Source organism: Cyanobacterium sp., assembly GCF_054166785.1.
Genome location: NZ_JBSZCP010000053.1, coordinates 1 through 57,671, shown reverse-complemented (window position 1 = coordinate 57,671; position 57,671 = coordinate 1). Strand labels below are relative to the sequence as shown.

43 protein-coding genes (1 of these 43 running past the window's edge) are annotated in these 57,671 nt (G+C 39.4%); 22 read left to right on the top strand and 21 right to left on the bottom strand.

All coding sequences use genetic code 11. The annotated features are described in order from the left end of the window. The 9 genes from ACXITR_RS10970 to ACXITR_RS10930 form a co-directional block, all read right to left on the bottom strand. Positions 1–40, bottom strand: partial view of a 4'-phosphopantetheinyl transferase family protein gene (locus ACXITR_RS10970; protein WP_457997262.1) — the start only. 653 nt of this gene lie to the left of the window's left edge; only the first 40 of its 693 coding nucleotides appear in the window; the start codon lies at positions 38–40; the stop codon falls past the left edge of the window. Positions 41–149: 109 nt separating this feature from the next. Then, positions 150–917, bottom strand: coding sequence for a tetratricopeptide repeat protein (locus ACXITR_RS10965; RefSeq protein WP_457997261.1), 768 nt, complete (start codon positions 915–917; stop codon positions 150–152). Between the two features lie 37 nt (positions 918–954). Beyond that, complete coding sequence (locus ACXITR_RS10960) at positions 955–1,407, bottom strand: hypothetical protein (RefSeq protein WP_457997260.1); 453 nt, start codon at positions 1,405–1,407, stop codon at positions 955–957. Between the two features lie 25 nt (positions 1,408–1,432). Next, complete coding sequence (locus ACXITR_RS10955) at positions 1,433–1,918, bottom strand: 2Fe-2S iron-sulfur cluster-binding protein (protein WP_457997259.1); 486 nt, start codon at positions 1,916–1,918, stop codon at positions 1,433–1,435. 50 nt (positions 1,919–1,968) lie between these two features. Further along, the gene (locus ACXITR_RS10950) at positions 1,969–2,643 is read right to left on the bottom strand and encodes a V4R domain-containing protein (RefSeq protein WP_457997258.1); all 675 of its coding nucleotides are present in this window, start codon (positions 2,641–2,643) and stop codon (positions 1,969–1,971) included. A gap of 28 nt (positions 2,644–2,671) precedes the next feature. Next, a complete protein-coding gene (locus ACXITR_RS10945; RefSeq protein ID WP_457997257.1) occupies positions 2,672–3,145 on the bottom strand; it encodes a phycobilisome protein in 474 nt (157 codons plus the stop codon). Positions 3,146–3,159: 14 nt separating this feature from the next. Continuing rightward, on the bottom strand, positions 3,160–3,594 hold the full coding sequence (locus ACXITR_RS10940) for a hypothetical protein (protein ID WP_457997256.1): 435 nt from the start codon (positions 3,592–3,594) through the stop codon (positions 3,160–3,162). A 58-nt stretch (positions 3,595–3,652) separates the two neighbouring features. After that, the gene (locus tag ACXITR_RS10935; protein WP_457997255.1) at positions 3,653–4,369 is read right to left on the bottom strand and encodes a V4R domain-containing protein; all 717 of its coding nucleotides are present in this window, start codon (positions 4,367–4,369) and stop codon (positions 3,653–3,655) included. Between the two features lie 183 nt (positions 4,370–4,552). Then, entirely contained in the window at positions 4,553–5,380 is an 828-nt protein-coding gene (locus ACXITR_RS10930) for a pentapeptide repeat-containing protein (RefSeq protein WP_457997254.1), read from the bottom strand. A 746-nt stretch (positions 5,381–6,126) separates the two neighbouring features. On the opposite strand from ACXITR_RS10930, the gene ACXITR_RS10925 reads away from it, so the two are divergent. The 3 genes from ACXITR_RS10925 to ACXITR_RS10915 all read left to right on the top strand — a co-directional run bounded on the left by ACXITR_RS10925 (position 6,127) and on the right by ACXITR_RS10915 (position 8,893). After that, entirely contained in the window at positions 6,127–7,596 is a 1,470-nt protein-coding gene (locus ACXITR_RS10925) for an ammonium transporter (protein WP_457997253.1), read from the top strand. Between the two features lie 119 nt (positions 7,597–7,715). Then, positions 7,716–8,381 (top strand): 7-cyano-7-deazaguanine synthase QueC, encoded by a 666-nt coding sequence (queC, locus tag ACXITR_RS10920; protein ID WP_457997252.1) that lies wholly within the window; start codon positions 7,716–7,718, stop codon positions 8,379–8,381. A gap of 77 nt (positions 8,382–8,458) precedes the next feature. Next, positions 8,459–8,893, top strand: coding sequence for a peroxiredoxin (locus ACXITR_RS10915; protein ID WP_457997251.1), 435 nt, complete (start codon positions 8,459–8,461; stop codon positions 8,891–8,893). Positions 8,894–8,924: 31 nt separating this feature from the next. On the opposite strand, the gene ACXITR_RS10910 is transcribed toward ACXITR_RS10915, so the two are convergent. Both ACXITR_RS10910 and larC read right to left on the bottom strand, forming a co-directional pair. Next, positions 8,925–9,551 (bottom strand): histidine phosphatase family protein, encoded by a 627-nt coding sequence (locus ACXITR_RS10910; RefSeq protein WP_457997250.1) that lies wholly within the window; start codon positions 9,549–9,551, stop codon positions 8,925–8,927. A 153-nt stretch (positions 9,552–9,704) separates the two neighbouring features. After that, positions 9,705–10,886 carry a nickel pincer cofactor biosynthesis protein LarC gene (gene larC, locus ACXITR_RS10905; RefSeq protein ID WP_457997249.1) on the bottom strand — a complete coding sequence of 394 codons (1,182 nt, stop codon included), beginning with the start codon at positions 10,884–10,886 and terminating at the stop codon, positions 9,705–9,707. A 50-nt stretch (positions 10,887–10,936) separates the two neighbouring features. On the opposite strand from larC, the gene ACXITR_RS10900 reads away from it, so the two are divergent. From ACXITR_RS10900 to ACXITR_RS10885, 4 genes are all read left to right on the top strand, one after another. Continuing rightward, on the top strand, positions 10,937–11,590 hold the full coding sequence (locus ACXITR_RS10900; protein WP_457997248.1) for an L-threonylcarbamoyladenylate synthase: 654 nt from the start codon (positions 10,937–10,939) through the stop codon (positions 11,588–11,590). Between the two features lie 39 nt (positions 11,591–11,629). Further along, positions 11,630–11,782, top strand: coding sequence for a DUF2256 domain-containing protein (locus ACXITR_RS10895; protein WP_457997247.1), 153 nt, complete (start codon positions 11,630–11,632; stop codon positions 11,780–11,782). A 187-nt stretch (positions 11,783–11,969) separates the two neighbouring features. Continuing rightward, entirely contained in the window at positions 11,970–12,419 is a 450-nt protein-coding gene (locus tag ACXITR_RS10890; protein ID WP_457997246.1) for a hypothetical protein, read from the top strand. Between the two features lie 84 nt (positions 12,420–12,503). Beyond that, positions 12,504–12,701: a hypothetical protein gene (locus ACXITR_RS10885; protein WP_457997245.1), complete on the top strand. Its 198-nt coding sequence runs from the start codon at positions 12,504–12,506 to the stop codon at positions 12,699–12,701. Between the two features lie 18 nt (positions 12,702–12,719). Here ACXITR_RS10885 and trmD read toward each other — a convergent pair whose 3' ends face one another. Continuing rightward, a complete protein-coding gene (gene trmD, locus ACXITR_RS10880) occupies positions 12,720–13,427 on the bottom strand; it encodes a tRNA (guanosine(37)-N1)-methyltransferase TrmD (protein WP_457997244.1) in 708 nt (235 codons plus the stop codon). A 190-nt stretch (positions 13,428–13,617) separates the two neighbouring features. Here trmD and ACXITR_RS10875 point away from each other — a divergent pair, with 190 nt between their 5' ends. The 3 genes from ACXITR_RS10875 (at position 13,618) to ACXITR_RS10865 (ending at position 18,804) form a co-directional block, all read left to right on the top strand. Next, positions 13,618–14,436 (top strand): cyanophycinase, encoded by an 819-nt coding sequence (locus ACXITR_RS10875; RefSeq protein ID WP_457997243.1) that lies wholly within the window; start codon positions 13,618–13,620, stop codon positions 14,434–14,436. Positions 14,437–14,574: 138 nt separating this feature from the next. Then, positions 14,575–17,187, top strand: a complete 2,613-nt coding sequence (cphA, locus tag ACXITR_RS10870) for a cyanophycin synthetase (protein ID WP_457997242.1) — start codon at positions 14,575–14,577, stop codon at positions 17,185–17,187. A 747-nt stretch (positions 17,188–17,934) separates the two neighbouring features. Further along, a complete protein-coding gene (locus ACXITR_RS10865; RefSeq protein WP_457997241.1) occupies positions 17,935–18,804 on the top strand; it encodes a BON domain-containing protein in 870 nt (289 codons plus the stop codon). A gap of 106 nt (positions 18,805–18,910) precedes the next feature. On the opposite strand, the gene pruA is transcribed toward ACXITR_RS10865, so the two are convergent. Further along, positions 18,911–21,934: an L-glutamate gamma-semialdehyde dehydrogenase gene (gene pruA / locus ACXITR_RS10860; protein ID WP_457997240.1), complete on the bottom strand. Its 3,024-nt coding sequence runs from the start codon at positions 21,932–21,934 to the stop codon at positions 18,911–18,913. Between the two features lie 793 nt (positions 21,935–22,727). Between pruA and rimK the strand changes: the two genes are divergently transcribed. The 5 genes from rimK to ACXITR_RS10835 all read left to right on the top strand — a co-directional run bounded on the left by rimK (position 22,728) and on the right by ACXITR_RS10835 (position 28,455). Continuing rightward, positions 22,728–23,630, top strand: coding sequence for a 30S ribosomal protein S6--L-glutamate ligase (rimK, locus tag ACXITR_RS10855; protein ID WP_457997239.1), 903 nt, complete (start codon positions 22,728–22,730; stop codon positions 23,628–23,630). Positions 23,631–23,775: 145 nt separating this feature from the next. Then, the gene (locus ACXITR_RS10850) at positions 23,776–24,885 is read left to right on the top strand and encodes an S-(hydroxymethyl)glutathione dehydrogenase/class III alcohol dehydrogenase (protein ID WP_457997238.1); all 1,110 of its coding nucleotides are present in this window, start codon (positions 23,776–23,778) and stop codon (positions 24,883–24,885) included. 185 nt (positions 24,886–25,070) lie between these two features. After that, entirely contained in the window at positions 25,071–26,159 is a 1,089-nt protein-coding gene (locus ACXITR_RS10845; protein ID WP_457997237.1) for a mechanosensitive ion channel family protein, read from the top strand. A gap of 14 nt (positions 26,160–26,173) precedes the next feature. Further along, positions 26,174–27,292 (top strand): mechanosensitive ion channel family protein, encoded by a 1,119-nt coding sequence (locus ACXITR_RS10840; protein WP_457997236.1) that lies wholly within the window; start codon positions 26,174–26,176, stop codon positions 27,290–27,292. A gap of 188 nt (positions 27,293–27,480) precedes the next feature. Next, complete coding sequence (locus tag ACXITR_RS10835; RefSeq protein ID WP_457997235.1) at positions 27,481–28,455, top strand: hypothetical protein; 975 nt, start codon at positions 27,481–27,483, stop codon at positions 28,453–28,455. A 243-nt stretch (positions 28,456–28,698) separates the two neighbouring features. Here ACXITR_RS10835 and ACXITR_RS10830 read toward each other — a convergent pair whose 3' ends face one another. Beyond that, positions 28,699–29,055, bottom strand: coding sequence for an iron-sulfur cluster assembly accessory protein (locus ACXITR_RS10830; RefSeq protein ID WP_457997234.1), 357 nt, complete (start codon positions 29,053–29,055; stop codon positions 28,699–28,701). 373 nt (positions 29,056–29,428) lie between these two features. On the opposite strand from ACXITR_RS10830, the gene ACXITR_RS10825 reads away from it, so the two are divergent. The 3 genes from ACXITR_RS10825 (at position 29,429) to ACXITR_RS10815 (ending at position 32,896) form a co-directional block, all read left to right on the top strand. Further along, positions 29,429–29,965 carry a late competence development ComFB family protein gene (locus ACXITR_RS10825; protein ID WP_457997233.1) on the top strand — a complete coding sequence of 179 codons (537 nt, stop codon included), beginning with the start codon at positions 29,429–29,431 and terminating at the stop codon, positions 29,963–29,965. Between the two features lie 3 nt (positions 29,966–29,968). After that, a complete protein-coding gene (locus tag ACXITR_RS10820; protein WP_457997232.1) occupies positions 29,969–32,305 on the top strand; it encodes a heavy metal translocating P-type ATPase in 2,337 nt (778 codons plus the stop codon). Between the two features lie 162 nt (positions 32,306–32,467). After that, the gene (locus ACXITR_RS10815; RefSeq protein ID WP_457997231.1) at positions 32,468–32,896 is read left to right on the top strand and encodes an FHA domain-containing protein; all 429 of its coding nucleotides are present in this window, start codon (positions 32,468–32,470) and stop codon (positions 32,894–32,896) included. Here the strand turns inward: ACXITR_RS10815 and ACXITR_RS10810 are convergent, their stop codons facing one another. Both ACXITR_RS10810 and ACXITR_RS10805 read right to left on the bottom strand, forming a co-directional pair. Continuing rightward, the gene (locus tag ACXITR_RS10810; RefSeq protein WP_457997230.1) at positions 32,897–41,374 is read right to left on the bottom strand and encodes an alpha/beta fold hydrolase; all 8,478 of its coding nucleotides are present in this window, start codon (positions 41,372–41,374) and stop codon (positions 32,897–32,899) included. A gap of 277 nt (positions 41,375–41,651) precedes the next feature. Beyond that, positions 41,652–41,792, bottom strand: a complete 141-nt coding sequence (locus ACXITR_RS10805; RefSeq protein ID WP_457997229.1) for a chlorophyll a/b-binding protein — start codon at positions 41,790–41,792, stop codon at positions 41,652–41,654. 276 nt (positions 41,793–42,068) lie between these two features. On the opposite strand from ACXITR_RS10805, the gene ACXITR_RS10800 reads away from it, so the two are divergent. After that, positions 42,069–43,172, top strand: a complete 1,104-nt coding sequence (locus ACXITR_RS10800) for a peptidylprolyl isomerase (protein WP_457997228.1) — start codon at positions 42,069–42,071, stop codon at positions 43,170–43,172. Positions 43,173–43,369: 197 nt separating this feature from the next. Here ACXITR_RS10800 and ACXITR_RS10795 read toward each other — a convergent pair whose 3' ends face one another. The 5 genes from ACXITR_RS10795 to ACXITR_RS10775 all read right to left on the bottom strand — a co-directional run bounded on the left by ACXITR_RS10795 (position 43,370) and on the right by ACXITR_RS10775 (position 54,335). Then, positions 43,370–46,759, bottom strand: a complete 3,390-nt coding sequence (locus tag ACXITR_RS10795; RefSeq protein WP_457997227.1) for a methyl-accepting chemotaxis protein — start codon at positions 46,757–46,759, stop codon at positions 43,370–43,372. 69 nt (positions 46,760–46,828) lie between these two features. Then, positions 46,829–50,113 carry a methyl-accepting chemotaxis protein gene (locus ACXITR_RS10790; protein ID WP_457997226.1) on the bottom strand — a complete coding sequence of 1,095 codons (3,285 nt, stop codon included), beginning with the start codon at positions 50,111–50,113 and terminating at the stop codon, positions 46,829–46,831. 166 nt (positions 50,114–50,279) lie between these two features. Next, entirely contained in the window at positions 50,280–50,960 is a 681-nt protein-coding gene (locus ACXITR_RS10785) for a uracil-DNA glycosylase family protein (RefSeq protein ID WP_457997225.1), read from the bottom strand. 162 nt (positions 50,961–51,122) lie between these two features. Next, positions 51,123–52,922, bottom strand: coding sequence for an ABC transporter ATP-binding protein (locus ACXITR_RS10780; RefSeq protein WP_457997224.1), 1,800 nt, complete (start codon positions 52,920–52,922; stop codon positions 51,123–51,125). 147 nt (positions 52,923–53,069) lie between these two features. Beyond that, positions 53,070–54,335: an efflux RND transporter periplasmic adaptor subunit gene (locus ACXITR_RS10775; RefSeq protein ID WP_457997223.1), complete on the bottom strand. Its 1,266-nt coding sequence runs from the start codon at positions 54,333–54,335 to the stop codon at positions 53,070–53,072. Between the two features lie 340 nt (positions 54,336–54,675). Here ACXITR_RS10775 and prfA point away from each other — a divergent pair, with 340 nt between their 5' ends. The 3 genes from prfA to panB all read left to right on the top strand — a co-directional run bounded on the left by prfA (position 54,676) and on the right by panB (position 57,444). Further along, the gene (gene prfA, locus ACXITR_RS10770; RefSeq protein WP_457997222.1) at positions 54,676–55,791 is read left to right on the top strand and encodes a peptide chain release factor 1; all 1,116 of its coding nucleotides are present in this window, start codon (positions 54,676–54,678) and stop codon (positions 55,789–55,791) included. A 201-nt stretch (positions 55,792–55,992) separates the two neighbouring features. After that, the gene (locus ACXITR_RS10765) at positions 55,993–56,535 is read left to right on the top strand and encodes a DUF4040 domain-containing protein (protein ID WP_457997221.1); all 543 of its coding nucleotides are present in this window, start codon (positions 55,993–55,995) and stop codon (positions 56,533–56,535) included. A 132-nt stretch (positions 56,536–56,667) separates the two neighbouring features. Further along, complete coding sequence (gene panB / locus ACXITR_RS10760; protein ID WP_457997220.1) at positions 56,668–57,444, top strand: 3-methyl-2-oxobutanoate hydroxymethyltransferase; 777 nt, start codon at positions 56,668–56,670, stop codon at positions 57,442–57,444. Positions 57,445–57,671 lie beyond the last annotated feature (227 nt).

Genomic DNA, 57,671 nt, shown 5'->3' with positions numbered 1-57,671 from the left:
ACAAAAAATTATCAGTATTTAATAAAAAAAGATCAAGCATCGAAAAAATTTACAATAAAAAAGCCCTTCTATTTCCCGACTTTGCAACTAATTTTTAACAAGGGGTTTAAACCCCTTGCTCCCTGATACCCCACAAAAATAAATAAAAACTAAGAAAATAACTTTGTCCCGATCAACATTTTGCCATTGCTACCATTACCATGGGAACTGATTTCATGGACATTTCTACTCATTTCTCTGGCTTGGTGATAACTGTCAATTTCTCCTTTTTCAAAATATAGTAAAGAAGCCTTACGTAAGTCATCCACAGCTTTTTGTTTTTCTCCAGATTCTAAATATAAAATACCCCGTTTATGGTAAGCCTCCGCATAATCTCTATCTTGCTTAATAGCTTCCGTATAATCGGCGATCGCCCCTGAAACATTGCCCAGCTTACTATAACTATTCCCCCTTTCAAAGAAGAAAATAGCAGAATTAGGCTTAACCCGTAACTCTTGGGATAGGCTTTCTACCTGACGTAAATTACTAACAATTTCCTTTATCTCCCTAGTCTCTGCATTCAAAGCACTAACATTTTGGTCTAAACTATCCCTAACATTGTTTAAACGCTCATTAAAGCCTAGTTTCAAATCCTCTATCTGATTACCAAAATCAGCCTTACCCATCACCATCGCCTCCTTCAATTCCCCATGATTAGCTTCCACCATGGTATATAGAGACTCTATTTTTTGTTGTTGAGCATTAAAAGCGTCAATCAATCTTTCCTCCGACTGCTTACGGCTAAAAACATTACAACCAACCCCCACCGTAGAAGCCACCGATAAAGGAATGATTTGACCAGTAACCGCCGAGGCGATCGCACCTAGAGCCGTAACACCTAAACCCACATAACCCAAAACATCAACTTGCTTATCCATAACCTTAAAACCTCTCTTAAATAGTAACAATAAAAAATTAAACCAAAACCGCACAATTAAGCTCAAAAATAGGAATAGCCAACTTAGCCTCCTCAGGAGTCAAAAACTCAGCAATAGCCTTGAGCATCACATCATAAGTATCAACATTATCATCCTCAAACTTATAAGCCTTAGAAATAGTTTGAAACCAGAGCAACATATTAGTACGTAAACGCTCCATATCATCAAACAACAAAGCCGCCGCCGAATAGCGCAACAAATCGACCATATCACGCTTACAAGTTACATAAAAATCCTTAAACTCAGGATTACGTTTTTGCTTACCAATCCGAACCGCCTCAATAATATCCTCCGCACCATCCCTAATTTTGACATAGGCACTCATGCGTAAATCCTTAGTAGCAAAATAGTTATCCAAAAACCTTAACTCATAATCCTGTGCATAGCGTCCATCAGCCTCAACCGTTAAATCCGCAAATTGTTTTAACATAACAGCAACTCCTATATTTTAAAAATTAAACAACATCTTCCGTTTGAGCAAGATAACTATTAACCTCACCCTTAGTATTTTGTAGCTGAGAAATCATCGAACGAGTAATCAACTTACCCTCCTCCACCAAAATCTTTCCAGAAATAGGGTGAAGAATATTTTTCTGAGCGCGTCTGCCAATCAAAGCATCCACATCATCAATTTGGCTCAAATACATCCCAGAAGGTAACTCAACCACCACCCCCTCGCCGATAACCCTAGCCTGACAAGCAAGACGAGAATTCATCTTACAAGTAGTAATCACCTCCAGAGTTCTTTTTTCCCGACGATTAAGGGGCGATAAACTGTCCATTCCTTCCTTGATGTAAACGTGACAAGTGGAACACATACCCCGTCCTCCACACTCTTGCATCACATCCAAATCATTTTTTAGCAAACCAGATAAAAGATTATCATTAGTCTGAATTGCCGTTTCCGTACCGATAGGATCTAACTTGATTGTTTTTGCCACAACTTTTAAATAAACCTCTAAAAACTCAACTACTTATTTTTGCAAAAAGATTATAAACTGGTCATCTCACTACGGGAAAGCCGCTCCATAATAGTTGGATGATCATGTCCCTCCTCTAACCATCCTTCCGTCAACTTAATTCTTTCTGCCAAACCAATGACAAAATAATTAGCCTCAGCCCCCATCGACTCACAGCTAGTTTGTACACAGCCCAAATCTTCCCCCGTCAACTGACTAAAGAAGGAACTTAAAATTCCCGCTTCGGGTTGACAAGAAAAATGCTTATCCTTAGGAGCAGCGGCGGCAAAAGGAGAATTGATCGTTTTCACCACAATAAAACCTTGGGGATAATAATCAAAATCAAATTCTGCCACCCCCCAACCGTGGGTTTTCCAACATTGTTTGAGGCAACTAATAAACTCCGCCATCTCCATTTGAGCAAGGGGACGCTCATAATATTCGCTCACCTCATTGATAAAGCGACGATAAAAACTTTTCCCCCACCAACGACCGCAATTATGGAGTACCACACTAGAAGCCTGTCCAATTTCCTCCTCCAAACCGTCATAAATTCCCTGTAAAAGCACCTCGGGCAGGGCAATTAAACGAGAACCTTGGCGGGTTTCTAGTAGTCCCAACTCAAAATCACCTTGTACATAGGCATCAGGGGAAAAATAATTACCCTTAAGCGGTTTTTTCTCGACTAAATCTGCAATAGAAATCATTAATTTATCTCCTATATCTAAATATTCTTTAAACCCTTACGCCATCTTTAACTAAATATTCCTTAGCTTGATTCAAAAACGGCTCTAAATCATTCATCTGAGAAGCATTAAGGAAATTTTTTAGTTCTGCAACTAACAGAGAATGAACTGCGGAGTCAATGGATTGAGACTCCCTAGCCTGAACAATATCCGTTAGCCATTCCAAAAGACGACGTTCCAGAAATTCAGGATTATTAAGTAACATTGCCATGGCGCTATATCTAGTAATTAATAGCCAATGTTGTAAAGAAGTTTCTAGGGCTTTTTCTTGACTATCGGAAAATTTAGCTACCAATTTATCAGCGACGATTTGGAAAATTTCAATTTCCCTATCCCTTAAAAGGCGATAAACTTCCATTTTGCTCTGAAGGCTATTGATGCAATTAGAAAAAGTTTCTAAATCATCCCTTTGTAAGTAGTTGAACTCTGCTTCGTGGATTAGTTGTTGTAATTCTGGGTACATAGTTTTATCCTTAGTTAAAATAAATCAGATAAATCATTCATTTTCAATTCCGAGAAAGGAGGAGTGGAGGTTTCTAATTTTTTCTCGATAATTGGTTTTTGGGCAATATTCGTCTTAGGGTCTTGTGTTTGTACTCCTGCCCAAGGAAACCTTTGAAAAAAATCTCCCACTTTCATCTGTAAAGAAAGGTTAGTAATAATAGGTGAATCACTATCAGTGTTGTTGAGATGGGAAGTGTAGGCAACCATTTTTTTGATGCCCTTCCAGTTATGGTGAGTGAAAAATTCTTCTACTCTTAAATTAAGGTTCGGAATAAAGTCATCTGCATTAATTACCTCTTGGGTTGTTGTGGGAACAGATGAAGGTTGATTTCGTTTAATACCGCGCCAATTGGCGTTGGAGAAGAATTGCTCAACACTGATGTCAGAAAATGTTGGTGTTAAGCTCATATAATTTTCCCGATTAGTTGAAGTTGTGTAATTATTAAACAGTTATGGAAAAAGTCCATTACTTAAGATATTCACCGTTGACTAATTTTTTCTGAATATCCTTTGCCCCTGCCCCTTCGTTGTGCCAGAAGGTAGCCGCATCGATGCGATCCTGTTTTCCTAACAAGAACTTGCAATAGGTTTCACCCATGGAGTAGCACTGAATTTCGATGCAATTTAACTGCTTATTAATAAAACGGCTAAAAAATCCAGCCATCAATCCAGCGTAGATGTGACATACGGGTTTGCCCACGTCTCCGAGGGTACGAGCAACGGCTGAATCAAAAATATTAACGAACATAAAGCCATTTTTTTGCTCACTCAAGTCCACATCCCAGTTACCCCAACCTTGGGTCGTAAAAGGCCACCACCATGCTTCTAAGACATAAAGTAAATTCATATCATGAACATCTTTGGGGTATTCATATTCTTTTTGGAACCAATTACAGAAAAAGTCAGCATCACGGACTCCCCAAGCCTTACCAATGTTGTACATTACAACACTAGATGCAGGGCCGACTTCTTCTTCTAAACCTTCGATTAAACCAACGATAAAATCTTCGGTTACTAATACGTTACGAGATTCGTTCCAATCGGTAATATCTCCGTTGATGGTGTCGAAGTGAAAGAAGTCTTCTATGGTGTAGTGATCATGTTTTTTGGGGTATTGATTCTTCCAAAGATTTTTGGAAATTTTCTCAACTATACGATTAGGTTTTGTAGGTGTAAAAGTCATAGATATTATTGTCCTTTGCTACTTAAAATGTTTGTTTTGTACAATTTTAAAACTATCTCAAAACCAACCTAAATATAGTGTAACTGTGTTTTTTCCTCTGTAGTAATTTCTTAAACATTTCTACACAATAATCAGATTTTTGTAATGTTTTCTTAACTAAATATAGAATTTATAGTGAAAAGTCTATTTTTTTAGTAAGGATTGAATCGTTAAACTTTTTTCTTCAATTATGTTAGGTAAATCCTGAACAATAAGAGAGCATTTGCTAATAAAAGAGTTAGTCCATTTTTCTAGCCATTTAAGTTGTATGGTGGTTGCTTGATGGTTTAGGGAGCCCGTGAAGGTAATTTTGCAGTTTTTATCCATGGAGAATTGTTCTAACCATTCCCCATCAGGGCGCGACTGTTCAAAGTTTTTAGAGGTAATCATGCCCCCAAGATAACGGCTGGTAATTTTTGCTATTTCTTCAAAATTGGTGACCACATCGGCTATGGTGATTTTATGGGCAACTGCTCCTTCAAAGGATGATACAACAACCATTTTCAAGCTAGTAGGGTCAAAGCCTTTATCAAATCTGGTAGAGTTATCATAGACTGCTCCTCGAAAGTCTGCACCACCAATATGAGTACCATTAAGGAAAGTACCGCAAAGATCTGCTTTAGTGAAGTTTGCCTTGGTGACAAAGCTACCTGTTAGATAGGCTTCTTTGATATTCGCTTTACTTAAATTAGCCCTAATTAGATAGGCTTTAATAAAGTATGCTCCTTGTAGGTTCGCTCCTTTTAAATTTGTACCTGTAAGGTTTGCTTCGTTAAAGTAACAATCTCTTAAGTCTGCTTTGCTTAAATCTGCGCCCCTTAAATCTGCATAGCTAAAATCAGAGCCTTTAAAGTTTGCCCCTTTCAAATCTGCATTTTTTAAGTCAATTCTTCTTAGCTGTAATTTGGAGAAGTCTCTCTCTCCCCAATTATATTGGGCTTGTAGATCTCCATTTATTGTCATTATTACCATTTACTCTACTCCTAGTTTAAGAAATATCCTTAGTATTACAACTATATTACTTTATATACTTATTTGAAATTATAATTTTTATCTGTATTAATAATTACTTTTATAACATTTATATTTGTCTAAAGCTATGAGTATATTTACTTTTTTTACATTTATTAATTTAACTAAATAATTATTTGAAATTACGTTGTCATAATTAAGTGTTTTCACTGATCCCTCTTTAATAATCCTTGTTTTATGGGTTGTTTGTGTAAGTATGATCTTTTTTGCTTAAATGTTGTCTTATATAAAATGAAAGGGTCATATTAACTTTTATTGAGAGGTCAAGGTATTTATTTATAAGAAAATATATCAACTTTAGTTTAGGGGAAAAAGATTTTATTAATAATATTTATTAGTTAGTCATCATATTGAGAAAGTTAAAAATTCTACGGTCTTATTTTTTAAGTTCAATAAAACTAAGTTTGACCATGAGTCATTATTGGTTTTGAATAGATAAAAATTGCAAACATCATTATTTTTTTGAAGAGCAATGGATGGGTAATAGTAATAGTATTATTTCTCAGTTAAGGTGTGTTTTTCTTGTTTTTAGTCTATTTCTCTAAGATGTTGAGGATATTGTATTGTTTGATACAGAAACAATGATGGTAAACATATGAATATCTATTAGTCATTGAATTAAATCATTAAGTCTTCTTCTTAAGTAGGCAGAAAATTAGATAAACTTTCATTAAACTATGGTGATAATGTCAAACAGAGCAAAGAAAAAAACGTCAAGGTCTCATGATCAAGACAGTTTTATACTAAATTCTATCGGATGGCTACGTAGTAAGCTACCTTCCTATTGGGTTGCTTGTATTCCCGTCAGTGCTTTAATTTTTGTAGTGTGGAGTTATTCCGCCCAAGCTCAAGGTTTTGATCCTCCTGAAACCCTAGAGGAATTGAGAGTTGTTTTAGACTCTATTTTCTTGTTGGTGGCTTCTATTTTGGTAATTTTCATGAATGCTGGTTTCGGGATGTTAGAAACTGGTTTTTGTCGTCAGAAAAATGCCGTTAACATTCTGTCTAAAAACTTAATCGTTTTCGCTATTGCTACCATCGTTTATTGGGCGATAGGATTTGCATTCATGTATGGTAACAGTGAAAATGATTTCATCGGTTTGGCTGGATTCTTTTTCGATGGAAGTGGCGCACCTTATGGCTTAGATGAGTATCCTGAAGCGGTTCCTCCTGCCATTGAGTTTTTGTTCCAAGTAGCTTTTGCTGCAACGGCCGCTACTATCGTATCTGGTGCGGTGGCGGAGAGAATCAAGTTCGATGCTTTTTTAATCTTTAGTGTATTGTTGGTAGGTATTTCTTATCCTATCACTGGTTACTGGACTTGGGGTGAAGGCTGGTTAGATGGTTTAGGCTTTGCTGATTTTGCTGGTTCTACCATTGTTCACTCTGTGGGTGGTTGGGCTGCATTGATGGGGGCGGCGATTCTTGGTCCTCGTCAGGGTAAGTATTCTTCTGATGGTCGGGCAAATGCTATTCCCGGTCATAATATGAGTATTGCGACTTTGGGATGTCTTATTCTTTGGATTGGCTGGTTTGGTTTTAACCCCGGTTCTGAGTTGGCGGCTACTGCGAATGTTCCTTATATCGCTTTGACTACTAACTTGGCGGCGGCAGCGGGTGGTATAACTGCTACAGCTACTTCTTGGATTAAGGATGGGAAGCCTGATTTATCCATGATTATCAATGGTATTCTTGCTGGTTTGGTAGGTATTACGGCTGGTTGTGACACTGTCACTTACTTCAGTGCTATTATCATAGGTGCGATCGCAGGTGTAATTGTGGTATTCTCTGTGGCATTCTTTGATAAAGTTCTTAAAATTGATGACCCTGTGGGTGCTACTTCTGTTCACTTAGTGTGTGGTATCTGGGGAACTTTGGCTGTGGGTATCTTTGGTACTGGAGACGAAAGCATTGTTACTCAAATCATTGGTATTCTTAGCATTGGTGGTTTTACCGTTGTAGCTAGTTCTATTTTCTGGTATGCCCTCAAGGCCACCATTGGCATTAGAGTTCATGAAGAAGATGAGATTAAAGGTCTTGATATTGCTGAACACGGTATGGAGGCTTACAGTGGATTTGTGAAGGAAGCGGATATTCTTTCTGGCGGTTTCGCAAGTTCTATGACTGATGAAGTGTCTTCTGGTGCTGAAGGTTAATTTTGTTTTAATATTTTACTCCTATTTGTAGTTTGTTTCCTCTTCTGAGTTTTTGGAGGGGGAAATTTTTTTTGCGGTGGTTTGGGTAAACTATTAACTAAATTTATGTTGCATTTTCTATGACTAAAAAAGCTATTGTATTATTATCAGGAGGTTTAGATTCTGCCACTAGCGGTGCGATCGCCCTTAAGGAAGGTTATGAAGTAATTGCCTTATCATTTCGTTATGGGCAAAAACACTTCAAGGAATTAGAAGCCTCTGGCAATGTGGCAAAATCCTTGGGCATCAAAGAACATTATATTATTGATGTGAATCTTTCTTTGTGGGGGGGGTCATCCCTTACCGATGCCACCATGAATATTCCCCAAGATGGGGTTAACCCCGAAGAAATACCTTCTACCTACGTACCGGGGCGTAATACGGTGTTTATCTCCATTGCCCTTTCTCTTGCCGAAGCCAAAGGCGCCGAAGCTATTTATTTGGGAATTAATGCGGTGGACTATTCTGGCTATCCTGACTGTCGCCCCGAATATTTGGACGCTTTCCAAAATCTTGCCAATCTTTCCTCCAAGGTAGGGGTAGAGGGAAAAGCACCTCAATTAATAGCTCCCCTTGTAATGTTGTCGAAAGTAGAAATAGTACAAAGGGCGATCGCCCTTAACGTGCCTATCGAAAAAACATGGTCATGTTATCAGGGAGGAGAGAAACCTTGTGGAGTATGTGATTCCTGCCGTATTAGAAACAAAGCTCTGATAGATGCAGGTTATCCCGAATTGGTGGGGTAAACCAGAAAAGAATTATTAAGGAATGTAAAGTTATAATAAACATGTAGCAAATTAATCAAAAGATAGGAATTATAATTATGGCTCTTAGTGTAGGCACCAAAGCCCCTGACTTTACCACCAAGGATGATCAAGGAAATACCGTCTCCCTAGGGGATTTTGCGGGTAAAATCGTAGTAATGTACTTCTATCCCAAAGATGATACCCCCGGTTGTACGAAACAAGCTCAAAGTTTCCGTGACAACTACGAAGAATATCAAAATAAAGACATGGTAGTTTTGGGGGTGAGTGTGGATGACGAAGCGTCTCACAAAGCCTTTAAAGAAAAGTATGGTTTACCTTTCCAACTTTTGGTTGACAGTGATAAAACCATTACTAAAGCCTATGATGTGGATGGCGGTGGTTATGCCAAACGTGTCACCTACATTATCAATGGTGAAGGGGTTATCACCCATGTAGATAGTAGTGTACAAACCAGTACCCATGCCCAAGATGTCTTAAAAACCATTGGTTAATTTTGCGTTAGTGGGGGCATTATCATCGTCTCTACTGGGCAAGTTTAGGTGGTGGGAGATGGCTTAGATGGCTTGTATCAGCCCTTAATTCCCACTGCCATCGGTTATTAATAAATTTTAGTTTCGTGATGCTACCTAGGGGAATGGTAATGGGTTGAGATTCATTTTTGACTAAAGCCACAATCATCCCTTGGATTGCTACACTATGCCCTACGATGAGAGAGTTAGGATAGTTTTTTAGGATGTCAATGGTTTTAGCACTACGTTGATATATTTCCTCTAAGGTTTCAGGATATGGGGGATATATTTGTGGTTGATAATTCCAATCGATTATATCGAGATATTTTTTTTCGAGGTTATCAGGATATTGAGTGAGAGGTTTACTATCCATCCAATCTTTATTATGCCACTCTCCTAGTCCTGATTCAATTTTAAGGGATAAATTAAGGGCGATCGCAATGGGGTAGGCAGTTTCGATGGCACGTAGAAAAGGAGAACAAAAAATATGTTTAATAGGTTCATTTTTTAATTTTTTTGCCACTACATTAGCCTGAATTATGCCATCTTCTGATAAAGGGGGATCGTATTTTTTTTCAGCCGTATTAAACCATTCAGGATAAACAAAATCATGTCTATTACCATGCCTGACAATCCACATATATTTAATAATTGATAGTTGATAATTAATTTTTTAATGCTATTCTACAGGCTTTTAATAGTATAAATAAATAGCTTTTAGCTAATATTTTATAGCACTTTTTTTGTACTAAAACAAACTTGTTTGTAAAAAAATAAGCCTAAATCTAATACTTTAATTATCAATGGTTTTTCTTGTTTCCAACATTACTTCATTCAGGGGAATTTGTAACTTTTTAGCTATTAAAACACAATCATCATATTCAGGTTGAATATTAATAACTTCCGAACCATATTGAGCAATTTTTACCCTAATATCACCATATTTTGTATTAACCATTTTCAGATTACGACTCAAAATAGAGCGAGTTTGTATCTGTTTTCTGATTCCGAGGGTAGAAGTTTCTCTAAAAATAAATCTCTCGCACTCTGTCACCTTATCCAAATCACAAATTACCGTTAATAATACCCCCGGGCGATTTTTCTTCATAGCCACAGGTTGGGTAAAAACATCTTTTGCCCCCAATAGCAATAACTCATCCATCACATAACCAAAAATTTGCGGTGATAAATCATCGATTTGGGTTTCCAATACCGCCACGGTTTCTTCCTCCATTTCTTCCTGCTTTTCCCCTATCCAAAGACGAAGAATATTAGGCATGGTTAAATCTTGATTTCCTGCCCCTAAGCCAATTTTATGTAAATTCATGGCGGGGGGTTGACCAAACTTTTGGGCTAAAGTAGTAACGATGGCTGCCCCCGTGGGGGTTACTAATTCCTTGTCAATGCCGTTGCTATATAAAGGTACTTTTCCCATTTGACACAATTCTAACACCGCAGGTACAGGGACAGATAAACGCCCATGGGCTGCGTTGATAGTGCCTCCCCCTGTGGGTAAAGGAGAACATTCCAGGGTGTTAATATGAAGGTAATCTAAGCCGATGCAAGTGCCGATAATATCAATGAGGGCATCCGTTGCCCCTACTTCGTGAAAATGGACTTTTTCTGGGGGGATGCCATGAACTTTTCCCTCGGCGATCGCCAGTTGCCGAAAAACTGCTAAACTATTATTAGTAACAGTTTCAGGTAAATTAGCCTGAGTAATAATTTTCTCAATCTCAGGTAAATGCCGATGGTGGTGATGATGATGGTTGTGTTTTAAATTAACATTAACCTTTGTTGCCCTTTGTCCCTGTCTTTGTACATCTTCCCCTGTTAAGCTATATTCATCACCCAAATTAAGACTTTTTAACCTATCGATGAGATACTGAAGGGGCATTCCTGCATCCACCAACGCACCGAGAAACATATCTCCTGCAATTCCTGTGGGGCATTGTAAATAAGCAATTTTAGACATCTGACCAATTTTAAAATAATTATTTTTAGTAAAGATTAATTACACATTCTATGGCTACTATATATCAATTAAACTCTGAAAATCCCCAAGGGCGATCGATTGAACAAATTACCGATGCCCTCAAACAAGGCGCCATTATGCTTTATCCCACAGATACAGTATATGCCATTGGTTGCGACTTAAATGTAAAATCTGCGGTGCAAAAGGTAAGACAAATTAAACAATTATCTAGTGATAAACCCCTTACTTTTCTATGCTCTTCTTTATCCCATATTTCGGAATATGCGGTGGTAAGTGATGAAGCCTATCGTATCATGAAAAGACTTATCCCCGGTCCTTATACTTTTATTTTACCTACCACTAAATTAGTGCCAAAATTGGTAATGTCTCCTAAGCGTAAAACTACAGGGATTAGAGTACCCAATAATAATATTTGTCATAGTTTATTGGAGTCTTTAGATAATCCCATCATTTCCACCTCTGCTCATTTATCCGATGAAGATGGAGAATATCCTTCTTATAATTGGGAAAAGGCAAGATTATTTGATCACTTAGAAAAGTTGGTAGATATTATCATAGATAATGATGATGATCCTAGTTTAAAAGTTTCTACTATTCTTGATCTAAGTAGTTCGGAACCAACGGTAATTAGGAAGGGTTTAGGATGGGAAACCTTAGACAATTTATTTAGTTTTTCTAGTTAATAATATTAGCTTTAAATTGTTTAAAAAATAATATATTTTATGGCTAAACAAAGAAAAAAATCTGATTTGCCCACCAAAATATGCCCAGTTTGTGGTTTATCTTTTACATGGCGTAAAAAGTGGGAGAGGTGTTGGGATGAGGTGAAATATTGCTCGGAAAGATGCCGAAGACATAAAAACTCTCAAGGATAATCAAATTTTCAACGAAAGATAACAAGGGGTTTAAACCCCTTACCTTGCTCAATTTTATCCATTGCTTTGTTAAATTTTACTCCTTGCCTTGTTCAGTTTTATCCATTGCTTTGTTAAATTTTACCCCTTGCCTTGTTCAGTTTTTACCCTTGTATTGTTAGATTGAGGTAAGCCACATCAACATTATTTGTGGCAAAATTTTAAAGATTTCAAAGTAACCGTAAAAGTATGGGAGTTAGAAGTGAAACCAGACTATAGAACTATTTTAATTAACCCTCGATATGCTAATTATGGCTGTCTTTCATTATTGTTAGTTTTGACTGTCATTGTGGCGATTGTGGGTTGGGATTGGGTAATTAATGGGGTGTTAATTTTTCTTGCTTTTTTAATTATTGCCCCCGTGGTTGGTGCGGTGGCTTTTCGTTGGTGGCTAAAGGCAAATGTGATGGAGGATAGTTGTCCTGTGTGTGGTTATACTTTTGCGGGATTTAATAATAAAGAGTGTCGTTGCCCTAGCTGTGGTGAAAGTTTAGTGGCTAATCATAGGCATTTTGAAAGGGTTACCCCTGAAGGTACCATTGATGTAGATGCGGTGGATGTTTCGGTAAAAAGGGTTGATGGTGAGACAAATAATTAATCTTCAATCTTCATCATGGCACCGACAATCCATTAAAATAATGTACATGGTTTTAATAATTAATTTTGGTATTTTTGTATGTATATGACTCCTAAGAGTAGTATATTACTGCTCGTTTCTTGTATAAGTGCGATCGCCGTTGTGGGCTGTATTTTTGAGCTAAGTTCGGGCAATCCAGAGTTGGGGGAAAACATCACCAGGTTGATATTGGGTTTTAGTATTCCTTTGAGTATTGTTGCTTTCGTGTTTGCGGTGAAAGATGCTCGGGCAAATTCTCAATAATGGCTCATGGACGACTACCTAGGTCGTCTTTTTTTCTTTTTCCGCTGTTTGTCCTTGTCTTAACAAATCAGGACGCTTTTTGCGGGTAGCTTCTAGCTGTTGTTGATGGCGCCAATGGGCGATCGCACCGTGATTTCCAGAACGTAAAACCTCTGGCACTTCCCAACCTCGAAACACAGGAGGACGGGTATAGTGAGGGTAATCCAACAGATAATTTTCAAAACTATCTTGCTCCAAAGAAGCCTTTTTGCCCACCGTACCTGGTAAAAGACGTACCAATCCATCAATGAGGGTAAGGGCTGGAATTTCTCCCCCCGTCAACACAAAATCCCCCAAAGACACCTCCCTAGTTACCAAATGTTGTACCCGCTCATCAATACCTTCATAATGTCCACAGATAAGGATTAACTGTTGATAGTTAGTAGATAAATCTTTAAACAAATTTTGATCCATTCTTTGCCCTTGGGGAGTTAACATAATCACCTCCCGAGGAGAAATATTCGGGATAGACTCCACCGCCGCAAAAATAGGCTCAGGCTTCAAAACCATACCCACTCCCCCCCCATAGGGTACATCATCCACCGTACGATGTTTATCCGTAGTAAAATCCCGGGGATTGACCAAATTAACCGTAGCGATTTGCTTTTTTAAAGCTCTACCCAATAAACTTGAATTCAGTGCCGAGGTAAAAAAATCGGGGAAAAGGGTAATAACGTTTATTTCCACTGTTAATATTATTTGATAAAGTGAGCTTTGAGCTTCCAAATAACAAGTTTTTGCTCAAACTGTTAATTATTGGATATGTTACAAATTTAACCATAAAATAGTGTAGGAGATCATAAGATAGACGTTTTTGAGAGCCAGAAGTGTCTATCTGTTGACGTAATTTTAGCAAAAGAATCAAGTAGGAATTAACATGAAGCAATATCAGAGAAGTTCAGTGCTAGTAATTGGAGGTGCCGAAGACAAAGTACATGGACGAGAAATATTACAAACCTTTTGGCGTTGTGCCGGGGGCGCCGATGCCATCATCGCCATTATACCCTCCGCTTCACGAGAACCTACTATTATTGGCGATCGCTATCTATCCATTTTTCGTGACATGGGAGTAAAGGATATGAAAGTCTTGGATGTGCGCGATCGCATTCAGGGAGAAGATAAATATTATCAAGAATATGTAGAACAATGTACCGCCGTATTCATGACGGGGGGCGATCAACTTAGACTGTGCGGTTTGCTCTCCGATACCCCTCTCATGGAGCGCATTCGCCAAAGGGTAAAACTAGGAGAAATCACCCTCGGAGGGACCAGTGCGGGGGCAGCAGTCATGGGACATCATATGATTGCAGGGGGTAGCAGTGGAGAATCTCCTAACCGTGCCTTAGTGGATATGGCCATGGGTTTAGGTTTTATTCCCGAAATTATTGTCGATCAGCATTTCCATAATCGTAATCGCATGGCAAGACTACTCAGCGCCCTTTCCAACCATCCCGAAAGAATTGGAATAGGCATTGACGAAGATACCTGCGCCCTATTTACCGCCGATGATCACTTAGAAGTAGTAGGTAAAGGCACCGTAACCATCATTGATGCCCAAGCCATGAGTTATACTAATCAGGTAAAAGTAGATGCCGAATCACCCCTTGCCCTTCATAATCTGCGGATTCATATATTGTGCCATGGCGATCGCTATAATCGTAAAACCCATCAACCCACCGCCGCCAGCGATGATTAATAGTATATTTCCATTAATAAAATATTAATTATCCTCAAAAAATAAAATAATGTTCACCTTGAACAGTAAAAAGTCAATCAAAAACGAGACACTTAAAAATGGCTCTCAAACCCAGTAGCGTCTAAAATCAGAAACAGCATGAAAATCCTCAAAACACAAACCTTAAGGGGTCCAAATTATTGGAGCATTCGTCGGACAAAACTCATTCAAATGCGTCTCGACTTAGAAAACATAGCGGAAAAACCATCTAACGAAATACCGGGCTTTTATGAAGGATTAGTGGAAACTCTCCCTAGCTTAATCGAGCATTTCTGTTCCCGAGATCATCGTGGTGGCTTCCTCGAAAGGGTCAAAGAAGGTACTTATATGGGGCATATCGTCGAACACATTGCCCTGGAATTGCAAGAACTAGCCGGGATGCCCGTCGGTTTTGGACGCACCAGAGAAACCAGCACCCCCGGAGTTTATAACGTAGTTTTTGAATATGTCTATGAAGAAGCTGGTCGTTATGCAGGTAGAGCCGCCGTTCGACTCTGTAACGCTATCATCGAAAATGGTAGCTATCCTCCCCAAGAATTAGCCCAAGATGTAGCCGATTTAAATGATCTAAGAGCCACATCCGCCCTTGGCCCATCCACTGAAACCATCATCAAAGAAGCCGAAACCCGCTCTATACCTTGGATGATGTTAAGTTCTCGTTCCATGGTGCAATTAGGTTATGGAGTAAATCAAAGACGTATTCAAGCCACCCTTACTGAAAATTCCAATATTTTGGGGGTAGAGTTAGCCTGTGATAAGGAAGGAACAAAAACCATCTTAGCCGATGCAGGGATTCCCGTTCCTCGGGGTACAGTGATTTATTATTTAGATGAACTGGCTGACGCTGTCCAAGATGTGGGGGGTTATCCCATCGTAATCAAACCCCTAGATGGCAACCATGGTCGAGGAATTACCATCGACATTAACACTCGCCAAGATGCCGAGGATGCTTATGATTTAGCGGTAGCCGCCTCAAAAACTCGCTCGGTAATTGTAGAAAAATATTATCAAGGCAACGATCATCGTGTTTTGGTCATTAACGGTAAATTAATTGCTGTGTCGGAAAGAGTACCAGCCCATGTAATGGGTGATGGCAGATCTACCATCGAAGAATTGATCCAACAAACCAACCTAGATCCTAATCGGGGAGATGGTCACGACAATATTTTAACCCGCATTAGTGTAGATCGCACCTCCCTAAGTGTCCTCAAAAGACAAGGTTTTGAAATGGATACGGTTTTAAAACAAGGGGAAAGAGCCTACCTAAAAGCCACCGCAAACCTTAGTACAGGGGGTATAGCCATCGATCGCACCGATGACATTCACCCCAAAAATATTTGGATAGCCGAACGAGCCGCCAAAATTATTGGTCTCGACATCGCAGGCATAGACATGGTCACCCCCGACATCACCAAACCCCTAGATGAAGTGGATGGAGTGATTGTGGAAGTGAACGCTGCCCCCGGTTTTAGGATGCACGTTGCCCCCTCCCAGGGTTTACCCCGCAACGTAGCCGCCCCCGTAATAGATATGCTCTATCCAGATAACCATCCCACCAGAATACCCATTCTCGCCGTCACAGGTACTAATGGGAAAACCACCACCACCCGCCTCCTAGCCCATCTTTATCGACAAACAGGAAAGGTCGTGGGTTACACCAGCACCGATGGTATCTACCTAGGGGATTATATGGTGGAAAAAGGTGACAATACAGGCCCTTTGAGTGCAGGGGTAATTTTGAAAGATCCCACCGTAGAAGTAGCGGTTTTAGAGTGCGCTCGGGGGGGAATGCTTCGCTCTGGGTTAGCTTTTGATAGCTGCGATGTGGGGGTAGTTTTAAATGTGGCAGCAGATCACCTCGGCTTAGGAGACATTGACACCATCGAGCAAATGGCGAAGGTAAAAGGTATTATTGCCGAAACCGTTAACCCCGATGGTTATGCCGTACTCAATGCTGATGATCCTTTAGTGGCGGAAATGGCAAAAAATGTTAAGGGTAAAGTGGCTTATTTTTCCATGGATAAACATAACCCCATTATTGTGGATCATCTTCGTCGGGATGGCATCGCCGCTATCTATGAAAACGGTTATTTATCCATTTTTGAAGGGGAATGGACATTACGCATCGAAAAAGCAGAAAATATCCCCGTCACCATGAAGGGTATGGCACCGTTTATGATTGCCAATGCTTTAGCCGCTAGTTTAGCCGCCTTTGTTAATGGGGTAGATATTGAGTTGATTCGTCAAGGGGTACGCACCTTTAACCCTGGCTCTGCCCAAACCCCCGGTAGGATGAATTTATTTGAACTAAAAGATCATTCTGTATTGGTGGACTATGCCCATAATCCCGCTGGTTATGAGGCTGTGGGAGCTTTTGTTAAAAATTGGCAGGGCGATCGCCTCGGGGTCATTGGTGGGCCTGGGGACAGACGAGATGAAGACTTGATGCTACTCGGTAAAATTGCCGCCCAAACCTTTGACCATATCATCGTCAAAGAAGATCATGATAAACGGGGCAGAGAAGAAGGAGAAGTGGCCGACTTAATCGTGAAAGGCATCCTCGCTGAAAATCCTGAAGCCAGCTACAACGTCATCATCGATGAAATGGAAGCGCTCGAAACAGGGTTAAATAAAGTAAAACCCGACGGCTTAGTGGTTATTTTCCCCGAAAGCGTCAGCGGTATTATTGAATTCATTGAAAAACTAAAATAAACTATCTTAGGCAGGGGGTTAAAACCCCTTGTTGGTTTATGGATTGAGGATTGAACTTATGCCTAAAAACATCCTCGACTAAACTTGGACATTGATTGAGTAAATTTAATAAAAACTTTCTTTCCTGCCGTTTAAAATTACGAAATTTTGTTTTCTTTGAAAAAAATAAAAGGAGAGGAAAGCGGTAACTCTAAGACAAATAAATAGTTTGTTATTTAGAAGGAAGAATTACCATAGCCTCTTAAATAAATATTATAAAATAGATGGTTTATTTTTGCGAATTGATTATAAATTAATATAAAGAAAAGAATTTTGTTTCTAAATTTTAATCATTATTTTTATCCTATTTTGGAGTTATAAATATTAAGATTTGTATCTTAAGTAAACTAATTCGTTAAATAAAAAAATAACCATCTATGATGAAGACAGACGCAAAGTTGTTAAACTGACTCAACTAAGTGATTCTCAAATTTAATCAATCCAATCTTCAAAAGGAATACATTATGAGTATCAAAGATAGAGTAAAAATAACAGCTAAAACTCTTTAATTTTGTGAAGTAAATTAATAATTTCGATTGTTTCGATAAATCAACGATCACCCTTTATATAGATGTCAAAACCCCAATAAAAGACATCATATTTAACAAAACACTTAAATAATAGATTTTCTTGGTTTATTTTCTTATTTAATTATATATAAATAAACCTTTAATAAAACACACTAAAAAATAATAAAAATAATTAATTATGAATATCAGAGACGGGAAAAAAGTTCCCAGAGTAATATATCGTGAATACACAGACTCTGAGGGAAATATGCACACTGAATATAAAGACGCTCAAGGGAACGTTTATACAGAATATACCGACGCTAACGGTAATTTTCACTCAGATCAAAAAGACTTGATTGAGAATCGATTGGTGGATGCCCACATTGAAGATACACGAGTGGATAACGCCGTGGCTCAAATTGATAGAGCCGATAAAAATACCTCTAAGGGTTTACTTATTGGTGTCATTGTCACTACGGTAGTTGCCTTAATAGCAGGAGTAGTTTACTTTTTAAATGATAGTAATCCTGAACCCGTCCCTGTGGGGGTGACTCCCACGGAAAGATCCAATCCTGATCCAGAACCCACAACCATTGTAGAAAAAGAAGTTATCCAAGTAACCCCTGTAGAGGTGCCTGTGGTGACAAATTCCGAGGCCCCAACCCAAGTACCACCAGAAGCAAATAATAATAATCCTCCGACCACAACAACAACGAATAATAACATCACCGTTACTCCTTCAGAGTCTAATCAAACCCCCACAGAAACTAATAATCCGCCTTCCACAGCAAATCCCACTCAAAATAACTCAAGACCTGAGTTAATGGGGAATAATCCAGTCAGAGCAAAAAGTGATGGTGATCTCAAAAATGAGATTGTCAGAAAGTTTCAGAGCGATTTAGGAAATAATCAATTAAAAGTTGAGGTAAATAATAGTGATGTGACTATATCTGGGAATTTGGAAACTCAAGAGCAAATGCAACGGATTCAACCACTACTAAAATCCATTGACGGTATTAATAAAGTCAATATCGTTGCCACCATTGAGCCTAGAGCGACAAATTAAGCTCAATATTTCCACCCATAAATAGCGATCGCCATTTAAGTTAAACAGGATGATTTTCCTCGCCCCAAAAGAGCGAGGTATTTTTATTCAAGCAATTTATTAATGGTTAATTATCAGCGCCTTCGATGGGTGCAAAACCTTGTCTTTGGATATTTTCCGTGACTACCCGAGGTTCTAAGAATTGTAAGAGATAATCAGGACCTCCAGCTTTTGAGCCTACCCCAGAGAGTTTAAAACCGCCGAAGGGTTGACGGGCAACGATCGCCCCTGTGATGCCCCTGTTAATATATAGATTACCCACCTCAAACTCCTTATAAGCCCTGTCAATGTGGGCAGGAGTACGGGAATATAAACCCCCCGTGAGGGCGTAATCAGTACCATTGGCAATGGCTAGCGCATGATCAAAATCATTCGCTTTAATTACCGCCAATACAGGACCAAAAATTTCCTCCTGAGCAATTACCGCATCCTCTGTAATATCAGTGAAAACAGTGGGAGGGACAAAATAGCCCTGCTCGGGCGCTTCTACCTGTATCGCCAAAGTGCCTTGCTCTTTACCCTTCTCGATATATTCCAAAATACGAGCTTGGGCAGAAGCATCAACCACTGGGCCAATCTTGGTGCTAGGGTTTTTTGCATCTCCTACATTAAGAGATTTTACCGCCTCGATTAAACGCTCCACAAAAGCATCATAGACCGTATTTAAGACGATTACCCGACTACAAGCCGAGCATTTTTGACCACTAAAACCAAAAGCCGACTGGACAACCCCTGCCACCCCTTGATCTAAATCAGCGCTTTCATCGATGACAATGGCATTTTTACCACCCATTTCCGCAATCACTTTTTTGAGGTGTTTTTGTTTGGGTTGCAATACGGCCGCATCAGCATAGATTTTACAGCCTACTTCCCTTGAACCTGTGAAGGCGATTAAGTGTATGTCAGGATGTTTTACTAAATAATCTCCTACCACCGAACCTTTACCAGGTATATATTGAAATACCCCTTTAGGAATCCCTGCTTCTATCAAAATTTCGGCAATTTTTGCCCCAATTACCGTACTGGTGGCCGCAGGTTTGAGTAAGGCACAGTTACCCGCCGCTAAAGCCGCCACTGTCATCCCTGTAGCAATGGCAAAGGGGAAATTCCAAGGGGAAATAATCAGGGCGATGCCTTTGGGTTGATAAAAATAACGGTCATTTTCCCCTGCCACATCGTAGTTATAACCCTGCTCTAGGCGTTCCATTTCCGAGGCATAGTAACGACAAAAATCGATCGCCTCTGACACTTCAGGATCACCTTCTTTAACAATTTTACCCACTTCAAAACACATCCAAGCGGTTAATTCATGGCGTTTTTGTTCCATAATATCGGCGGCTTTGCGTAAAATTTCCGCTCTGTGGGTGGCACTGGTTTTGCTCCAAGTCTTGAAGGCTTCCTTGGCACTCTTCATGGCTTCATCGGCCTGAGTAACGGACATTAAGCCGATTTTACCGACTATTTGAGAGGGATTGGAGGGGTTAACGGAAGTGATATATTCTTCGGTTTCTACATATTCCCCGTTAATCAAAGGTAGATAGGTTTTGCCCAGTTGATTATTAACGATGGTGAGGGCTTGTCTGGCTTTTACTAGGTTGCTTTCTCTTCCATAGTCTGTATCTGGGGCCGCATGGAAGCCCCCCTTATTAAGGGGGGTTGGGGGGATCTCTTTTTCCCTTTCTATAAGGGGGACTTGCTCATTTTCTTCTTTAAGATGATTTGTGGGGGGGGCGATTAATTCCTCGATGGGTTTTTCTTCGGAATTTTGCCGTAGAAAGGAGCTATTTGCGGTATTTTCGAGTAAACGGCGGATAAGGTAAGCCATACCGGGTAAAAGTTTACCGTAGGGGGCATATACCCTCACTCGATGTCCTCTTTTTACAATGGCTTTGGCGAGGTTTTCTCCCATACCATAAAGTATCTGACATTCAAATCTGCGTTTAGGTATGTTTAGGGTTTCGGCAATGGCGATCGCACTGGCTTGGGTTCTAACATTGTGAGAGGCGATCGCACCGTACAAATATTGATGATTTTCGAGGAGAAGATGAATTAAATTCTCGTAATTAATATCTGTTTCGGGTTTATCGTTAAATACGGGCTGTTGCCAATGATTTTGCTGAGATTTGATGGTTTCTTGATCCCAGTATGCTCCTTTTACTAACCTGATGGTGATGGGATTGCCTCGTTTTTTTGCCCACTCAATCCAGCTTTGTAAATCCGCTTCCGAATCTCTTAAATAGCCCTGAATTGTCACCCCAATATCAGTACGAGAGCGAAACTCCTCCTCCATCAATAATTCCTGTAAAATAGAGATGGTAACATCCTTATAGGCGTATTGTTCCATATCAAAATGTACCGCTGCACCCTTTTCCTTGGCGTGTCTAAGCAGGGTACGAATGCGATCGCACACCTTAACTTTACTACCTTCTGGGTCAATGGGATCAAACTGAGAGTAAAAAGCTGTTAATTTGACGGAAACCTGCACCTTCGCCAAATTTTCCCCATCAGCGGTATCAATTTCGGGAATAGTTGACCATTTTTGAGCCTGATTGCTTAACTGGGTAATTAACTCAAGATAACTTTGTAGGTAAGACTCCGCCTCAATTTCGGTTATAACCGCCTCCCCCAACAAGTCGATGGTAAAGCCCATTTTCTCCTTACGCATCCTCTCCACTGCCTTAATTACCTCCTTGATGGTTTCCCCCGAAATATACTTATAAGCAAGGGTTTCCACCGCCTTCGTAATGGTTGCCGAGGCAATTTGAGCAGGGGGAGAATTAGGATCACTAAAATTAAGAATCCCCTTAAGAGCGTCGGGTAACTCCACCTCTTCCGTGGTTAGATATTGTTGAAAATGTCGAGCAATTTCTGGCTTACTTTGTAATGCAGGTAACGCATCAATGAAGCGAAACAACTGAACCCTTAAACCGGGGTTACTCATGGTCCACCCCATCAATTTATCATCAAACTGCATCTGCTCTTTGAGCTGATTAAAAATGTTGCCCTTCTTTCTCGTGGCTTGGATCAAATCCCGTGCAATGGCTTGTGTCGCTTCTTCGTAAGATGAGATCTGACTGTTTATAGCTACCATAAAACTCCCCTAATAAATATAATAAAATAGCCTTAATTTTTTGTGGCAATGTAGAGGCAATAATGCTGATATTGCATAATAGATAACAATTTTTATCCAAATCAATATTACCATAAAACTTTACTAGAAAAGAGCCGATGGATTCTAAATAGTAATCAAAATTTAGATATGAGCCTTAATAAAATTGTAAAAATAATTTTCTCTCACACTACTTACCATAAACTACATATTCTTAAGTATTAAAGGTTATTGTCTTTATAAGCATGGCTTTCAGATTGAAAACCATTAGTAAAATAAACTATTTTTTCTACATAATTACTAATCATGAATAAATGATAATAACTACTAAATATTTAGGGTGATAAATCTTCAAGTATGAAATAGTAAATAAAATAGTTACAACAAACGAAATTAACTGCTTATTACAAGTTACTTTTAAGATATTAGGAAAACAAAATATATTTGATTTGCATTTACTTTATTATAGACGAAACTTATTTAGGTTTAATTGGTATCCGTAGCAAAAATTTAACTTCATTGAAAACTAATTCTTAAATTTCATGGATATGACGAAAAATAAAAATTATAATGCGAATAAAAATAAAATTCTTATTAATTTTAAACAAAATTATTAACGGTATATTATGATTAGCAGTGGCGATACTATTTTTTTACCGTTAAACTTTACACTGAAGTCGATATTGATTGTTATTTATATTTAGATTGTATTGATCAATGGACAACGGACGAAAGATCAGAAAAAATAAACAAGAACATCTTACCAATAGACAAAATGAAAATTGCGATTCTATCTCAAGATAGTAGTCTTTATTCTACAAGAAGATTAAGGGAAGCAGGAGAAAAACGAGGACATCAAGTGAGGGTGGTTAATTTCCTTCGTTGTTATATGAATATTACTTCCCATAGTCCCTCTGTGGTTTATGGGGGTAAGCCGTTGGAGAATTTTGATGCTATTATTCCTCGTATTGGTGCTTCTCGAACTTTTTATGGTTTATCGGTGGTAAGACAGTTTGAGGTGATGGGGGTTTTTAGTGCCAATGAATCTCAGGCAATTTCTCGCTCTCGGGATAAACTGCGTTGTGTACAAATTTTGGCTAGGGAGGGTATTGGCTTACCTGTAACTGGTTTTGCCCATGATACGGAAGATATTGATGGATTGATTGAGACGGTGGGGGGTGCGCCGTTGGTGATTAAGTTGTTGGAAGGCACTCAGGGCATTGGGGTGGTTTTAGCGGAAACTGATCAGGCTGCAAGGTCGGTAATTCAGGCTTTTCGGGGTTTGAATGCCAATATTTTGGTGCAGGAGTTTATTAAAGAGGCAAAGGGTGCTGATATTCGTTGTTTTGTGGTAGGAAATAAGGTGGTGGCAGCTATGAAAAGACAAGGCCCGGAGGGGGATTTTCGTTCTAATTTACATCGAGGGGGTAAGGCGGAAAAAATCAAACTGACTCCGGAGGAAAGAAGCACGGCGATTCGCTCGGCTAAGGCCATGGGTTTACGGGTTGCAGGGGTGGATTTATTACGTTCTAACCATGGGCCTGTGGTGATGGAGGTTAATTCTTCCCCGGGGCTAGAAGGCATTGAGAAAGCAACGGGGGTTGATGTGGCGGATAAGATTATTGATTTTATTGAGAGAAATGTTGATATAAAAACGCGCGATCGCATCCAGGTTTAGTAAGGAGTAAGGAGTAATGAGTAAGGAGTAAGGAGTAATGAGTAAGGAGTAATGAGTAAAAAGAATAATTGTCTATTTTCCATTGCTAGTTATTAATTGCTAATTGTTATTCTATTATGTGTACTATTGAACATAAATTGATAATATGAAAGTAAAAGCTGCGATCGCCCTTAATGCAAAAGAACCGTTAGTAATTGACACTGTAGAATTAGAAGGTCCAAAGGCAGGAGAAGTATTAGTAGAAATTAAGGCCACGGGGGTATGTCATACCGATGCTTATACCCTTTCTGGTATGGATCCTGAAGGCTTATTCCCCACTATTCTTGGTCATGAGGGGGCGGGGGTTGTTGTGGAAGTGGGAGAGGGTGTCAAGAGCCTAAAAGTGGGGGATCACGTCATTCCGTTATATGTGCCGGAGTGTCGAGAGTGTGATTATTGTCTCAGTTTTAAAACTAACCTATGTCAGGCTATCCGTATCACCCAAGGACAAGGTTTGATGCCCGATGGCACTAGCCGATTCTCCCTTAATGGCAAGAAGTTACACCACTATATGGGTACTTCTACTTTTGCAAATTACACCGTAGTGCCTGAAATTGCCCTCGCTAAAATCCGTCCTGATGCCCCTTTCGAGAAAGTCTGTTATATCGGTTGTGGGGTGACAACGGGGGTTGGTGCGGTAATCAATACGGCAAAAGTTGAACCCGGCTCAAATGTGGTGGTATTTGGTTTGGGGGGCATCGGTTTAAATGTTATCCAAGCCTGTCGTATGGTGGGGGCTAATATGATTGTGGGAGTTGACATAAATCCCGAAAAAAGTGCGATCGCCCAAAAATTTGGCATGACTCATTTTGTTAATCCCAAAGAAGTAGAGGGAGATTTAGTACCCTATCTGGTAGATTTAACCAAAGGTGGTGCTGACTATAGCTTTGAGTGTATCGGCAACACAAAAGTAATGCGTCAAGCGCTCGAATGTTGTCATAAAGGTTGGGGGGTATCCGTCATTATCGGTGTGGCAGGGGCAGGACAAGAAATCAGCACTCGCCCATTTCAATTAGTCACAGGCAGAGTCTGGAAAGGTTCGGCTTTTGGGGGAGCAAAAGGACGTACCGATGTACCGAAAATTGTGGACTGGTACATGGAAGGAAAAATTAACATCGATGACTTAATCACCCATGTAATGCCCGTAGAAGACATTAACAAAGCCTTTGACTTGATGCACGAGGGAAAATCTATCCGTAGTGTTGTTACTTTCTAATTTTTTTCCCTGATATAAGGAAGTTGGTTAGTATCATAATCAACTTTCATTTAATTTATTGAACCTTAGCCATTAGCCGTGCAAAAAATTTATAGGGTAGGTGGTAGTGAAACTGTGGCTTAAAACCTGACTTTGAGAATAGTTAATGTTAATATTAACTTGATTTAAACACAGTATCCAATAACATGATCGAGACATTTTTAAAAGCTGATCCTGCCCTACAAATAGGACTGTTAGCTACTATTATTATTACTATATTCGTGATTACTATCTATTTACAAAAATTAGGAACATTCATAAGTAGTAAGTTTGTAAGTACCGATGGTAATAGCTTTTATCAAGATGTAATTCAACCTGATTTTAATTTAGTTGTTTTACTCTGGTTTTTAGGATTATTAGATATTTATATATTAGTAAATGAAGAACCTACATTAATTAAAACTAGCGAAATATTTTTAAGTTTAGCCATATCTTTTTTGACTATTTGGCTCATTACGAAATGGTTTAGAATTTTATTTGATAAATATTTACTTAATGCCGCTCTTAAAAGTGACAAAAAAATAAATAGTGAGTTTTTAATTGTTGGTAAATTTTTAGCTAATACTATCATTGTTTTGCTAATAATTTTCATATTTTCTCAGGTTCATAAAATTAATTTATTCGGTCTTTTAGCTAGTTTAGGCATAGGGGGATTGGCGATCGCCTTTGCCGCCCAAAAAACCCTCGAACAATTACTCGGAGGCATCGTAATCTATTTAGATAGACCATTTAGTATCGATGACTATATCGGCTTACCCGAAGGAGTATTTGGCAGGGTAGAATCTATCGGATTAAGGTCAACAAAAATCAGACTATCAGGAAAAGGAACATTGATGATCATTCCCAATAGCTCATTAACCCAAGCCAACATAGAAAACTATACAGGGGCAAAAAAAATTATTTCTCTAGTTTATTTTACCTTTTATACTCCCCTCGATGAGGATGAAAGAGCATTAATTAGACAGATAATTATTGATAGTACCAAAGATGTTTTTGGCATTGATCCAAGAAATACAGGGGTAAAATTTGAAGAAATAAATCAGGGCAAAAATAAATTATTTACTCAAGCACAGGTGAGCTTTTTTCTCCTTGGTTCCGAGAGAGTTTCTATGGATTTACGTACTCAATTATTAGACATTGCCAAAGCAAATGTTACTTTACAACTAAAGAATTATGGTATTGATTTTACCATTGAAGATGAGACTATTAATGTAGATTCTCCTATTACTATTTAATCATAATTTTGAGAATGGAAAATATTATCAACATCCTAGAATTTTTACAACGTCAAGAAGGTTATCAAATTTTTGTAAACTTTATTTATGAATTTGGTTTTTTTCTTTTTTTTCTATTAATATCCTTTTTTGTGGGTAGATATACCCCATTTTATGTCAAGGTAATTATTTCTAAATTTGCCCAGAAACCATTAACAGAATTTTATCAGGGCATCATTGATCCTTTACAAAGTCTTTTTCGTTTAGCAGGAACATTAATTTTATGGTCATTATCCCTCAACTTTATTCGTAGCTACGAAGGACTATATAGCTTACTAGAATTTATCATTGATCTAAGTTTAATTATCATTATTGCTTGGTTAGCATCCCGTTTATTTAGGCAAATTATCATCATTTATGGTATTAATTTAATTCAGAAATTAGGTAAAGAAGTAGATGAATTATTGTTAGTAATGGAAACCATTATTAATGTTTTAATTGGTTTTATTGCGGTACTAGCCTTTGCCCGACGATTAGATATTAACCTTGTGGGTTTGTTAGCTAGTGTGGGTTTAGGGGGCGTTGCCATCGCCTTTGCTGCCCAAAAAACCCTCGAACAATTGTTAGGTACTTGTGTAATATATTTAGATCGTCCTTTTATTGTAGGAGAGTATATCAGGCTCAATAGTGGATTATACGGCAGAGTAGAATCTATCGGCTTAAGGTCAACAAAAATTAGACTACCTGGTAAAGGTACATTGATGATACTACCTAATTCGATGATGGCAAATATTGAAATAGAAAACGTCACCAGAGGGAAAAAAGTAATGGTATTGCTTTATCTTGATTTTGTCAAAACCCTTGAAGATAGCGAAGAAGCCCTAGTAAAAGACGTGGTAAAAAAATGTACTAACGCTTTATTTGGAATTGACCCTGATAGCACCAAGGTAGCTCTATTTTTACCAGAAAATCAACAACAAACCAGAGCAAGGGTAACATTTTTTATTTTAGGCTCCAATGAAAGCTCTATCAAACTTAGAAAGAGGTTACTAGAGTTAGCCAACGATAATATCTCTCAACAACTTACTACCCATGGAATCAATTTTGCCATGCAAGAGCCTACTATCTATGTGGATTCTCCTGTCACTTTATAGATCAATTATATATGTGTAAATAAGAGTAATAAAATCTTTAATTATTAATATAAAATACTTCTAAAAAAATAAAATTAGATATTTTTGTACTAGATTGTTAATAGTGGAAAAAGATGTATAATATAATGCCCAGCCATAAAATGTATTAGGGGCTTACCATTAGTGCAAATTAACTAATCTACTCACCAATGAATCAGATCACCGACCCAAAGGCGATCCCCATAGACTCTGCCACACCGCAGACATCTAAAGGTATTAGCCCAAATTTACCATGCAAAAAAAATCAATTAAATTATACCCAAGAATGGGCGATCGCCCTGCTTTATAGTTGTGGAGAAGAGGATAATAATGAACTATTTTGGGAGAATATATCAGAGCCATATAGATCAATTTTAGAAGATTGTTATTTGATAGCTGAGGATAGAAAATTTACCAAACTAAATCATATTACTAATAATATTAAATATGACAAATTAAATTATATAAAATTAGGAGTTCAGCTACATCAGGTAAAATATTATCAGCTATATAAAGAAGCCTATAAATCCTTTAAAGAATACTGTGAGCAAGAGATTCACTATCCCCTATGGAGAGCAAATAAGATAATTAAAGCCTCTAAAGTGGCAATTCAATTAATTAAATATGGGTTTAGAATTATTCCACAAAATGAAGCTCAAGCTCGTCCTCTAGTAAAATTAACAGAGGAAGAACTGTATGAAAAATGGCAACAAGTTTTAGATACTTATCCATTTCATAGCATTACAGCAAAAAAAATTAAAAAGATAGTTTATGGAGAAAAAAATCCAGAAAAAGGAACTTTAAAGTTATCAATAAAAATATTAGAAGATATTGAAGGTAAAGCCTTAGAAAATGGAATGTCGGTGGATGAATTACTAACCAAAGTATTTAGCGGAGAAGTGACCATAAATAATGATGGAAGTATCGAGCAGGAAATAAAAGAAGAAGAAAAAATAGAAAAAATCCACCCTCAAATCATGGAAAAATGGGAAGAAGATTTAGAAAAGATTTCTCTAAAAAAAGATACGATTGATAGCTTTGCTGAGGATTTAGCCGAGGAAATTGATAACACCGTCAAGGATTTTAAATCGGTAATTAAAAAATGCTTTTTCCGAACTTTTTTACAACCCCTATTAGGGGAATAATATTCATTAAAACTAATTATAAAAAAATAACAAGAGGCTTAATACTAGATCCATAAACAAGAGTATATTAATAAAACAAACAATGGGCTTAAGCCCATTGCCAAAATAATAAATTAAAAGTACAGTTTATAAATCGGATTTAGTACAAACCCTTTGCCAAAGAAAAATTGACAAAAGATTTAAACCCCTTACCAGAAGATTAAAAGTTCTTGCTGTGTATGGGAAATGTAGAGAAACAAAATCTTAAGTAGAGAAAGACTTACCGCAACCACAAGTTTGATTAGCATTAGGATTGGTAAACTGGAAACCACCTCCAATCATGGCATCGCTGTAGTCTAACATCATTCCATAAAGATATAACAGACTTTTGCGATCGCACACTATTTTAAAACCTTCATAATCAAACACATCATCATGCTCGGTTACACTATTAATGTTCTCAAAATCCATCATGTAGGACATCCCAGAACAACCTCCCTGTCTAACTCCTACCCTCAAACAGAGATCCTCATTACCCTGTTGTTGTTTTAGTTTCAAGACGTGTTCGAGAGCCTTCTGGCTCAATTGGATACCCTGATTAGAAATAGTTGATGTTGCCATAAACTGTTGATTCCTTAGCTCTTTGTTATAAATTCTATTCTACACTAAACTAAAAATCAGACCTTAATTCTCCAACACCACTTTTTTACATAGGTCTATTTATCAAACATTTTGCTCATTAACGACGATTTTGAGTTAAAATTTGAGTATAGCTTTGGAGCAATATAGCCGTAAGCAAAAAGTGAAAAAAACTAAACCTAGTCTTCATAAAAGTCCATGGTATTTCTTCATGAAGCATATCACCATGGATTCACAGACAAATAAAACTGAGTAAAAAACTTACCTTTGAAAAGTCATCCCCCTGTGAACAAAAAACCTAGCATTTATACTTAAGTAAAGTTGTTAAAATTGCTTTCATAAAATAAAAATCTCGATGAATATTAATATAATTGTAGAACAAGCCCTCGAAAGTGGTTATTTAACCCCCACCATGGAAGCAGAAGTTGGAAGATTGTGCGAAACCTCTGCAGAATTATCCAATGACGAATATTTAGCCCTAGATAAACTAATGGGGGCATTATTAACGGGGGAAATCGTGGCTATGCCCAGAAAACAATTTATTAACGTCATGGAAGAATTGGTAGTAAGTGAAGTAATCTCTCGGGTAGCCGAAATAGAAACCACCAGTAATCGTCTCCTCGATGTAGGGGATATTTCCGCCTATGCCCTCAACCGTCTTCCTCCCCTGTATGCTACCACCGAAGAAGGAGCAAGTTTTCAGCGAGATAGGGCTAAAACAGAATTAACAGCAATCATTAATAATCAAGTAGAACAAGCAATTTCATTATACCTAGAGCGCCCCAGCTTTCACCCCGAAAGACAAGCTCTCAATAAAGGCTCTCAATCTAACAATGTATTTGAGCAGGTTACAAAACTATTACAATCCCAAGCCCCTAACTACGAATCATAATTAATGATAACCGTTGCCCCTCCCCAAACCACGGAAGAAAATAAAACCCCCAAGGATACCCTTACCCTTGATGTACAGGGGATGAAGTGTGCTGGTTGCGTCAAAGCAGTGGAAAGACAAATTAACCAATATCCGGGGGTAGTTTCCGCTACGGTAAATTTAATCACCGCCGTTGCCTTGGTGGAATATCAAAAGGGAGAAATTGAGCCTAAAAATTTGGCACAAAAACTTACTTTAGGGGGTTTCCCCAGTGAGGTAAGGACAGGGGTGGATGGGCAAAATTGGCAAGAAATTAAAGAAAAACAACGGGAAATAGAGGAAAGGCTACAAATATTTCAGTTGGCTAGTGCCGTAATTCTATTAATCTTTTCTAGTATCGGTCATTTACACCATTTGGGCATTAGTTATTTACATCCCCTTACTAATATTTGGTTTCATTGGGCATTGGCTACCCTTGCTTTGATGATTCCGGGGAGGGAAATTATCTTAAATGGTTGGCAAGGTTTATGGCATCGTCAGCCTAATATGAATAGTTTAATCGGCATCGGCACGGTGTCGGCTTATCTAGCTAGTTGTGTGGCTTTAGTTTTCCCAAATCTGGGTTGGGAGTGCTTTTTTGATGAGCCTGTGATGTTGTTAGGGTTTATTTTTTTAGGTAGGGTATTGGAAAGTAGGGCAAGAAATAAAGCCTCGGAAGCACTTTCAGGATTGTTAAGTTTACGCCCCCCATGGGCAAGGATTATCGGTAAAACCGAAGATAGTCAGGATGATGGGTTAAAAATTCCTTCTAGCCAAGTGAAGCCCCAAGAGTGGGTGAGGGTATTGGAAGGGGAACAATTTCCCGTGGATGGTTGTGTGGTGAGGGGAAAAACTACGGTGGATGAGTCGATGTTGACGGGGGAATCTATTCCTGTGGGGAAGGGGGAGGGGGATTCTATTTCGGCGGGGACTATTAATTTGGGGGGCATGGTGGTGGTGGAAACTACCCAATCTGGCTCAAAAACTATCCTTAGTCAAATTATTGCCATGGTGGAGGAAGCCCAAACCAGAAAAGCCCCTGTACAAAAATTGGCGGATACGGTATCAGGGTATTTTGCCTATGGTATCATGGCGATCGCCCTTATAACTTTTAGTTTTTGGTATGGTTGGGGTACAAAAAATTGGTCATATCTAATAGGGGATTTGAATACCTCCCCCCTCATCTTAAGCCTAAAACTAGCCATTGATGTGTTGGTGATAGCCTGTCCTTGCGCCCTTGGTTTAGCTACCCCCACAGCGATTTTAGTGGGTACTGGGGCAGGGGCAAAACAAGGATTGCTTATCAAAGGGGGAGATGTGTTAGAACAAGCTCAAAACCTTGATATGATTGTGTTTGATAAAACAGGTACCCTCACCGAAGGACAGCCCCAACTCACCGACATCGTTAATTTTAGCCCCACTAATTTTTCTGATACCCAACTACTACAAATTGCCTCTAGCCTAGAAATTGCCTCCAGTCATCCCCTTGCCCAAGCCCTACTGCGGGAGGTAAAAAAGCAAAATTTAGAATTTTTGAGAGCCAGTGATATTAGTAATTATCCTAGTCGGGGTATTCAGGGTAGTGTGGATGGACAAAAAAACTTTTATTGTGGTAGTGAGTTATGGTTAGAGGAAGAGGGAATTTATTTAGATGACACCATCAAACAACAGTCTATCCAGTTACAAAACCAAGGTAAAACCGTCATTTACTTAGCCCAAGATAAAAAACCCCTTGCCCTATTTGCCCTTGCCGATACCATTCGCCCCCTCGCTTCCCAAACCATTGCCCAAATTAAAGCCATGGGGATTGATGTTATTTTACTCAGTGGGGACCAAAAAAATGTCGTCAGGGCGATCGCATCTAAACTAAGTATAAATACTTATTACGGTGAAGTACATCCCCAACAAAAAGGACAATTAATTAAAGAATTAAAAGAAAAATATCCCCATAAAACCATCGCCATGGTAGGAGATGGGGTTAACGATGCCCCCGCCATGACAGAAGCAGACTTTGCCATAGCCATGCCCCAAGGCTCAGAAATTGCCATTCAAACCGCCTCCGTGGTGCTAACCAGAAACAAACTCACCGACATTATCACCGCCATCAAACTGAGTCAAAAAACCCTCAATAAAATTAAACAAAACCTTTTCTGGGCATTAAGTTATAACCTAATTACCATACCCATTGCCGCAGGGGTACTATTGCCCACCTACAAAATATTGCTCAATCCCTCCACCGCAGGGGCATTCATGGCTTTAAGTTCCATTATTGTCGTAACCAATTCCCTACAACTCAAAAAATGGACAGTTGATGATAAATAAAGGATAATATAAATGGCTACGGATTACAGAGCGCCTCATTCTATATGATAGGTGAATGTTTGTCCTTCCCCAAACCATCTTATTGTGTGCCTATTGGCTTTAAATTATAATCAAATTGATGGTTGAATACCATCAGCAAAGTAACCCCAAGAAAAATTAGCAATGACAGCCCAACCCCATACAGTACATATATTAGTTGTAGAAGACGATAAAGGCAGAAGAGAGATATTGCTCAAAAAAAATAAATACTCCATCGGTAGAGGAAAAAATTGCGATATTGTCATTCAATCCCCCTTTGTATCTCGTCATCATGCCACTATCATGCGTATTTTTGATGAGGAAGGGTTAGCCCATTATCATATCATTGACGGCAATGGAGAAGAATCTAGTGCCAATGGCATCATCATCAACGGCAAAAAAGTTAACAATACCCAGCTAAAAACAGGGGATAAAGTGGTATTTGGGCCCCAAGTTTTTGCTATCTATCATCAATCTAGCCGAGATATATTTCCTCCCCTTCCCCCTGATGATCCTTTTGATATTACTTTAATTGATCCTGCTATGATGGGAACAGATTTTGAATCCCCTTAACTATGGATTAATTAAAACATCTCCTAAACCTAAAGGATTTTCTAAATGTAAATTATGTCCTCCTTTGATGGTAAATATTTGACCATTTACCATGGCTGCTTTTTGGGCTTCTAAATCTTGGGGACGATTAAAAGAACTATTATCACCATATACTAAAGTAATAGGTACTGTAATACTAGATAGTAATTGTAAGTATTGATTACGGGGAATACTATTAAAACCTACCCCTACCCTCGTGGCTAACATGGGAGAATAGGTAAAAGTTACTCCTCCTTCCACGGATTTTGTCATTCTTTGGGCAAGTTTGAGGGCAAAATCATCATCGATATTAGGTGCGGTTTTTTGTAGTCGTTGGGCAACTACTTCCACGGTATCGAATACGGGTAGTGGAGGCACATTCAATAGATTATTTAATTGACTACTGATATTTTCTATATCTTGATTATCTTTATTTTTTGTGGGTAAAATTGGTTCTATAAGATATAAGTTATCTATTTTTTCAGGACGCATACTAGTGTATATTCCAGTAATCATTGAACCGAAAGAATGACCTAACAAAGTAACTTTTTCTTCATTACCTAATTCATTAATTAAACAGTCCAAATCTGCCACAAAATCCAGTAAATTATAAGCACATCCCAGACTATTATGGTCAGATTTTCCATGACCTCTCATATCGGGAGCTATCACATAATAACCATTTTGGGCTAAATTTTGGGCTACTTTTTCCCATGCAAATCCTTGATCTAAAATACCGTGAACAATAAATAAAGGAGGATTATTTTCATTTCCCCAACTACAATAACAAAGATTTAAACCTCTTATTTTTAGATATTTTTCTTGGGTTTTTATAATTTTAGATTCATGGGGGAGTTGATAATCAAATTGCTCTGATAATAGTTTTGTAAGGGGATTTAATAAAATAGGTAACTGAACTTCTTTCCAATGGTTAGCTAAATTCGGGTCAATTTTTTGACGACTATTAAAATTAGGATCTCCCACGGACATGGACTGTTTATATAATCCCGTGGTCATTCTTTCCCCTTCATAGGGATTGAGTAAGGATTTATTAAACTTAATTCCTAAAAAGTTAGTGATTTTTTCCATCTCTTTTTCGGGAGACGTTACTAGATTTTCATAGTAAATAGTGAGAATTTTATTCCCATCTATTTTTTTTGCAAAATTAACGATATTTTGATTACTTTGATACCAGATACTTTCCCCAATTTCATAGGGATTTACCTCTTTTATATCTAGTAATTTGTCCATTCTCATCCGAGCAAAGGATTCTATAACCGAATATGGATGACGAACTAAATGGATATACTTGGCTTGAGAAAATATATTTTCAGCATTATAAAGAGTGCTTTTACTATTAGCGTAGGTGGGCGATTTATCAATTAAAATGCAATTTTCGCCGAGAGTCTGCAGGATTTCATACACTTGGGCAATGGTTAAATTTTCTTCAATCCACTGGTTAACTAACCCCTCGCTTTCCTCTACACTAATTTGCTTCAAATCCATGACGGTGCGAATTAACCCTTCTCCGAGGTGAGAAGATTCTAACTCTTTTTGTCTTTCCTGCATGGTGGCAAAGGGTAACAGGTGTAATTCGGGGGGAGAAACCAAGTCGGGATGCCCCGCCAACATTACCCGCAGGAGGGTTGAGCCTGAGCGCGGACTTGATAAAATAAAGGCGATAGGTTGGTGATTAGTGGGATTAAAGGTGGGTTTTTCTTCTTCTTTTTCGTTAGAGGGAGAAACTATTATTCCTTTTTGGCTAGGCGCTTTTATCTTATGGGCATTACTATCATGGCTAGTGGCAAATTCTTGGGCTAGGTATTGGGCTAGGGTGGAAATTTGGGGGCGCTCGTAAATTTCCCGAGGGTATAGCATTAATTGTAAGTCTGTTTTGAGGTGGTTAATGGCTTCCATTACCATTAATGAATCCATACCCAAATCCATGAGACTATCTTCTGGTTTGATGGTTTCCTTTTCAATGTGCAGGATAAGGGCGATCGCCCCTATGAGATAATCAATTAATAGGGTTATTCTGCCACTCCCATCAGCTTTTAGTAACTGGTTAAATAATTCAGTTTGACTATCATCTTTTTTTCCATCCTCCGTTTTTAAAGAGGAAGAAACTACCCTTTGTAAATAGGGAGACTGGGATAATTGAGGAAACTTACGGGCAACAGTATCCCAGTTAAACTTAATTACCCCTACCCCAGCATTCGCATAATTAATTACATCCCCCACCATGGCAATACCCTTTTCAGGAGGGATAGTTTCAATACCCACCGCTTTTAGACTATCTTCCGTTGCCTTCGCCATACCCACAGAAAAAGCACCCCAGTTAATACTAATAGCAGGTAAACCAAGGGATTGACGATAGGATGCAAAACTATCAAGATAACTATTCGCCATAGCATAATTACCCTGTCCGATAGATCCTACCATAGAAGCCACGGAAGAATATAAGATAAAAAAGTCAAGACTATTATCGAGGGTAAGTTGATGTAAATTATTTACCCCTATTACCTTACTTTCCATTACCCTAGTTAATTTTTCAGGGGAAAGGGTGGCTAAAATGCTATCATCCAATACCCCTGCGGTATGGATAATCCCCTTTAAAGGAGGAAAAGACTTGTTACTTCCATGGAATATGTTTCTTAAAGATTCTTTGTTAGTTACATCCCCTTGTTTTACCATCACATTAATTCCCTCTTCTTCCCATTGATTAATTTTTTGAGAAATAGAAGAAGAAGGTTGACTACGGGAGACAAGAATTAAATTTTTTGCCCCCTGACTAATTAAATAGTTAGCGGTTTCTAACCCTAAAGCGCCTAATCCTCCAGTGATGAGATAACTACCAGAAGATTTGATACTAACTGTTTTGCTTTCCCCAAAGTTATCAGCGGTTTTATGTTGTAAACGACAATAATAAACAGACTTATCTCTAATTGCCGCCATGGTTTCATCTAACTTATCATTAACGAGGTAGGTAAGAAGAGAAAGAGAAACCCCTTGATTATCCATATCAATCATACCCCCCCAATACTCACTATGTTCGAGGGCAATAACTTTTCCTAATCCCCAGATACTGCCACCATAGGGATTTACTTTTTCTTGGGGCATAACCCATTGACTATTTTGGGTAATTAACCACAGTTTAACTTGATGATTACTATTAACTAAACTTTGAATCAGATAGATAACGGGTAAACAGTCTAAATAATTGTTGCTAGTTAGCTGATTAATATGATTTAAGTCATCATCTTCATTAATTGCCCAACCATAGATAATTTTTTCTACCCTATTATCAAGACTATCTAATAATAACTGGTAGTCTTTTTTCTTTTCGGGATTAATATAATAGGTGTTTTCTTCCTGACGGTAACTTTCCCCTTTATAAACTAAATAAACTTGACTACCTTGGGAAGTTAATTCTTTTGCCCATGTTTCTCCTACTTTTTTTTCATCCACAAAGATTAAGTAGCCATTAGAGAGACTCTTTGGCAAAGATTTTTCTGGATTGTTGAGGAAGGTAGAAGAATCTTTTTCCCATGCTACTTCGTATAACCACTGTTTACCATCATCAACGGTATTTTCTAAACTATCTCCATGCCAGTATCTTTGATGTTGCCAAGGATAGTTGGGTAAAGAAACCCTTTCTAAAGAGGGATAGTCTTGATGGAAACCATCCCAGTCAATTTTTAATCCTTGCTGGTAAAGAATACCTAGGGAGTTAAGTAAATTTTCCCAGTCTGATTCTCCTTTGCGTAAACTAGGCAACCAAAGACAATCATCCGATTCAGTTTTGTTTTCTACTATCATCCTCGCCATACCCAAGAGAGTCGGCTTACTACCGATTTCTAAAAAGATTTGGTAGTTTTGTTGTTGTAAATACTCTACACTTTGGGCAAAGTTGACAGGATGACTGATATGTTTTACCCAATAGTCTGGGGAGGCGATTTCTTCACCGATGGTTTTTCCTGTGATGTTGGAAATGATTTCCCCTTGGGGTGAATTATAGGTAATTTCTTGGGCTATTTTGTCAAAGTCTGCCAAGATGGGTTGCATTAATCGGGAGTGGAAACCATGGGAGACTTTTAGGTGACGACATTTTACTTTACTCCCTTTGGCAGTAGTCTGTAGTTGTTGTAAGTCTTCTTTTTTGCCCGATACCACAATGTTACTATCACTGTTTATGGCGGCGATGTCGAGGGGTAATCCTGTCTGAGTAATTAGTTTTTGGGCGGTATCTAGGTTGGTAAATAGACATACCATGCCCCCATCGAGGGGAAGTTGTTGCATGAGTTTACCACGGTGGGCAATTAATTTGAGGGCATCTTCTAAACTGAAGACTCCTGCAAGGGTAGCGGCAACGTATTCTCCCACACTATGCCCCATCATTACCGATGGTTTGATTCCCCAAGATAGCCATAGTTGGGCAAGGGCATATTCGATGACGAAAATGGCGGGTTGGGTATAGATGGTTTGATGGAGGGTTTCTTTTTCCTCGGGGTTAAAAATAATTTCGGTGAGGGGTTTTTCTAAGTATTGACTCAGAATCTCACTACAGTAGTTAACGGTGTCTTGGAAGAGGGGGGCAGTTTGATATAATTCTTTGCCCATATTACAATATTGTGAACCTTGCCCTGTGAATAGGAAGGCTATCTGATTGTTATTAATCTGGTTATTTTGATTAATGGTTAGGGTAGCAAGTTTTTCTACTAATTCTGTTTTGTCTTTTGCCCCAATGGCTAGACGATGGTTAAAGTGCGATCGCCCTTGGTTTGTGCTATAACATATATGACTAACATCATCCCCTTGTGCCTTGGTAAGATAATCTTGATAACGATTCACTACATCTTGAAGGGCTTTTTCTGTGGTGGCACTAAGGGTTAAAAGATGATAGGGGCGTTGTATCTCTTCTTTTACCTTAACTTCTTCTTCTGTAATGTTAACAGAGGAATCCATCATATCTCCCACTATAACATGGGCGTTTGTTCCCCCAAAACCAAAGGAACTTACCCCCGCAAAACGAGGCTGACTAGATTTTTTCCATTCGACGGATTTAGTGGCAATCTGCAGACGACTTTTGTTTAAATTGATATAGGGGTTTAATTTTTTAAAGTTAACAATGGGGGGTATCTCTTCATGGTTTAACATCAAGACAGTTTTAATTAACCCCGCAATTCCTGCGGCGGCTTCTAAATGCCCGATGTTTGTTTTCGCACTACCTAACCAACAGATAGGATAATCTTTTCCTCTTGTTTCCTTCTCCATAGAAGAATCATCGACAATAACAGAAGATTCTTTTTGCACACCATTAGAGGAAGTCTTTTCCTCTTTACCATTAACCACACCATCTGAGGAAGTCTTTTCCTCATTTTCATCCATAACGAAGGAAGAATTAACAGTCTTTTGCCCATCAAAAGGTAACAAACCAGCCAAGGAATTCACCTCAATAGGATCTCCTAAAGGTGTTCCAGTGCCGTGAGCTTCGATATAATTAATTTTATCAGGGGTAATAGACGCATTTTTCCATGCCGATTGAATTACCCTCTGTTGCGCTTTACCCGAAGGCGCTGTTAAACCATTACTACGCCCATCTTGATTAATGGCGCTACCGTGAATTACTGCCAAAACCTTGTCGCCATCTGCCAAGGCTTTACTCAGGGGTTTAAGGATAACTACCCCACAACCTTCCCCTCGCCCATAACCATCAGCATCTTCCGAGAAGGTTTTACACTTCCCATCCTCCGCCATCATCCCCGCTTTTTGGAAAGTTTCTGTCAATTCAGGGGCAAGAATTAGGTTAACTCCGCCCACGATGGCACAGTCACACTCACCACTTTTAAGACTATTTACCGCTAAGTGTACCGCAACCAAGGAGGATGAACAAGCGGTATCCACACTCAGAGAGGGCCCAGTTAAATTAAAATTATAGGATATACGGTTAGAGGCGATCGCACTGGAATTTCCTGTACCAGAATAAACATTAACATTCCAACCATGCTTCATCTGCAACTGGGCATAATCTTGGCTACTAATACCCATAAATACCCCCGTGGCACTACCTGACAATTTTTCTGTCGTCAAATGGGCATTTTCCAGCGCTTCATAGGTTACTTCCAATAATAAACGCTGTTGAGGGTCAATATTTATCGCCTCTCGGGTAGAAATGCCGAAAAACTGGGGATCAAATTGGTCATAATCTTTTATATATCCCCCAAAAGTATCGATGTTCGGGCGCAGATAAGTTTTACTAATACTATTTTCTTTTTTTGATAACAATTCCCAATATTTATCTAAGCTATCCGCTTCAGGAAAACGGCAAGCCATGGCAACAATGGCAATTTGTTCTATATTTTTATCGTTTTTATCTTCAATTTCTAGGTCTAAAATTCCGTCATTTTTTAGTTCAGATAAATAAAAAGATAAGCTAACAATATTGGGATAATCATATGCTAAAGTCGGAGATAATTTACATTCCAAATAATCTTCTAAATCAGCGGTAAGTTGCACAGCTTGGACGGAATCGAGTCCATAATTGATGAAAGGTTGCTCAATATCGATAACACTAGGACTTACTTGTAGGCGATTTGCAAGGTTGTTTTTCAACCATTGCTGTATTTTTAGAGTGTTTTTATTAATATTTTTATTATTAATAGAAATAGTCTTTTTTATTCTGTTTATATTTTTTGTATAACTTGTTTTTTGACGATTATATATGTTATCTAAATTCCACTGGGCAACTATCGGTAAATTACCTTCTAAAAATTCTTTGCGACAAGCATAACGAGCAATTTTACCACTAGAGGTTTTCGGAATACTACCAGTACGAATTAAAACAATGGAATAAACCTGTAATTCATGATTTTCAGCAATAACTTTGCGAACAGCATCAAAAATTTCCCGTTGTAAATTATCGTCTTGTTTTAACTTTTGTAAAAAAGTTCTTTTAACCTCAAAAATTACGATCAAATGTTCATCATTATCCTTCTCAATGGCAAAACTCGCACCGCTTTCAGAATTAATAGCTTCATGAATATTCCCCACACTTTCTTCTATATCTTGGGGATAATGATTTCTACCCCTAATAATAATTAAATCCTTTAATCTTCCTGTAACAAATAACTCTCCATCATTAACAAAACCTAAATCCCCAGTGCGCAAAAAGCCCTTTTTTTTTCCGTTTGCGGTACTAGCTTGAAAAGTTTTTTTAGTTAATTCTTTCTTTAACCAATAACCTTGCGCAACACTTTCCCCTTTTACCCAAATTTCTCCTACCTTGTTGTTAGGGCATTCTACTAGAGTATCAGGATTAACTATTTGTACTTCTAACTGAGAAGATATATGTCCGCTACTAACTACTTTTTGTATATCAGCGGTATCTTCTGGATTAAATATAATTTCATTTTCTTGTAACTTTGTAGCAGAAATATTTTTTATGGTGGGAGAGTTATCGGGATTTCCTCCAGAAACAATAAGAGTAGTTTCCGCCATGCCGTAGCAAGGGTAAAAAGATTTTTCTTTAAAGCCACAATCAGCAAAATATCGGCTAAATTTAGTAATAGTTTCTGCCCTAACAGGTTCAGCACCACTAAACGCTAATTGCCAATGGCTTAAGTCTAAATCCTCTTTTTGTTTTTCACTAATGGAATTAACGCACATTTCATAGGCAAAATTGGGGCCTCCTGCAGTGGTTACCTTATATTTACTGATAGCCCTCAACCAACGGATGGGACGTTGTAAAAAAGTGACGGGAGGTAACATAATGGTGTGAAAACGAGAGTAAATGGGTTGTAAAATACCCCCAATCAAGCCCATATCATGGTAGGGGGGAAGCCAAAATGAACCTATACAATGTTCATCATTATGAAAATAATCTTTGATTAATTGGGAGTTATGGATTAAGTTACCATGACTGACAATAACTCCTTTTGGTGTACCTGTAGAACCGCTGGTGTATTGTAAAAAGGCGGTTTCTTCTGATTTAATTTGTTCTGTTTGCCAATCTTGCGCTATGGAGGGGGAGATGTCGTCGGTGGTGAGGCAGGTTATATCATTATTTTTGGTTAATTTCTGCTCAATTTTTTCTTTCAGAGATTGGGTAGTAAGGGCAAATAATGCCCCTGCATCCTTAATAATAGCAGACAGACGGGTATAGGAACGATTGGCCCGGGGAGGATAAGCTGGGGTGGCGATTACCCCTGCATAAAGGCAACCGAGGAAGGCTGTGACGAATTCGAGACCTGGTTGATATAATAATAATGCTCTTTCCCCTTTGGCTTTTCTGCTTTGGAGTTTATGGGCGATCGCCCTTGCTTGTTGATCTAATTGATGATAGGTTAGATAATCAGACTCGTTTTCACCATCCCCTAAGAAAGTGAAGATAATTTGATCTGGGTGCGAGATTGCACGCTCTTGGAGAAGACTGACGAAACTAGAGTATCTAACGTATCCCATGTATATCGAATCAACCTGATTATTAAGTGTTTTTATAATTATGAAACAATCTTTAACAATTCACAATCATGAATTTTTAGATCATACCATATTCACAATTGATAATTAAGAATTGATAATTGATAATTAATTTTGTATTTAGTTGTTATTTTTTTCCTGACTTTTTTGCCCTTAACTCTCTACCTACAAAAAATTAAGACAAAAAAAGGAGAGCATCCACTCTCCTCTCAATTTTATGGGCAATTTATTTAAACGATTAATGAAACGGATGCTAGAATTACATCAACCCTAATTGGGAGAGGATTCCTTGACCAGTTAATAATTCGGTTAAGATACCGATTACGAATCCTAACATTGCTAGACGACCGTTTAAGTTTTCAGCAGAACTGGTGAAACCAAATTTTCCTTTATCTTCCATGATGTATCTCCTGTATATCTTTTATTGCAGTCTTAGTCAACTACTTGATATTTAATTTAACATAGATATTCAAAGTTAGCAACATTTTGTTACATTTTTCTAGAAAATAATCTGAAAACGAGGATATGAAAGGGATAGGGAGATTGAAAAAATAATTAACCATTAACCATTTTCCTGCCTACGGTTTTTTGGTTCATCATTCACTCTCCATCACCAATAGTTTCACTGTTTATGAAATAATGGCATTAAACAGTTTTAAAAAAATAATTAGTAATTATGAAACTTAATTGGTGGCAACGCATAACAAAAATGATTGTTGCAACGATATTAATATTTACAATGGCGATCGCCTTTACCCCCACAAAGATGCAAAATGCCCACGCATATTTAGCACAGGGAGATGCAATTACCGATCCAGAGGCAATCCTAAGATATGCCCTACCCATTGATAACAAAGACATAAGAGAAGTTCAAAGTAACATCGAGAAAATCGAAAGAGATTTAAGATCAAAACGTTGGAAAAGAGTAGAAAAAGAGGTTAGAAATGCAGCGTTTGCCCTTCGACTCCACGGAGACGACATTGCCCAGGATGTCCCTTCAGAATTTTCTGAGCGAGGAAGAGAATTAGTAGATAACATTATCCAAGATGTAGAAGCCCTACAAGAATTGGTAGCAGGGCAAAAAAGAGACGATATTCTCGCCACAAGGGAAAGAATTCTTGCCAATGTGACGGAAATAGAAGAAGCCATGGTGAGGGAATATCCCTTTGAAGTACCCCAAGAATATGCCAACTTACCCCAGTTAAAAGGAAGAGCCAAAGTAAAAATTACTACCACCCAAGGGGAATTAGTAGTAATGGTCGATGGTTATAGCGCCCCTGTGACAGGAGGTAACTTTGTGGATTTGGTACAAAGAAAATTCTATGATGGTCTTCCCTTCATTCGTGCTGAAGACTTCTACGTAATTCAAACAGGAGATCCAGAAGGCAAAGATGTGGGCTTCATCGATCCTAAAACAAACCAATACCGCTCCATTCCCCTCGAAATTTTGGTTAAGGGTGAATCTGAGCCTATTTACGGCTTTACCACCGAAGATGTGGGAATGTACCTAGCCGAACCCGTACTACCCTTTAACGCCTACGGTGCTGTGGCTTTAGCCCGTCCTAGTAGTGATCCTAACGGTGGCTCATCCCAGTTTTTCTTCTTCAAGTTTGATACGGAAGTAACTCCCCCCGGTTATAACTTAATGGATGGAAGATTTGCGGTGTTTGCTTATGCCATCGAAGGGGCTGAAGTTTTAGAAAAACTTACCCCAGAAGATAAGATTATTTCTGCTGAAGTGATAGAGGGCGCTGAAAATCTAATTCAACCTCAAGCATAGAAAAATTCGGTATTGGGTTTGACATAAATTATTATTGTTAACAACAATAGAGTTTCTGATGGTGGGCAATGCCCACCCTACTACACCAGTGAAGGTTTAAGGTAAGGTATCCGAAGGCAAGGGGTTTAAACCCCTTGTTAAGAATTCATAAAAAATTTATGTTCATTATCAACTATCAATTCTCCATTATCAATTGACTACCCTACCTTAAACTGAGAAACGTTAGACTCTAACTCTTGGGCCACCTCAAGTAATTGACGGAAAGAATCAGAGAGCTTGGTTACAGATACCGTGGTTTTTTGGGCAACCCTTGCCACGTCAGTCATTTTAATCCCTACATTTTCCGAGTTTTCCGACTGTTCAAAGGCCGCCTCGGCGATCGCCTCTACTAATTCATTAATCTGAGAAGTCGCTGCGGTAATCTGGTTCAAACTTTGACGGGTTTCTTCTACAAGTTTACTTCCTTCTACCACCTGCTCGTTACCCTGTTCCATGGCTGTTACCACGATTTTGGTTTCCGAGAGAATGTCCGTAACTAGCTTATCGATGTCCGCCGTTGCCGAAGCCGACTGACTAGCCAAAGTCCTGACCTCCTCCGCAATCACCGCAAATCCTGTTCCTTGCTCCCCTGCCCGGGCTGCCTCGATGGAGGCTTTAAGAGCCAAAAGGTGGGTTTGAGCGGCAAAACGACCAATTAGAGCGACCACGTTAGAAATATTTTGGGTAGTATCTCCCAACCTTTTCATCTGTTTTGTGGCTTGTTGCACCGTAGTCCGAATTTCCATAATGGATTTTACCGTACGGTTCATGGCTACCTCTCCATTTTCCACACTTTCTTGCGCCCTTTGTAGCACTTCCTCCGCTTGTTCCGCATTTTCTGCCACTAGGGTACTAGAGTTACTCATGGCTTGAATGGTTTGGAGTGCTTGGGTGATGTTTAACACCTGCTCTTTAATTTCCGCCTGTAAAACATTAATGTCATTTTCATTAACGGTGGTGGTTTTGGTTACGGAGGTGGCGGCGGTTTGTACCTGAGATACAATTTTCCGCAAACTCTCGATGGTGGCGTTGTAGGAATCGGCGATGGTACCGATTTCGTCTTCGGTTACGGTAGCTCGAATGGTCAAATCACCATCAGAAACTGGATCTACCTGCATCAAAAGATCCAACGCTCGTTTTTGTAATAGTTCTTTTGCGTTCCTTTGTTCTTTTTCTGATACTTGTTGAGCTTCTAGGAGATTCACCCTTTCTAACCCCAATCCTACTTGGGTGGATAGTTGGCTAAACAGTTCTATTTCTCCAGACTCCCAATCACGGGGGCCAGAACACTGGTGACAGATTAATAATCCCAATAGTTTTTGATCTACGATAATGGGGGATACTAGGTTAGCAATGACCCCAAAAGGTTTTAGCTGTTGTAAGTGACATTCCGTTAAACCTGCTTTATAGATGTTAGGGGTGGCTTGGACTCGACCTTGTAAATATTTATCCACATAGCGATCTGCAAAACAGGGATCGGCTATGACAGCTCCAATGGCTTTGGGAAATTCTTCGTTTACCGACTCGGCGATAATAGTTCCCTGCCAGTTTTCGTCAAATTCATAAACTATGGTGCGATCGCACCTTAAAGCATAACGAACATCGGAAACCACTTGATTTAATAACTCTTCTCGGTTGGTTTTAGCAGCAATGGCGAGGGTAATTTCTTTAAGTTGTTCTGCACTACGGGCCGCAATCATCTGGGATTTGAGTAACCCTACCCTATCTAAAATCACCCCAAAACGTAGGGCAATTTGACTCATAAAGCTGATTTCTTTTTCTCCCCAAGTATGCTGTTTTTGGCAATGGTGAGCGATAAACAAGGCAAAAAGTTTTCCTTGACTGATGATGGGTACGACCAAATTAGATTTGATCTGTAGTCGGTACATGAGGGCTTCATGTTCGGGGGCAAATCCAGCACTATAAACATCGGTGGTGGGTACGATACGACCGTTGATATAGGCTTGTCTGAGTTCGAGGGGAATACAGGGATCGTTAATTTCTTCTTCCAAGGCACTAGAAAATCTGGGATCCCCCGCTTCATTGGAAATGTAACCACTCCAATCGGGTTTAAAACGATAGATAACGAGGCGATCAACTTTGAGAATTTTTTTAGCTTTTCTCAATGCCTTATCAAACACTTGGTTTACATCGTTTTCGTCAAGGGTACGAGAGCCTGTAATCTCTTGGAGCAAAACCCCTTTTTCGTTATCTAGTAATAATGTACCTTCGTTTTGGGCGATATTAGCCGCCAGTTCATTAAAGGTTCGAGCCAGTTTACCGATTTCGTCATCCCCTAATATTTGGGCTTGGGTATCATAGTCCCCGGCCATAAATTTTTCGGTGGTCCCTTGGAGTGCTTCTACCCTCTGGGCGATGGCTTTGCCAAGAATAACAATTAATAAAAGACTGAATAATATTACCCCGATAGCCACCTGAATCTGGAAAGTAACACTGTTCCTTAAAATAGAGTTCAAATCCCTTTCAGGAGTACCACGAACGATGATACCCACGGAATCTCCTAAGCTATTTTTGATCACTTCGGCGGTAACGGTGTGGATTTCTCCTTCGATGGCAACACGATCAGATGCAATGGCATCGGAATTTAAAAGGGCTTGTTCGAGAACTTCGTTGCTATCTAAGACAACATCTCTTTCGGCTGTCTCATCTTGTCCAAGGGAAGAAGTTGCCCGACGAAATTCATTGTCATCTAAAAGTTTATAAATGGCGGCATAACCCCCATCGAATAGATCAACGGTATTTTCAACGATGGTATATTTTCCGTTAACCACATCCCCTGATACCAGTACCCCCACCACCTGTTGACTGTTGGGGGCAAATACGGGGGTAAAGGTATAACGGATTAAGGCGGGGCTGTTGGGTTCAAATAGTCCTAGGTTGGGGGGATTTTCTCTTTCTAAGTCTTCCCATGGTACTAATTCACTGATTCTAATTTGTTCGGGGTTTTCAATGACTCTTGTTACTAAGCCGTTGGGGTCAAATAGTTCCCCCGTGCGATCGTTGTTGGCATTAACGATAATGCGGCGATCTAAACCCACGAGGGTCGCATATTCAATGTCACGAGCGGTAATTTCATTGGCAAGGATTTGGCGAATGGTGGCTTTATCCTCTGGGGTAATGGCACTACCTGCGATCGCCCCTTCAATAACTGCGGTGTTATCGGACTGACCCCGAAAACCAAAACCCATCTGATTAATTTTAATACCATACTGAACCTTGGATGATTCTAGCTCCGAGATAGACTGGTTTACTAACTGAGCTCGTCCCCCTGTAATAATCTGGGTTACACTGACTCCCACCAAAGAGGAGATCGCCACGGTTTGCGCACTTAATAATACTAATAACTGTTTTCGGCGCAAAGGAAGATCATAAAACCACTGTACCAAAGGAGAAGATTGTTTTTTAACAGTCTTAACCCTCTTAGGGGATTCAGAGGGAACATCAATTACTAAACGAGTTTGATTGTTCTGAATATTCGGCGTAAAATTATCGACGTTAAGTTGGGGTTTTTGGGGTGTTTGAGTCATGATTAATAGGAGATAACTGGATAAAAAAAGAGAAGAAAAAGGGAGAAAAAATTTCCCCCCACTAAGCCATTAGTCAACCTTGAACTTACTAACACTCATTTGTAAGTTTTCCGATACCCTAAGCAGTTTACGGAATTTACGGGATACATCATCCACCGCCGTAGAGGTATCCGAGGCAATGGAAGCCACATCCGCCATGGTTTCTGTAATTTCCTCCGAGGTTTGAGATTGTTCTGCCGCCGCCGCTGCGATCGCCGTTACCAACTGGTTAATCTGAGCCGAAGCCGCCGTAATCTGAGTCAAGGAAGAACGAGTTTCCTCCACCAACCTTGTACCCTCTACCACCTGCTCCGTACCAGTTTCCATCGCTTTTACCACCTCATTGGTTTCCTGCTGAATTTCCGCTACCACCTTCTCAATGTCCGCCGTCGCTTCTGCCGACTGACGAGCCAAAGAACGTACCTCTTCCGCTACCACCGCAAATCCTCGTCCTTCTTCCCCTGCATGGGCTGCCTCAATGGAAGCATTCAACGCCAACAGGTTCGTTTGATCCGCAAAACTACTAATTAGGTTCACAACCTTAGAAATTTTCTGGGTCGATTCCCCTAATCGTTTTACTTTCTTAGCGGTTTCTGCCACGGTTTCTCGGATAGCAAGAATACCATCTACCGTACGATTCATCGCCATTTCCCCTTCCTCTACACTGCGGTTAGACTGTTGTACCGCCTGTTCTGCCTGTTCTGCACTATCTAGTACCAAACGAGCCGACATAGAGAAAGATTGGATTCGTTCTAGGGCGGTGTTAATATCATCGGACTGACGCACAATTTCCGTGGCGAGGTTACTAATAAACTCCTCTTGCTCCGTCACAATTTCCGTAACCGCCTCAGATCCTCCCTGTACTTGAGTTACCAGTTTTCTCAAACTCTCGATGGTAGCATTATAGGAATCGGCAATGGTACCAATTTCATCCTCTGTTACCGTCGCCCTAATGGTCAAATCCCCCTGAGAAACGGGATCCACCTGCATTAACAACTCTAACGCCCGTTGTTGGATGGTTTCTTTTTGTTGTCTTTGGGTACTCTCTGCCAATTTTTGACGCTCCAAAAGTTGCACCCTTTCAAGGGCAGGACCTATCTGAGTCGCTAACTGAGAAATAAAGCTAGACTCGGACTCCGTCCAATTTCTGGGGGCAGAACATTGATGAGCAATCAATAACCCCAATAATTCCCCTTCCACAACGATGGGAGTAACCAGATTAGCTTTCACCTCAAAAGGCTCTAACTGTTCGATATGACATTTAGTTAATCCTGCGGTATAAATGTTGGGGGTAGCTTGAACCCTGCCTTGTTTATATTTATCCACATATTTATCAGCAAAACAAGGATCTTTGATCATCGCGCCCAAAGCCTTAGGAAATCCAGGTTCAACGGACTCAGCGATAACTGTACCCTTCCAATCCTCATCAAAGGTATAAATAATGACTCGATCTGCCCTCAATGCCTCCCGAGTGGCAGCCGAAGCCACATCAAAAACCTTATCCTTGGTTAAAGATTCTGCAATTTTGAAACTAATATCTTTTAGCTTCATGGAAAGGAAGCTATCTAACTGTTGATTTTCTAGTAGCATTACCCTCTCTAGGGCAGGTCCTACTTGGGTGGCAGTTTGAGTTAAAAAGTCAATTTCATAGGAGCGCCAGTTTCTGGGGGCAGAACACTGATGGGCAATCAGTAGTCCTAATAATTTACCTCCCACAACAATCGGGGCAACGAGGTTGGCTTTGACAGCAAAGGGTTCTAATTGTTTTAGGTGACAATCGGTGAGTCCTGCTTTATAAATATCATTGGTGGCTTGAACCCTACCACTGAGGTATTTGTCAATGTATTTTTCTTCAAAACAAGGGTCATGGATTCTTGCCCCAAAAGCTGCGGGGTATTGAGGATTGACCGATTCTGATACAATAGTTCCTGCCCAGGTTTCATCGAAACTATAAACCACAACCCTATCGGCAGCTAGGGCTTTACGAATTTCACTCACGGCAATGGAAAATACTTCGTTCACCTCGAAGGCTTTAGTCATTTCAAAGGTGATGTTTTTGAGAAGGTTGGACTGATTCGCAAAAATCTGTTGGTCTTGAATTAATTCCCTTAGTTGGGAGGTCATTTCGTTGAAGTTTTCCGCTAAAACGCCTATTTCGTCTTCACTGCGCACAGGAATTTCTTGATTTAAATCTCCTTCCCCAATTTGTTTTACGGCATCGGAAATTTCTTTGATGGGGCTAGTGGCTTTTTTCGCAAGATATAAGGAAGCAAGACTTACCCCTGCCCCTGTGATTACTACCCCCGCAAATAACCAACCTAGTAGGGCGCTTTTATGGGCGAAGGCGGTGCGACTGTCGAGGGTAACAAGGGTTTTCCACACCTGCTCTTGTTGTTGCCAAGTTTCAAAACCAACTAGAACTTCTTGCCCGTTTCTCACACCATCGATAACCGAGATATTAGCAAGGGCTTCGGAGTCGGTGAGGACGGTTTGGGCTTGGGGTATTACATTGCCGAGGGGTTGTCCTACGGTGGTTAAGTCTTCGGAAAATACAATATTATTTTCTTGGTCAACGATAAAGAATTCTTGCCCACTTTCAGCGATATAGCTAAATTTTTCTTTAATATTGTCAACGGAGATACCCCCTACTACTACCCCCGATATTTGATTGGCTTGGTCAAAAATGGGAGAGGCGATGAGGATATAATTCTGACCGTCAATTTCTTTTATCTGACTAATATTGCCCTGTTGACTGGTGAGAATCTGTTCGAAGTAGGATTCGGTAAACTGATTAGGTAAATTAACTTGTCCACTGGTGATGCGGGATGTGCCGTTTAGTTCAAGGACGTTAACAAAGCTATAGTCAGGATAGATTTCGAGATAACGGTTTAAATATGCTTGTTTATCGGCATCGGTGACGGGTACGCCCCTTAATTCTTGAACGGTTAGTACGTCTGATTCACTAATACTTCTAATGTTGTCGTAGCGATTGGCTAGGTATGTTTGAATTTCTCGGCTCACACTTTGAGCGCTTTGTTGGATTTGGTTATCAATTTGGTTTCTAAATTGACTATTGGTAGAAACATAACCCACTGTTCCTACTACGATAGATGGTATGACTCCCATTAAAATGGCAGTGATGGTCGCTTTATTTTTTAGGTTTTGCTTGTACCACCAGTTTGCTAAACCATTTCCTGATTTGGTGATAACTGTATTTGATGGTTTGGTTTCTGGGGATTGATCACCGTTGTTAAGATTATTAGGAAAGTTTTCATCTGGGGAGGAATGAGTTGGTTTAGGGGTAATCTGAGTCATTTAATCTGCCTCTTGTTCTGCTCTTGGAATATATATATTTTTACTTATTAATTCTGTGATGATTAATAAGATTGGGGAATACCTTTACAGTTACTATTATGAGCTATTATTTTCACATTGTGACAATATTTATATGCTGTTCGTCAATTAATTTACTTTTTTGTCGTCAAAATTCTAGTTGAGCTAACCTTGCTTGTAGCATACTGGGAAATAATCGATAGTATCTTTGATTGAGAGGGGAGGGATGGGGTAATGGTGAAATGAGGGTTTTTTTCTCACAAATATTTCCTTGGTCATCTGGGGCGCTAAGATTTACTTCGATGCTTTTTTGATAGCGATGGTCTTTATCTTCCCAAAATTGATTAAACTTTTCTTTGTCGGTGTAGGGTTGAAACCATTTAAAGGCTTCTGTGCCGAGGGTGATAATATGATTTCCTTGCCAGTGGATGGTTAATAGTTGTTCGATGAAGGGGCGAAATCTTCTTTTTACACGTACTCCATAGGCTTTGTTTTCTGGGGGTTTATAGGGTACTGTGTTAGTTAATAAAAGGCGATCGCACACAGCCATTAATTTATCCCTATCATTGGTATTTTCTTTATATATGGCACGATAAAAACCTTGGCGAACTAATGTACCAGAAGCACCGATCAATGGTTGTCCTGCCATGACTTCATCACGCCCTAAATCTCGCCCGAAAAAGCAAACGTTACTTTTTAGGTTGCCATAGTAAAGAATGGGTTTAGTAGGATCTTTTTTTGCAGATTCATATACAGGTACATCTAGTGGAAAATCAGCACTTTGGGCTTCTGTTTGAATGGCGTTGATTAGTTCTTCCAAATTTGACATGGGGGATTAGTTGATAATTGATAATTGATAATGGATAATGGATAATTACCTTAATTAGAAAAAGTATCGCTAATACTTAAGGTAAAAAAATAGAAAATCTAAACTTAAAACAAGAGTTATTCCTGTGCTTTGATGGTTTCTGGGGATCTTGATGAGGGAAAATTAAGCCATGGTAGGAAATTTTGGAATAGAGGCAATTAACTTTTTGGTGTAATCCCGTTGAGGATGGTTGATAATCTGTTCCGTGGTGGCAATTTCCTCTATTTTACCCCTATTCATGACCATGATGCGATCGCTCATAAACTTAACCACACTCAAATCATGGGAAATAAAAATATAGGTTAAACCAAAATCCCGTTGTAACTCCTTAAGTAAATTAAGCACTTGGGCTTGAATAGAAACATCCAAAGCCGACACCGACTCATCACAGATAATTAACTGAGGATTAAGAGCTAGAGCCTTTGCAATACATACCCTTTGCCTTTGCCCCCCCGACAACTCATGGGGATAACGATTAAACCAATCAGGGGACAATCCCACCCTTTCGAGTAAATAGGCAACCCTTTCTTTACGTTTACGACTATTTCCCCCCATTTTATGGATTTCCATGGGTTCGATAATGGTTTTACCGATGCTCATGCGAGGGTTAAGGGAATTGTATGGATTTTGGAAAACAATTTGCAATTCTCGGCGCAACTTGCGTAAACGAGGATCATTTTTTTTATACTTTGCTAAATCTTGCCCCAAAAACTCTATTTTCCCCGATATGGGATTGATTAACCGTAACAAAGTTCTTGCCAAAGTGGACTTCCCACAACCAGACTCCCCCACCAAACCCAGAGTTTCTCCCCCAAAAACTTGAAAGCTAACATCATCCACCGCCCAAAAATAATCCGCTGGTTTGATGCCCCAAGAGAAAATACCGGGTTTACGAAAACCAACAATTAAATTTTCCACCGCAATCAGGGGTTGATCTAATTTCACTTTTTTTGGAGGTAAATCGACTGGGGGAATTTCTCCATCATTTTCCATCAAAGAGGCTACGGTGGGTAAATAATCTCGATCCTCATCTAAGCGAGGACGACAGGCGAGTAAACCTTTTGTATAGGGGCTTTGGGGGTTTAACAAAACTTCTTGGGCTTTGCCATATTCTAAAATTTTACCCTGATACATTACCGCCAAAGAATCAGCAATATTTGCCACCACCGATAAGTCATGGGTGATAAAGATTACCGACATCTGACGGCTTCGGGCTAATTCTTTCAAAAGTTCTAAAATGGTAGCCTGTACAGTGACATCAAGGGCTGTAGTGGGTTCATCGGCGATGAGGAGACGAGGGTTACAGGAGATGGCCATGGCAATCATCACCCTTTGGAGTTGTCCTCCACTCATTTCGTGGGGGTAGCGTTTAAGAATTTCTCTTTTTCTGTCGTTTATATATTGAGTTATTTCTTTGTCGCTTGGGTTGGGGCTTTGGGTTTCTTTGTAAAAGTCTTGGGTAAGGGTGTCGTCATCGGCTAATAGTTTGACTTCCTGTAAAACGGCGATCGCCTGTCGTCGGGCTTCACTTTCGGATATTTGTTGATGTTGTAAAATGGCTTCGGTAATCTGAAAACCGATATTATACAAGGGATTTAGGGAACTCATGGGTTCTTGGAAAATCATGGCAATTTCGCCCCCTCGATATTTTCTTCTTTCTTCTTCGGTCAGGTTTTCTAAGTCTATGGGAGATGATTCGGGATCGTCTTGATACCAGATTTCACCATGGGATACCTTACCGTTACTAGGGATTAAACCCATAAGGGCTAGGGATGTGACGGATTTTCCTGAGCCTGATTCCCCGACAATACCGAGGGTTTTTCCTGCTTCTAGGTCAAAGTTTATTTTATCAACGGCGATGGAGGGTTTATTATCATCGTCAAAAAATGTTACTTCTAGTTCTTTTACGTTTAATATTTTCATCACATCCCTTGTTTTTGTTAGTGTAAAAAATAATCTTGCCCACTGTGTAGTAAATTATATATTCAATGAATTGAGCTAAGACTGAATTTTTTAGGTATTTTTTCCTTTTTCCATAGTTTACTCTCATTTTCCCATGGGAAATAACCCCTAATCATCGGAAATAATGCTGAGACTTACGGTTTGCCCATCTTCGAGGGGTTGACTACTTCTCACAATTAAACGATCTGATTCTGTTAAACCTTGGGTGACTTCGATTCTACCATTACGGTTTTCCCCGATGGTTATGGCACGAGCTATCACGGAAGGTTCGTCATTACTCTGATCGAGGACAAATACGGTTTGGTTACTGGAGTCGTTCTGGTCGTTATTACCGATGTTGAGGGCGTTTTGGGGAATAATAATGGGGGGAGTGCGGGTATCTGCAAGGGTTACTCTGGCTAATAAACCACCGTTAATGGATTGGTTGTTGGTGTCGAGGGTTATTTCTAGGGGAATTTGCCTAACGTTGGCATCAGCGACGGGGGAGATGGTGGAAACTACTCCGCTAAAGGTTTGATTGGGGAATGAGTCTAGGCGGACATTTACGGGGCTACCGATGGAAAAATCTCCTAAATCTAGTTCTGAGACGGATATTTGAACTTTTACTTGGCTAAAATCACCAATGCGCAGTATTTCCCCCCCAGGTTGCACGAGGTTTCCGGGTTGAGTAAGTCTTTCGAGGACTCGTCCTGCATTACTAGCACTGATTTGGGTGTAGTTAAGTCTTTGTTGGGCTTCGGCAATGATGGCTTCTTGGCTTTGAATTCTACCGTCGATGGCGGCTACGGAGGATTCCCTTACCCTCACCTGGGATTGGGCAGATGATACGTCTTGGAGGGCTGTTCTTTCTTCGGTTTTGGCTACTTCTAATTCCCTACGGGCGATCGCCCCTTCTCGGTTTAATTCTTCAAATCGGTTAACGTCGGCTTGGGCTTGTTGCAATCTGATACGGGCTGATTCTACCTGAGATTGAGCGTCATTTATTTCGGCAACGGCTCTTAGTCTTTCTGCCCTTAAACTAGATAGTTCCCCTTGCGCTCGGGTGAGGGCGGATCGTAAAATGGTGTCGTCTAATCTAGCAATGGTTTGTCCTGTGCTGAGGGTATCCCCTACATCCACCGCTAAACTCAGTAATTGTCCTTCTACTTGCGATCGCACTATAACTTCCCTTACGGGTTGGGTTGTGCCGATGTATTCCCTAGGGTCTTCAAGGTTTTGTCGATGAACCCTCACCGCATCCACAGAGGGTTGAGTTGATCTGCCTTGTCCTCCCCTTTGGGGTTGGGCTTGGGTCGTATCTTCCGCCATACAACCCCCTAGAAATGCACACAAAAGGGCGATCGCACATAGTTTACTGATTCTATTTACCACCATGGGAATCCTGAGCTAGTTTGAAAATAAAATTATTTTTACGGACTAAGTCTTAAGTTTTGTAAATTCTAAGACGGCTTTATTCTATCACAGGAATTTTTTTTTGTAGTTGACATGGAAGTATTTGAGAAACAAAATTGTCAACCCGTTATAGCTATTGAAGAATGGCTATATGTGGGCAGATCACTGGTTAGTTTATAATGGATGGTTAACAGCAAAAAAGGTCAATTTGTACCATAGTCTTGAGAACTGATAAACTAAAGATGTATTTCTAAAACTTTAAAACAGTTTTATCTCCCTAAAATTAAAGACTTACAGCTAATTAAATTATTATAAAAAAGAAATGGCAGAATCATATTTAATAGATAAATTAAACTCCGTTGAAACAACCTTTAACGAGTTGACAAGACGATTAGGAGATCCAGATATAGCAACGAATCCGGGGGAATTACAAAAAATTGCTAAAATGCGTTCCTCCCTAGAAGAGACGGTGATTACTTACAGTGAATGGAAACAAGCCCAAGAGGAATTGAAAGGAGCAAAAGAGATTTATAAAGAATCAAATGCTGACCCTGAAATGAAAGAAATGGCAGGGATGGAAATTCAAGAATTAGAAGAACAAATTGAACAACTAGAGGCAAAATTAAAAGTATTATTACTGCCCCGAGATCCTAATGATGATAAAAATATTATGCTAGAAATTAGGGCCGGTACTGGGGGGGATGAAGCTAGTATCTGGGCTGGGGATTTGGTGAGAATGTATTCTCGCTATGCAGAATTAGTGAACTGGAATGTCAAACTATTGAGCGAATCCCCTGCGGAGATGGGGGGCTTTAAAGAGGCTATTCTGGAAATTACTGGGGATAATGTTTATAGTCAATTAAAATTTGAAGCGGGGGTACATCGAGTACAGCGAGTACCATTGACCGAAGCTGGGGGAAGGGTTCACACATCGACCGCTACCGTTGCCATTATGCCTGAAGTGGATGATGTGGAGGTGCAAATTGACCCTAAAGATATTGAGATGACTACGGCTCGTTCTGGGGGTGCTGGAGGACAGAACGTAAATAAGGTAGAAACGGCGGTGGATTTAATGCACAAACCCACAGGAATTCGTATTTTTTGTACCGAGGAGCGATCGCAACTTAAAAACCGTGAAAGGGCGATGCAGATTTTACGGGCAAAACTCTATGAGATGAAACTGAAGGAGCAACAGGATTCCGTAAGTTCTATGCGTAAATCTCAGGTAGGTACGGGGGCAAGGTCTGAAAAAATCCGCACCTATAATTATAAAGATAATCGAGCAACGGATCACCGTTTAAATCGCAACTTTGACCTTAATTCCGTTTTAGAGGGTAAAATTGTTGATGTGATTCAGGCTTGTATTGCTCAAGATCAACAAGAAAGGTTAGAGGAAATGGCCGCTTCCCCTGATACGGCTCAAGCACTTTTAGGATAGGTGACAATGGTTTACGGTTGTAGATTGATAATCTAAACATTCTTTTCTATTTTTTTAACCTATCTATTTGTTTCAAAACGCTGTTTTTTCTTAGTAATATTTCAGCGTTTTTATTATGGTATTTTAAATCACTCTATTTTTTATTTTGGGTAATTTAAATGATTGTTTTGTTAGTTGTTAATCGTTAATTAATTATTCATTATGGATAACTTATATATATATATTATTACTGCCTTAATGCCCCTATCAGCACTGTTATTAATATTACAACCAAATCCTTATTATGCTCTAGTTATTCGGGGAATCTTAGGGGCTGTTGCCGTATTGGTCTATGTTATTTTGGGGGGAGCAGATGTGGCACTGACGGAAGCCTTAGTGGGAACTTTACTAACCATTGCCCTTTATGTTATTGCCATTCGTTCATCAATGATTGTGAAAATAGGGGTGCTGACGGAAAATGAAACTTCTACGGAGTTAAAAGAAATTAAGGATAAATTAAAGGAGGTTATTGCTCAACATTATTTAAGGTTGGAATTACTAACCTATGATACAGAAAAACAGTTAAATTATGCCCTTGAAAATGAAGATATTCATGGTATTATCACCAATGATAAATCATTAGAAAATCATCCAACAAATCCTTATAATACTATTGTTAGGATTCCTAGAATTTATGAAATTATCCAACCAGAAATTAACTATGTTTTTATGGATAAAAAGTTAGAAGGAGCGATAAAAAGTTAAGTTTTTAATATCATGTTATAGCAATTATAATGCTAACAAAATGCTCAATAATCCCCCGTAAATTTGGGAAATTGAAGATAGGAGACATACCCATAACCATGAACAACGCTATAACTATTAATTATTTCACCAATGAAAGTTACTATTCAAAAATTGTGTCAGTGGAAACAGGAAAAAAAACCCATCGTATGTTTAACCGCTTGGGATTATGCCATCGCATCCTTGCTTGATAATGCCGACATTGACTTAATTTTGGTGGGTGATTCCCTTGCTATGGTGGCCCTGGGGCATACGAATACGCTACCGATTACCCTGGAGGAGATGATACATCATACCAAGGCGGTGTGTCGGGGGGTAAAACGTTCCTTTGTGGTGTGTGATTTACCTTTTCTCACTTATCAAACCAGTGTTACCCATGCCATTGAGTCGGCGGGGAAAATTATTAAGGAAACCAATGCCGATGCTGTGAAACTAGAGGGGGGTTATCCTGCCATGGTGGAAACGGTTGGTAGATTAACGGAAATCGGGATTCCTGTGATGGCTCATGTGGGTTTAACTCCTCAGTCTGTAAGGGTTTTGGGTTATAAGCAACAGGGAAAAAGTGCGATCGCCCAGGAAACTATTTTTAATCAAGCGGTAGCCCTTGAAAAAGCAGGGGCTTTTGCCATCGTGTTGGAGCATATGACAGCGGATTTGGCCCAAAAAATTACCGATACCCTTTCCATTCCTACCATTGGCATTGGGGCGGGGAAGGGTTGTGATGGACAGGTGTTGGTAACGGCGGATTTACTTGGTTTGTCAGCAAAATCTCCCCCCTTTGCTAAGGCTTATACCGATTTAAAAACCATCATTTCTGATTCAGTTACTCAGTATGCGGAGGATGTGCGATCGCACCATTTTCCCCATTAGGTAATTGTTTATGCCCTTGAACCTCCCCCGCCTGAAGGCAAGGGGATTCCCATATAGACTCTTAACTAGACCGTAGTCCCCGTCAGAACGCCGTTACTGGGCTGTTTATTTTACTTCCACGGGCGTACCGACCGCAGAAGGATCAAAAAATTTATTTATTTTTTCGACTTTGCTATCAATGCTTTAACTTACCAAGCGCGTCACCATTACATTTTCTTGGGCGATAT

Excerpts from the sequence above, each read along its gene's own strand:
- ACXITR_RS10965 (WP_457997261.1), bottom strand. The coding sequence starts at position 917 with ATGGATAAGCAAGTTGATGTTTTGGGTTATGTGGGTTTAGGTGTTACG.
- ACXITR_RS10960 (WP_457997260.1), bottom strand. The coding sequence starts at position 1,407 with ATGTTAAAACAATTTGCGGATTTAACGGTTGAGGCTGATGGACGCTAT.
- ACXITR_RS10950 (WP_457997258.1), bottom strand. The coding sequence starts at position 2,643 with ATGATTTCTATTGCAGATTTAGTCGAGAAAAAACCGCTTAAGGGTAAT.
- ACXITR_RS10945 (WP_457997257.1), bottom strand. The coding sequence starts at position 3,145 with ATGTACCCAGAATTACAACAACTAATCCACGAAGCAGAGTTCAACTAC.
- ACXITR_RS10940 (WP_457997256.1), bottom strand. The coding sequence starts at position 3,594 with ATGAGCTTAACACCAACATTTTCTGACATCAGTGTTGAGCAATTCTTC.
- ACXITR_RS10935 (WP_457997255.1), bottom strand. The coding sequence starts at position 4,369 with ATGACTTTTACACCTACAAAACCTAATCGTATAGTTGAGAAAATTTCC.
- ACXITR_RS10930 (WP_457997254.1), bottom strand. The coding sequence starts at position 5,380 with ATGGTAATAATGACAATAAATGGAGATCTACAAGCCCAATATAATTGG.
- ACXITR_RS10925 (WP_457997253.1), top strand. The coding sequence starts at position 6,127 with ATGTCAAACAGAGCAAAGAAAAAAACGTCAAGGTCTCATGATCAAGAC.
- queC (WP_457997252.1), top strand. The coding sequence starts at position 7,716 with ATGACTAAAAAAGCTATTGTATTATTATCAGGAGGTTTAGATTCTGCC.
- ACXITR_RS10915 (WP_457997251.1), top strand. The coding sequence starts at position 8,459 with ATGGCTCTTAGTGTAGGCACCAAAGCCCCTGACTTTACCACCAAGGAT.
- ACXITR_RS10910 (WP_457997250.1), bottom strand. The coding sequence starts at position 9,551 with ATGTGGATTGTCAGGCATGGTAATAGACATGATTTTGTTTATCCTGAA.
- larC (WP_457997249.1), bottom strand. The coding sequence starts at position 10,886 with ATGTCTAAAATTGCTTATTTACAATGCCCCACAGGAATTGCAGGAGAT.
- ACXITR_RS10900 (WP_457997248.1), top strand. The coding sequence starts at position 10,937 with ATGGCTACTATATATCAATTAAACTCTGAAAATCCCCAAGGGCGATCG.
- ACXITR_RS10895 (WP_457997247.1), top strand. The coding sequence starts at position 11,630 with ATGGCTAAACAAAGAAAAAAATCTGATTTGCCCACCAAAATATGCCCA.
- ACXITR_RS10885 (WP_457997245.1), top strand. The coding sequence starts at position 12,504 with ATGACTCCTAAGAGTAGTATATTACTGCTCGTTTCTTGTATAAGTGCG.
- ACXITR_RS10875 (WP_457997243.1), top strand. The coding sequence starts at position 13,618 with ATGAAGCAATATCAGAGAAGTTCAGTGCTAGTAATTGGAGGTGCCGAA.
- cphA (WP_457997242.1), top strand. The coding sequence starts at position 14,575 with ATGAAAATCCTCAAAACACAAACCTTAAGGGGTCCAAATTATTGGAGC.
- ACXITR_RS10865 (WP_457997241.1), top strand. The coding sequence starts at position 17,935 with ATGAATATCAGAGACGGGAAAAAAGTTCCCAGAGTAATATATCGTGAA.
- pruA (WP_457997240.1), bottom strand. The coding sequence starts at position 21,934 with ATGGTAGCTATAAACAGTCAGATCTCATCTTACGAAGAAGCGACACAA.
- rimK (WP_457997239.1), top strand. The coding sequence starts at position 22,728 with ATGAAAATTGCGATTCTATCTCAAGATAGTAGTCTTTATTCTACAAGA.
- ACXITR_RS10850 (WP_457997238.1), top strand. The coding sequence starts at position 23,776 with ATGAAAGTAAAAGCTGCGATCGCCCTTAATGCAAAAGAACCGTTAGTA.
- ACXITR_RS10845 (WP_457997237.1), top strand. The coding sequence starts at position 25,071 with ATGATCGAGACATTTTTAAAAGCTGATCCTGCCCTACAAATAGGACTG.
- ACXITR_RS10840 (WP_457997236.1), top strand. The coding sequence starts at position 26,174 with ATGGAAAATATTATCAACATCCTAGAATTTTTACAACGTCAAGAAGGT.
- ACXITR_RS10835 (WP_457997235.1), top strand. The coding sequence starts at position 27,481 with ATGAATCAGATCACCGACCCAAAGGCGATCCCCATAGACTCTGCCACA.
- ACXITR_RS10830 (WP_457997234.1), bottom strand. The coding sequence starts at position 29,055 with ATGGCAACATCAACTATTTCTAATCAGGGTATCCAATTGAGCCAGAAG.
- ACXITR_RS10825 (WP_457997233.1), top strand. The coding sequence starts at position 29,429 with ATGAATATTAATATAATTGTAGAACAAGCCCTCGAAAGTGGTTATTTA.
- ACXITR_RS10820 (WP_457997232.1), top strand. The coding sequence starts at position 29,969 with ATGATAACCGTTGCCCCTCCCCAAACCACGGAAGAAAATAAAACCCCC.
- ACXITR_RS10815 (WP_457997231.1), top strand. The coding sequence starts at position 32,468 with ATGACAGCCCAACCCCATACAGTACATATATTAGTTGTAGAAGACGAT.
- ACXITR_RS10810 (WP_457997230.1), bottom strand. The coding sequence starts at position 41,374 with ATGGGATACGTTAGATACTCTAGTTTCGTCAGTCTTCTCCAAGAGCGT.
- ACXITR_RS10805 (WP_457997229.1), bottom strand. The coding sequence starts at position 41,792 with ATGGAAGATAAAGGAAAATTTGGTTTCACCAGTTCTGCTGAAAACTTA.
- ACXITR_RS10800 (WP_457997228.1), top strand. The coding sequence starts at position 42,069 with ATGAAACTTAATTGGTGGCAACGCATAACAAAAATGATTGTTGCAACG.
- ACXITR_RS10795 (WP_457997227.1), bottom strand. The coding sequence starts at position 46,759 with ATGACTCAAACACCCCAAAAACCCCAACTTAACGTCGATAATTTTACG.
- ACXITR_RS10790 (WP_457997226.1), bottom strand. The coding sequence starts at position 50,113 with ATGACTCAGATTACCCCTAAACCAACTCATTCCTCCCCAGATGAAAAC.
- ACXITR_RS10785 (WP_457997225.1), bottom strand. The coding sequence starts at position 50,960 with ATGTCAAATTTGGAAGAACTAATCAACGCCATTCAAACAGAAGCCCAA.
- ACXITR_RS10780 (WP_457997224.1), bottom strand. The coding sequence starts at position 52,922 with ATGAAAATATTAAACGTAAAAGAACTAGAAGTAACATTTTTTGACGAT.
- ACXITR_RS10775 (WP_457997223.1), bottom strand. The coding sequence starts at position 54,335 with ATGGTGGTAAATAGAATCAGTAAACTATGTGCGATCGCCCTTTTGTGT.
- prfA (WP_457997222.1), top strand. The coding sequence starts at position 54,676 with ATGGCAGAATCATATTTAATAGATAAATTAAACTCCGTTGAAACAACC.
- ACXITR_RS10765 (WP_457997221.1), top strand. The coding sequence starts at position 55,993 with ATGGATAACTTATATATATATATTATTACTGCCTTAATGCCCCTATCA.
- panB (WP_457997220.1), top strand. The coding sequence starts at position 56,668 with ATGAAAGTTACTATTCAAAAATTGTGTCAGTGGAAACAGGAAAAAAAA.